Annotated in this window: 59 protein-coding genes and 4 tRNA genes (1 of these 63 only partly in view); 7 read left to right on the top strand and 56 right to left on the bottom strand. The window is 58.2% G+C overall.

Translation table 11 applies throughout. The features are described from left to right. On the top strand, positions 1–4289 hold the 3' portion of the coding sequence (locus EGM97_RS24440; RefSeq protein ID WP_238963837.1) for a DEAD/DEAH box helicase. It extends 19 nt beyond the left edge of the window; the window shows 4289 of its 4308 coding nt (coding positions 20–4308); its start codon lies beyond the left edge, outside the window; it ends in the stop codon at positions 4287–4289. A 135-nt stretch (positions 4290–4424) separates the two neighbouring features. Here EGM97_RS24440 and EGM97_RS24435 read toward each other — a convergent pair whose 3' ends face one another. Further along, a complete protein-coding gene (locus EGM97_RS24435; protein WP_238963839.1) occupies positions 4425–6512 on the bottom strand; it encodes a mechanosensitive ion channel family protein in 2088 nt (695 codons plus the stop codon). Between the two features lie 221 nt (positions 6513–6733). Here EGM97_RS24435 and EGM97_RS24430 point away from each other — a divergent pair, with 221 nt between their 5' ends. From EGM97_RS24430 to EGM97_RS24415, 4 genes are read left to right on the top strand one after another with little or no spacing between them, the layout of a single operon-like run. Beyond that, positions 6734–7660, top strand: coding sequence for a DUF72 domain-containing protein (locus EGM97_RS24430; protein WP_238963841.1), 927 nt, complete (start codon positions 6734–6736; stop codon positions 7658–7660). After that, on the top strand, positions 7657–8466 hold the full coding sequence (locus tag EGM97_RS24425; protein WP_238963843.1) for an endonuclease/exonuclease/phosphatase family protein: 810 nt from the start codon (positions 7657–7659) through the stop codon (positions 8464–8466). Before EGM97_RS24430 ends, EGM97_RS24425 begins: the two co-directional genes overlap by 4 nt. Further along, positions 8463–9761 carry a cardiolipin synthase ClsB gene (gene clsB, locus EGM97_RS24420; RefSeq protein ID WP_238963845.1) on the top strand — a complete coding sequence of 433 codons (1299 nt, stop codon included), beginning with the start codon at positions 8463–8465 and terminating at the stop codon, positions 9759–9761. Before EGM97_RS24425 ends, clsB begins: the two co-directional genes overlap by 4 nt. Beyond that, positions 9748–10773 (top strand): lysylphosphatidylglycerol synthase domain-containing protein, encoded by a 1026-nt coding sequence (locus EGM97_RS24415; protein WP_238963854.1) that lies wholly within the window; start codon positions 9748–9750, stop codon positions 10771–10773. The genes clsB and EGM97_RS24415 overlap by 14 nt, the downstream gene beginning before the upstream one ends. A gap of 129 nt (positions 10774–10902) precedes the next feature. Here the strand turns inward: EGM97_RS24415 and EGM97_RS24410 are convergent, their stop codons facing one another. From EGM97_RS24410 to EGM97_RS24400, 3 genes are all read right to left on the bottom strand, one after another. After that, positions 10903–11661 carry an alpha/beta hydrolase family protein gene (locus EGM97_RS24410; protein WP_238963856.1) on the bottom strand — a complete coding sequence of 253 codons (759 nt, stop codon included), beginning with the start codon at positions 11659–11661 and terminating at the stop codon, positions 10903–10905. Beyond that, positions 11651–12760 (bottom strand): DUF3182 family protein, encoded by a 1110-nt coding sequence (locus tag EGM97_RS24405; RefSeq protein ID WP_238963857.1) that lies wholly within the window; start codon positions 12758–12760, stop codon positions 11651–11653. Before EGM97_RS24405 ends, EGM97_RS24410 begins: the two co-directional genes overlap by 11 nt. A gap of 203 nt (positions 12761–12963) precedes the next feature. After that, positions 12964–13959, bottom strand: a complete 996-nt coding sequence (locus tag EGM97_RS24400; protein ID WP_238963859.1) for a GlxA family transcriptional regulator — start codon at positions 13957–13959, stop codon at positions 12964–12966. 97 nt (positions 13960–14056) lie between these two features. Here EGM97_RS24400 and EGM97_RS24395 point away from each other — a divergent pair, with 97 nt between their 5' ends. Next, complete coding sequence (locus EGM97_RS24395; RefSeq protein WP_238963861.1) at positions 14057–14611, top strand: cysteine hydrolase family protein; 555 nt, start codon at positions 14057–14059, stop codon at positions 14609–14611. Positions 14612–14712: 101 nt separating this feature from the next. On the opposite strand, the gene EGM97_RS24390 is transcribed toward EGM97_RS24395, so the two are convergent. Together EGM97_RS24390 and EGM97_RS24385 are read right to left on the bottom strand one after the other, a co-directional pair. Then, positions 14713–15228 (bottom strand): single-stranded DNA-binding protein, encoded by a 516-nt coding sequence (locus EGM97_RS24390; RefSeq protein WP_053151937.1) that lies wholly within the window; start codon positions 15226–15228, stop codon positions 14713–14715. Between the two features lie 9 nt (positions 15229–15237). Further along, complete coding sequence (locus tag EGM97_RS24385; RefSeq protein ID WP_238963863.1) at positions 15238–16635, bottom strand: MFS transporter; 1398 nt, start codon at positions 16633–16635, stop codon at positions 15238–15240. Between the two features lie 179 nt (positions 16636–16814). Between EGM97_RS24385 and uvrA the strand changes: the two genes are divergently transcribed. Next, the gene (gene uvrA / locus EGM97_RS24380) at positions 16815–19649 is read left to right on the top strand and encodes an excinuclease ABC subunit UvrA (protein WP_238963865.1); all 2835 of its coding nucleotides are present in this window, start codon (positions 16815–16817) and stop codon (positions 19647–19649) included. A gap of 73 nt (positions 19650–19722) precedes the next feature. On the opposite strand, the gene bfr is transcribed toward uvrA, so the two are convergent. From bfr to birA, 50 genes are all read right to left on the bottom strand, one after another. Next, positions 19723–20187, bottom strand: coding sequence for a bacterioferritin (gene bfr, locus EGM97_RS24375; RefSeq protein ID WP_053151943.1), 465 nt, complete (start codon positions 20185–20187; stop codon positions 19723–19725). Between the two features lie 158 nt (positions 20188–20345). Continuing rightward, a complete protein-coding gene (locus tag EGM97_RS24370) occupies positions 20346–21794 on the bottom strand; it encodes a catalase (protein ID WP_238963867.1) in 1449 nt (482 codons plus the stop codon). Positions 21795–22017: 223 nt separating this feature from the next. Then, positions 22018–22404: a 50S ribosomal protein L17 gene (gene rplQ, locus EGM97_RS24365; protein WP_238963869.1), complete on the bottom strand. Its 387-nt coding sequence runs from the start codon at positions 22402–22404 to the stop codon at positions 22018–22020. A 42-nt stretch (positions 22405–22446) separates the two neighbouring features. Continuing rightward, a complete protein-coding gene (locus EGM97_RS24360) occupies positions 22447–23448 on the bottom strand; it encodes a DNA-directed RNA polymerase subunit alpha (RefSeq protein WP_053151947.1) in 1002 nt (333 codons plus the stop codon). A 22-nt stretch (positions 23449–23470) separates the two neighbouring features. Next, positions 23471–24091, bottom strand: a complete 621-nt coding sequence (gene rpsD, locus EGM97_RS24355; RefSeq protein ID WP_003176404.1) for a 30S ribosomal protein S4 — start codon at positions 24089–24091, stop codon at positions 23471–23473. A gap of 18 nt (positions 24092–24109) precedes the next feature. Next, positions 24110–24499 (bottom strand): 30S ribosomal protein S11, encoded by a 390-nt coding sequence (gene rpsK / locus EGM97_RS24350; RefSeq protein WP_002555466.1) that lies wholly within the window; start codon positions 24497–24499, stop codon positions 24110–24112. A 30-nt stretch (positions 24500–24529) separates the two neighbouring features. Further along, entirely contained in the window at positions 24530–24886 is a 357-nt protein-coding gene (rpsM, locus tag EGM97_RS24345; RefSeq protein ID WP_053151949.1) for a 30S ribosomal protein S13, read from the bottom strand. 130 nt (positions 24887–25016) lie between these two features. Continuing rightward, a complete protein-coding gene (rpmJ, locus tag EGM97_RS24340) occupies positions 25017–25133 on the bottom strand; it encodes a 50S ribosomal protein L36 (protein ID WP_002555468.1) in 117 nt (38 codons plus the stop codon). 30 nt (positions 25134–25163) lie between these two features. Next, on the bottom strand, positions 25164–26492 hold the full coding sequence (secY, locus tag EGM97_RS24335; RefSeq protein ID WP_053151951.1) for a preprotein translocase subunit SecY: 1329 nt from the start codon (positions 26490–26492) through the stop codon (positions 25164–25166). Continuing rightward, complete coding sequence (gene rplO / locus EGM97_RS24330; RefSeq protein ID WP_003186032.1) at positions 26493–26930, bottom strand: 50S ribosomal protein L15; 438 nt, start codon at positions 26928–26930, stop codon at positions 26493–26495. A 3-nt stretch (positions 26931–26933) separates the two neighbouring features. Beyond that, positions 26934–27110: a 50S ribosomal protein L30 gene (rpmD, locus tag EGM97_RS24325; RefSeq protein ID WP_238963876.1), complete on the bottom strand. Its 177-nt coding sequence runs from the start codon at positions 27108–27110 to the stop codon at positions 26934–26936. Between the two features lie 2 nt (positions 27111–27112). Next, positions 27113–27613, bottom strand: a complete 501-nt coding sequence (gene rpsE / locus EGM97_RS24320; RefSeq protein WP_003186035.1) for a 30S ribosomal protein S5 — start codon at positions 27611–27613, stop codon at positions 27113–27115. A 3-nt stretch (positions 27614–27616) separates the two neighbouring features. Continuing rightward, positions 27617–27967: a 50S ribosomal protein L18 gene (rplR, locus tag EGM97_RS24315; RefSeq protein ID WP_003186037.1), complete on the bottom strand. Its 351-nt coding sequence runs from the start codon at positions 27965–27967 to the stop codon at positions 27617–27619. 10 nt (positions 27968–27977) lie between these two features. After that, positions 27978–28511: a 50S ribosomal protein L6 gene (gene rplF, locus EGM97_RS24310; protein ID WP_024077677.1), complete on the bottom strand. Its 534-nt coding sequence runs from the start codon at positions 28509–28511 to the stop codon at positions 27978–27980. 12 nt (positions 28512–28523) lie between these two features. Further along, positions 28524–28916, bottom strand: coding sequence for a 30S ribosomal protein S8 (gene rpsH, locus EGM97_RS24305; RefSeq protein ID WP_011063773.1), 393 nt, complete (start codon positions 28914–28916; stop codon positions 28524–28526). Positions 28917–29125: 209 nt separating this feature from the next. Next, a complete protein-coding gene (rpsN, locus tag EGM97_RS24300) occupies positions 29126–29431 on the bottom strand; it encodes a 30S ribosomal protein S14 (RefSeq protein WP_003186042.1) in 306 nt (101 codons plus the stop codon). Between the two features lie 13 nt (positions 29432–29444). After that, positions 29445–29984 (bottom strand): 50S ribosomal protein L5, encoded by a 540-nt coding sequence (gene rplE, locus EGM97_RS24295; RefSeq protein WP_017123249.1) that lies wholly within the window; start codon positions 29982–29984, stop codon positions 29445–29447. A gap of 20 nt (positions 29985–30004) precedes the next feature. Next, positions 30005–30319 carry a 50S ribosomal protein L24 gene (gene rplX, locus EGM97_RS24290; RefSeq protein ID WP_003186046.1) on the bottom strand — a complete coding sequence of 105 codons (315 nt, stop codon included), beginning with the start codon at positions 30317–30319 and terminating at the stop codon, positions 30005–30007. Positions 30320–30330: 11 nt separating this feature from the next. Beyond that, positions 30331–30699, bottom strand: coding sequence for a 50S ribosomal protein L14 (gene rplN, locus EGM97_RS24285; RefSeq protein WP_024778329.1), 369 nt, complete (start codon positions 30697–30699; stop codon positions 30331–30333). A 23-nt stretch (positions 30700–30722) separates the two neighbouring features. After that, positions 30723–30989 carry a 30S ribosomal protein S17 gene (gene rpsQ, locus EGM97_RS24280; protein ID WP_003194644.1) on the bottom strand — a complete coding sequence of 89 codons (267 nt, stop codon included), beginning with the start codon at positions 30987–30989 and terminating at the stop codon, positions 30723–30725. 2 nt (positions 30990–30991) lie between these two features. Continuing rightward, entirely contained in the window at positions 30992–31183 is a 192-nt protein-coding gene (rpmC, locus tag EGM97_RS24275) for a 50S ribosomal protein L29 (RefSeq protein ID WP_002555481.1), read from the bottom strand. After that, positions 31183–31596, bottom strand: a complete 414-nt coding sequence (gene rplP, locus EGM97_RS24270; RefSeq protein WP_003186052.1) for a 50S ribosomal protein L16 — start codon at positions 31594–31596, stop codon at positions 31183–31185. The genes rpmC and rplP overlap by 1 nt, the downstream gene beginning before the upstream one ends. A gap of 12 nt (positions 31597–31608) precedes the next feature. Next, positions 31609–32295: a 30S ribosomal protein S3 gene (gene rpsC, locus EGM97_RS24265; protein ID WP_024778328.1), complete on the bottom strand. Its 687-nt coding sequence runs from the start codon at positions 32293–32295 to the stop codon at positions 31609–31611. Positions 32296–32308: 13 nt separating this feature from the next. Then, the gene (gene rplV / locus EGM97_RS24260; RefSeq protein ID WP_003103908.1) at positions 32309–32641 is read right to left on the bottom strand and encodes a 50S ribosomal protein L22; all 333 of its coding nucleotides are present in this window, start codon (positions 32639–32641) and stop codon (positions 32309–32311) included. An 11-nt stretch (positions 32642–32652) separates the two neighbouring features. Beyond that, entirely contained in the window at positions 32653–32928 is a 276-nt protein-coding gene (gene rpsS / locus EGM97_RS24255; RefSeq protein ID WP_002555486.1) for a 30S ribosomal protein S19, read from the bottom strand. Between the two features lie 16 nt (positions 32929–32944). Next, positions 32945–33769: a 50S ribosomal protein L2 gene (gene rplB, locus EGM97_RS24250; RefSeq protein ID WP_053151953.1), complete on the bottom strand. Its 825-nt coding sequence runs from the start codon at positions 33767–33769 to the stop codon at positions 32945–32947. Positions 33770–33783: 14 nt separating this feature from the next. Next, on the bottom strand, positions 33784–34083 hold the full coding sequence (gene rplW, locus EGM97_RS24245) for a 50S ribosomal protein L23 (RefSeq protein ID WP_002555488.1): 300 nt from the start codon (positions 34081–34083) through the stop codon (positions 33784–33786). Then, a complete protein-coding gene (gene rplD / locus EGM97_RS24240; protein WP_007924200.1) occupies positions 34080–34682 on the bottom strand; it encodes a 50S ribosomal protein L4 in 603 nt (200 codons plus the stop codon). Before rplD ends, rplW begins: the two co-directional genes overlap by 4 nt. A 12-nt stretch (positions 34683–34694) precedes the next feature. Next, on the bottom strand, positions 34695–35330 hold the full coding sequence (gene rplC / locus EGM97_RS24235; RefSeq protein ID WP_053151955.1) for a 50S ribosomal protein L3: 636 nt from the start codon (positions 35328–35330) through the stop codon (positions 34695–34697). Between the two features lie 80 nt (positions 35331–35410). Then, positions 35411–35722: a 30S ribosomal protein S10 gene (rpsJ, locus tag EGM97_RS24230; RefSeq protein WP_003186070.1), complete on the bottom strand. Its 312-nt coding sequence runs from the start codon at positions 35720–35722 to the stop codon at positions 35411–35413. Positions 35723–35878: 156 nt separating this feature from the next. After that, positions 35879–37072 carry an elongation factor Tu gene (gene tuf / locus EGM97_RS24225; RefSeq protein ID WP_053151959.1) on the bottom strand — a complete coding sequence of 398 codons (1194 nt, stop codon included), beginning with the start codon at positions 37070–37072 and terminating at the stop codon, positions 35879–35881. 31 nt (positions 37073–37103) lie between these two features. Continuing rightward, positions 37104–39206: an elongation factor G gene (gene fusA, locus EGM97_RS24220; protein ID WP_053149723.1), complete on the bottom strand. Its 2103-nt coding sequence runs from the start codon at positions 39204–39206 to the stop codon at positions 37104–37106. Between the two features lie 30 nt (positions 39207–39236). Further along, a complete protein-coding gene (rpsG, locus tag EGM97_RS24215) occupies positions 39237–39707 on the bottom strand; it encodes a 30S ribosomal protein S7 (protein ID WP_003186074.1) in 471 nt (156 codons plus the stop codon). Between the two features lie 102 nt (positions 39708–39809). Then, the gene (rpsL, locus tag EGM97_RS24210) at positions 39810–40181 is read right to left on the bottom strand and encodes a 30S ribosomal protein S12 (protein WP_003186084.1); all 372 of its coding nucleotides are present in this window, start codon (positions 40179–40181) and stop codon (positions 39810–39812) included. A gap of 217 nt (positions 40182–40398) precedes the next feature. After that, entirely contained in the window at positions 40399–44598 is a 4200-nt protein-coding gene (rpoC, locus tag EGM97_RS24205; protein ID WP_053149726.1) for a DNA-directed RNA polymerase subunit beta', read from the bottom strand. A gap of 64 nt (positions 44599–44662) precedes the next feature. Beyond that, the gene (rpoB, locus tag EGM97_RS24200; RefSeq protein ID WP_053149728.1) at positions 44663–48736 is read right to left on the bottom strand and encodes a DNA-directed RNA polymerase subunit beta; all 4074 of its coding nucleotides are present in this window, start codon (positions 48734–48736) and stop codon (positions 44663–44665) included. A gap of 219 nt (positions 48737–48955) precedes the next feature. Continuing rightward, on the bottom strand, positions 48956–49321 hold the full coding sequence (gene rplL / locus EGM97_RS24195; protein ID WP_072399285.1) for a 50S ribosomal protein L7/L12: 366 nt from the start codon (positions 49319–49321) through the stop codon (positions 48956–48958). Between the two features lie 79 nt (positions 49322–49400). Beyond that, the gene (gene rplJ, locus EGM97_RS24190) at positions 49401–49901 is read right to left on the bottom strand and encodes a 50S ribosomal protein L10 (RefSeq protein WP_024776458.1); all 501 of its coding nucleotides are present in this window, start codon (positions 49899–49901) and stop codon (positions 49401–49403) included. Positions 49902–50099: 198 nt separating this feature from the next. Next, a complete protein-coding gene (gene rplA, locus EGM97_RS24185; protein ID WP_232778006.1) occupies positions 50100–50795 on the bottom strand; it encodes a 50S ribosomal protein L1 in 696 nt (231 codons plus the stop codon). Beyond that, entirely contained in the window at positions 50795–51226 is a 432-nt protein-coding gene (gene rplK / locus EGM97_RS24180) for a 50S ribosomal protein L11 (RefSeq protein WP_003176435.1), read from the bottom strand. Before rplK ends, rplA begins: the two co-directional genes overlap by 1 nt. Before the next feature lie 117 nt (positions 51227–51343). Then, positions 51344–51877: a transcription termination/antitermination protein NusG gene (nusG, locus tag EGM97_RS24175; protein ID WP_010443972.1), complete on the bottom strand. Its 534-nt coding sequence runs from the start codon at positions 51875–51877 to the stop codon at positions 51344–51346. Positions 51878–51886: 9 nt separating this feature from the next. After that, positions 51887–52255 carry a preprotein translocase subunit SecE gene (secE, locus tag EGM97_RS24170; protein WP_477788867.1) on the bottom strand — a complete coding sequence of 123 codons (369 nt, stop codon included), beginning with the start codon at positions 52253–52255 and terminating at the stop codon, positions 51887–51889. Between the two features lie 44 nt (positions 52256–52299). Next, positions 52300–52375 (bottom strand) — tRNA-Trp (locus tag EGM97_RS24165). Positions 52376–52428: 53 nt separating this feature from the next. Beyond that, entirely contained in the window at positions 52429–53622 is a 1194-nt protein-coding gene (gene tuf / locus EGM97_RS24160) for an elongation factor Tu (protein WP_053151959.1), read from the bottom strand. A gap of 84 nt (positions 53623–53706) precedes the next feature. Further along, positions 53707–53782 (bottom strand) — tRNA-Thr (locus EGM97_RS24155). A 26-nt stretch (positions 53783–53808) separates the two neighbouring features. Continuing rightward, positions 53809–53882, bottom strand: a tRNA-Gly gene (locus EGM97_RS24150). Between the two features lie 24 nt (positions 53883–53906). Next, positions 53907–53991 (bottom strand) — tRNA-Tyr (locus tag EGM97_RS24145). A gap of 142 nt (positions 53992–54133) precedes the next feature. Continuing rightward, positions 54134–54583: a hypothetical protein gene (locus EGM97_RS24140; protein ID WP_238965557.1), complete on the bottom strand. Its 450-nt coding sequence runs from the start codon at positions 54581–54583 to the stop codon at positions 54134–54136. Positions 54584–54590: 7 nt separating this feature from the next. After that, entirely contained in the window at positions 54591–55340 is a 750-nt protein-coding gene (locus tag EGM97_RS24135; RefSeq protein WP_238965558.1) for a pantothenate kinase, read from the bottom strand. After that, entirely contained in the window at positions 55330–56286 is a 957-nt protein-coding gene (gene birA, locus EGM97_RS24130) for a bifunctional biotin--[acetyl-CoA-carboxylase] ligase/biotin operon repressor BirA (protein WP_238965559.1), read from the bottom strand. The genes EGM97_RS24135 and birA overlap by 11 nt, the downstream gene beginning before the upstream one ends. Positions 56287–56481: the final 195 nt, after the last annotated feature.

Raw genomic sequence — 56481 nt, 5'->3', positions numbered from 1 at the left:
CCGACCACGCCATGGCAGGCTTCCACCCTGCCGTTCGCGCCTGGTTCAGCCAGACATTCCCGGCGGTCACGGCCGCCCAGGCCCAAGCGTGGCCGTTGATCGGCCAGCGCCGTTCGACCCTGGTGGCCGCGCCCACCGGCTCGGGCAAGACCCTGACGGCGTTTCTCGCCGTGCTCGATGACCTGGTGCACCGCGGCCTGGAACAAGGCGGCCTGCCAGACCAGACCCTGGTGGTCTACGTTTCGCCACTCAAGGCCCTGAGCAACGACATCCGGATCAACCTGCAAACCCCGCTGGCCGGGATTACCGAACAATTGCGCCAGATGGGCCTGCCGCCTCTGCAAATCACCACCGCCGTGCGCACCGGCGACACGCCGCAAAAAGATCGTTCGGCGATGCGCAAGACCGCGCCGCACATTCTGGTGACCACCCCCGAATCGCTCTACGTGCTGCTCGGCTCCGATTCCGGCCGGCTGATGCTCGCCAGCACCCGCACAGTGATTGTCGATGAAATCCACGCCATCGCCGCCAGCAAACGCGGCAGCCACCTGGCCTTGAGCCTGGAACGCCTGCAAGCGCTGTGCGCCGAACCGCTGGTGCGCATCGGCTTGTCTGCCACGCAAAAGCCCATCGAAGCGGTGTCGCGCTTTCTGGTCGGCGAAGGACGCACCTGTGAAATCGTCGACATCGGCCATGCCCGCCCGCGGGACCTGGACATCGAAGTGCCGCCGGTGCCGCTCTCGGCGGTGATGGCCAATGACGTCTGGGAGTTGGTCTACAACCGCCTCGCCGACCTCGCCCGAGAGCACCGCACCACCCTGGTGTTCGTCAACACCCGGCGGCTGGCCGAACGTCTGAGCCGGCACTTGAGCGAACGCCTGGGCAAGGACGCGGTGGCTGCCCACCATGGCAGCCTGGCGAAAGAGTTTCGCCTCGACGCCGAACAACGGCTCAAGCGCGGCGAATTGCAGGTGTTGATCGCCACCGCGTCCCTGGAGTTGGGCATCGACATCGGCGATGTCGACCTGGTGTGCCAGATCGCCTCGCCCCGCTCGATTTCCGCCTTTCTGCAACGGGTCGGACGTTCCGGCCACCAAGTGGGCGGCACACCCAAGGGCCGACTGTTCGCCACCACCCGCGACGACCTGATCGAATGCGCCGCTCTGCTCGACTGCGTGCGCCGCGGCGAGCTGGACATCCTGCACATTCCCAGGGCACCGCTGGACGTGCTGGCTCAGCAGATTGTCGCCGAAGTCAGTTGCCAGGAATGGCAGGAGCAGGCGCTGCTGGAGATGTTCCGCCGCGCCTCGCCCTATGCCGGACTGGATGAAGGTCATTACCAGGCCTTGCTGCAGATGCTCGCCGAAGGCCTCAACGGCCGCCAGGGCGTGCGCAGCGCTTATCTGCATCGCGATGCCGTCACCCGTACGCTGCGCGGTCGCCGCGGCAGCAAGCTGACGGCCGTGACCAGCGGCGGCACCATCCCGGACAATGCCGATTACAGTGTGTTGCTCGAACCCCAGGGTCTTAACATCGGCAGCGTCAACGAAGACTTCGCCGTGGAGAGCATCGCCGGCGACGTGTTCCAACTGGGCAATACCTCTTACCGCATCCTCCGCGTAGAGACCGGCCGCGTGCGGGTCGAGGACGCCCAGGGCCAGCCACCGACCATTCCGTTCTGGCTCGGCGAAGCCCCCGGGCGCAGCGCCGAGCTGTCCCTGGCCGTGGCCCGCCTGCAAGCGCAACTGGATCGACTGTTGGGCGCGACGCCGGGCAACCTGCAACCGGCCCTCGACTGGTTGACCGGCACCTTGCAGTTGAACCGGGCCAGCGCCGAACAACTGGTGGATTACCTGGCGCCGGCACGCCTGGCCTTTGGCGCCCTGCCCTCCCAGGGCACGCTGGTGATGGAGCGGTTCTTCGACGAGTCCGGCGGCACGCAACTGATCATTCATACGCCCTTTGGCAGTCGCATCAACCGCGCCTGGGGCCTGGCGCTGCGCAAGCGGTTCTGCCGGACCTTCAATTTCGAATTGCAGGCCGCCGCCAGTGAAGACGCCATCGTGCTGTCACTGTCCACCAGCCACAGCTTCGAGCTCGACGAAGTCTGGCGTTATCTCAACAGCCAGAACGCCGAACAGATCCTGGTCCAGGCGGTGCTGGACGCGCCGCTGTTCGGCGTGCGCTGGCGCTGGAACGCCGGGGTGGCCCTGGCCTTGCCGCGCTATACCGGCGGGCGCAAAGTCGCGCCGCAAATCCAGCGGATGAAAAGCGAAGACCTGATCGCCAGCGTGTTCCCGGACCAGATCGCCTGCCTGGAGAACCTCGCCGGCGAACGGGAAATTCCCGATCATCCCCTGGTGGAGCAAACACTGGACGACTGCCTGCACGAAGCCATGGACAGCGAAGGCTGGTTGGCCTTGTTGCGGCGCATGGAAGCGGGCGAGATTCGCCTGATCAGCCGTGACCTGCCGGCGCCCTCGCCGCTGGCGGCAGAAATTCTCAGCGCCCGGCCCTACACCTTCCTCGACGACGCGCCGCTGGAAGAACGGCGCACCCAGGCGGTGATCAATCGCCGCTGGAGCGACCCACAGTCCACCGACGACCTCGGCGCGCTGGACGTCGAGGCCATCCAGTCGGTACGCGAAGAAGCCTGGCCGACGCCGAACAATCTCGACGAAATGCACGAAGCGCTGATGAGTCTGGCCTGCATCGCCGACAGCGAAGCCAGCGCCCACGCTCCATGGTTGGAATGGCTGACTGTCCTGGCCGAACGCGGACGCGCCAGTCACCTGCAAGTCAGCGCCGAACGCGGCCTGTGGGTGCCGCTGGAACGGCTGACGTGCTGGCAGGCGATTTATCCACAGGCTTCATGGCAACCGCCCCTGGCGCCCCTGATCGGCTTCGATGAAACCTGGGACCGTGACGAAGCCGTGGTGGAAGTGCTCCGTGCCCGACTCAGTGCTTTCGGCCCGCTACCGCTGAAGGCCATCGCCTACCCGCTGGGCTTGTCGACACCGCAGGCCACCCAGGCCCTGGCACAACTCGAGCAGCAAGGTTACGTATTGCGCGGTCGGTTCACGCCCGGCACGGGGCAGGAAGAATGGTGCGAGCGGCATCTGCTGGCGCGTATCCACCGCTATACCGTCAAGCGCCTGCGCCGGGAAATCGAGCCGGTGACGTTGCAGGACTTCATGCGGTTCCTGTTCGACTGGCAGCACCTGTCGACGTCGACTCAAGGACGGGGCAGTGCCGTCCTGCCGTCGATCATCAGCCAGTTCGAAGGCTACCCGGCAGCGGCCTCGGCCTGGGACAGCGACCTGCTGCCGGTACGGATCAAGGATTATTCGCCCACTTGGCTCGATGAGTTGTGCCGCAGCGGCAAGCTGGTCTGGATGCGTTTGAGCACTCGCCAGAAGCTTTCGGCCAGCGCCCTGCGCAGCACGCCGGTGGTATTGCTGCCCCGCAGTCAGGTCGCGCTGTGGAGCAGCCTGGCAGAGCAGACACCTTTGGACGAACTGTCGCTCAAGACACAGAAAGTCCATCAGGCCCTCAGCGAGCACGGTGCGTTGTTTTTTGACGAACTGCACGAAGCCCACCTGCTGCGCGCGGAACTGGAAATCGCTTTGCAGGAACTGGTGGGTGCCGGTTTGGTGAACGCCGACAGCTTCGCCGGCCTGCGGGCGCTGATCACCCCGGCCAGCAAACGCCAGGCCCGCAGCAGCCGACGCGGGCGCGGGGCGTTTGTCGGCGGCATGGACGACGCCGGGCGCTGGGCCTTGCTGCGCCGTAGCCCCGCGTCCATGGAAGGCATCCGGCCCGCTTTCATACCGCCCGAAACCCTGGAACACATCGCCATGACCTTGCTGCGTCGCTACGGCGTGGTGTTCTGGCGCATGCTGGAGCGCGAGGCCGATTGGTTGCCCAGCTGGCGCGAATTGCTGCGCACGTTTCATCGCCTGGAGGCGCGGGGAGAAATTCGTGGTGGACGGTTTGTCAGCGGGCTGGCGGGCGAGCAATTTGCCCTGCCCGAGGCCATCCCGCTGTTGCGCGAAGTCCGCCGCCGCCCAACCGATGGCAGCCTGGTCGCGGTGTGTGGCGTCGATCCGCTGAACCTGGCCGGCACCCTGTTGCCGGGGGCGAAGGTGCCGGCGCTGGCGAGCAATCGGTTGGTGTATCGCGATGGGGTGCCGGCGGCGGCGCTGCTTGCCGGCAAACCGGTTTTCTGGGTGGAGCTGGATCAGCAGGGGATGGCTGAGGTGCGTAGCAGGTTGATTCAGAAAAGTTGAGGGTGGCTGGACGGGCCCCTTCGCGAGCAAGCCCGCTCCCACAGTTTGATCGCATTCCATCTGAAGAAACTCGGTCACCTGTGGGAGCGGGCTTGCTCGCGAAAGGGCCGTAAGCCTCGCCAACCGACTTGGCGATTATTGCGGTTGACTAGGCACCCCATCCCCCACCTTCGACTCCCCCACCAACCGCTTCGGCATCACCACCTGCTGTGGGTAAGTCTGCGCAAAATGCACCTCTGGATGGTTATCCACAAGCTTTTTCAAGCGCTGGTTGAACGCTCGACTCACCGCATACTGCCCGCCCGACACGGTGCGGAACTGAGCGGTGAGGACCACGCCGTTGAGGTCCATCCGGTCCACGCCGAACACATCCAGCGGTCCTTGCAGATTGAACTTGAGAAACGGGTCTTCGGAAATCGAATTCCCAGCCTCGCGGATCAGTTCGATGGCCTGGTCCACGTCAGTGTCGTAGGTGAACTGCACCGAGAAGAACGCGAAAGCGAATTGCCGGGATTGGTTGGTCACCGCCTTGATCTGGCCGAACGGCACCGAGTGCACGAACCCTTTGCCGTCGCGCAGGCGCAGGGTGCGGATGGTCAGGCCCTCGACGGTGCCGGCGTGGCCGGAACTGAGCACCACCCAGTCGCCGATGGACAGGGTGTCTTCGATGATGATGAACAGCCCCGTAATCACGTCCTGCACCAACTGCTGGGAACCGAAGCCGATCGCCAGGCCCACCACACCGGCGCCGGCCAGCAATGGCGCGACGTTGATGCCCAGGTTGGCCATGGTGGTGATCGCGCAGATCACCACCAGGATGATTTTGATCGCGTTGCGCAGCAGCGGCAGGATGGTCTTGATCCGAGTGCTGGGCTGACGTGCCCCTCGCTTGTTGAGCGGCGGTTTCAGGGCCTCCTGGATCGCCGTGTCGAGCACCACCCACGTGAGCCAGGTCACCAGGAAGATCAGGCCGATGCGGCTCAGGGAATCACTGATCGCCCGGCCCACGGCATTGCGCGAAGCGAACTCGAACAGCGAGACGCCCCAGATCCGGCCAAGCACTTCAATGAACGCCACCGCCATGACAATACGCAACAGCGCATGCAACAGGCTGAACAAGCGGCTCTTGTAGGCGCTGTTGCGCTGGATGGCTTCGACCTTGGGAGACTTGAACACCTGCTGGAACACCGTGCTGAGGAACACCGTCGCGATCAACAGGATGGTGGTGAACAACGCACAACGCAGGGCTTTCTGGTTGTCCTCGCCTACACCGATCAGGCTCACCGCCGAAACCAGCACCATCAACAGGATCGGCCAGTTCCAGAGCCCGGAAAAAATCCGCAGCGACTCCTGCAAGGCCGGCTGTTTCAGGCGTTGGGCCAGCGGTCGGTTGCGAATCAGGTGCGCCACCGGCCGGCGCATGCGGATCACCAGCCAGCCAAAGATCAACGAGGCAAGCAATCCGGTGAACACCGCGACGCTGCTGGTGATGTTGCCGCCCAGTTGCCGGGCGATCTGCGGGCTGGTCAGCGCGTCGCTGAGGGCGGCGAGAAAGCCGATCAGGAACAGCGGCCGGGGGCTGAAACGGCGAATGATCGCTACCGCCCGGCGCTTGTGGCCGGCGTTGAACATCACGATCACGCACAACAACACCGACGTTGAGAATATCCCGCTGCTGGTGGCGTAGGCGAAGCACAGCGCCAACGCGCGACCGACCGACACCTGCAAGAAGTGGCTGACGTAAAGAGTCAGCGGCAGGCAGACCAGCGCCGGTACGGTGTAGGGCAGCAGGTAGCCGAACAAGTCCCGCACCCGCTGGCGGCGTTGCAGCCATCGGCGCTGGCCCAGGTGGCGCACCAGCAACCGGGCACCGGCCCAGATCAGCGCAAAGGCGCCCAGCCAGACGCCGGAGAGCAGCAGGAAATCCCCGGCCACCCGCCAGGACGAGCGGGCGGTCTGGTCGACCAGGCGGTCCACCTCATCCGCCGCCCGGTCGGCCCGCAGGCGCCAGGCATCGACCAGGCTCTGGTTGAGATCGAGCTTGTCCTGGACATCGTCGATGCTCGAACTGATGGCCCCCAACAACCCGCCCTGCACCAGCGGCTCAGGTTCGGCGGGGGCTTCGCTGGGCGCGGGAACACCGGGAACGGCCGCCGCCCCGAAGGCGACATTGCCGGCCAGCGCCAGCACAATCAGCAGCAATGCAGTGGTCAATCGAGACAAAACGCGAGGCTCCTGTGCGGGGGATCGATAAGGAACTGATCCAAATCGGGCGGGCAAGTTCGCTCTTGAGATCGATACAACCCTCTCTGGCGAGGGGATAAATCCCTGGCCACTGGACCCAACCTTCGCCGCCGCCTGTAACCCCGTCGAAACTTTCCGGCCCGCCCGACAGTCATCAAAAGACACAGGCAGTACGAGGTCATCTGGCACGGGAGGGGCACATGACGGCGATCCACATTGGCATTTCCGGTTGGCGATACACGCCTTGGCGGGGGGATTTCTACCCCAAGGGCCTGACCCAGAAGCGTGAATTGCAGTTCGCCTCGCGAGCGGTCAACAGCATCGAAATCAATGGATCGTTCTACGCCCTGCAACGTCCCGAACGGTATGCACAGTGGTACGCCGAGACACCGCCGGGCTTCGTGTTCAGCGTCAAGGCACCGCGCTTCATCACGCATATCAAGCGCCTGCGGGACATTCGCAAGCCCCTGGCCAACTTCTTCGCCTCCGGCGTGCTGGAGCTCAAGGAAAAACTCGGCGCCATCCTCTGGCAGTTTCCCCCCAGCTTCAAATTCGACCCTGAGCTGTTCGAAGACTTCCTCAAGCAATTGCCCCACGACACTGAAGGCGCTGCGGCCCTGGCCCGGGAGCACGAGCCGCGCCTGGATGGCCACGCCAGCACCGAAACCGACAAGAAACGTCCGCTGCGCCACGCCGTCGAAATCCGCCATGAGAGCTTCATCGACCCGCATTTCGTTGCCCTGCTCAAGCGCTACGACGTGGCGCTGGTCATCGCCGACACCGCCGGCAAGTGGCCTTATCGCGAAGACGTCACCAGCGATTTCGTTTACCTGCGCCTGCACGGCGCCGAAGAGCTGTATGCCAGCGGCTATACCGACGAAGCCTTGAAACGCTGGGGCGACCGCATCGAGGCCTGGAGCCACGGCACTCAGCCAGACGATGCCCAACTGATCGATCCGAAAAAGAAACCCAGGGCGCGCAAGAGCCGGGAAGTGTTCTGCTATTTCGACAACGACATCAAGGTGCGTGCGCCCTACGACGCACGCCACCTGCTGGAGCGATTCGACCTGGACAAGGACCTTACCACCGTACCCGGCCAGCGCCCCACCGAGGGAGTGTTGCCATGAGCACAGAGCCCATTGAAGCGCGCCTGGACCCCACCCGGAATCTTGCGCACGAGCTGGACAGGGTCAGTCGCTTCACCGTCCTGACGGTCAACACACATAAAGGCTTCACCGCGCTGAACCGACGCTTCATCCTGCCTGAACTGCGCGAAGCGGTGCGCAGCGTATCCGCCGACGTGGTGTTCCTGCAGGAAGTCCATGGCGCCCATGAACATCATCCCCGGCGCTACAGCAACTGGCCGAGCATGCCGCAATACGAGTTCCTGGCCGACAGCCTCTGGCCGCAATTCGCCTACGGGCGCAACGCGGTTTACCCGGCGGGGGATCACGGCAACGCGTTGCTGTCGAAGTTCCAGATCATTCGCCACGACAACCTGGACGTGTCCATCAGCGGCCATGAAAGCCGCGGCATGCTCCACAGCGTGCTGCGGCTGCCGGGTGGCGACGGCCCGCAGATCCATGCAATCTGCGTTCACCTGGGATTGCGCGAAGGCCATCGTGTCGAGCAGTTGAAACTGCTGTGCAAACGCCTGAGCGAACTGCCGCCCGAGGCGCCGGTGATTGTCGCCGGCGACTTCAACGATTGGCGCGGCAAGGCCAACGACCTCCTCGAGCCCTGCGGTTTGCGGGAAGTGTTCGCCGAGCAATGGGGCAAACCGGCCCGCAGCTTTCCGGCCCGCCTGCCCATCCTGCGCCTGGACCGCATCTATGTGCGCAACCTCAAGGCCCATCACCCCAAAGTGCTAAGCGTACGGCCCTGGTCGCACCTTTCCGACCACGCCCCCCTGTCGGTGGAGATCGAGTTATGAGCGCGACGATGAACAAGGCCACGGTGGAACAGGTCGAGGTCCCGCCGACCGAACGCGATCCGGCGCTGGTGGACATCGAATATGGCTGGCACGGCAATAACCGCGTGACGCTGCTGGAGAATGGCGAGGAATATTTCCCGCGGGTGTTCGAAGCGATCCGCCGGGCGGAGACGGAAATCCTCATCGAGACCTTCATTCTTTTCGAGGACAAGGTCGGCAACGAATTGCGCGACCTGCTGGTGGACGCCGCCCACCGAGGCGTGCGGGTGACCCTGAGCCTGGATGGCTTCGGTTGCGGGGAACTCACGCCAGAGTTCCTCGCGTCGTTGAGCGATGCCGGTGTGCGCCTGCAAATGTTCGACCCCGCCCCGCTTCACCTGGGGATTCGTACCAACTGGTTCCGCCGCCTGCACCGCAAGGTGGTGGTGGTAGATGGCGTGATTGCCTTCATCGGTGGGATCAATTTCTCCGCCGACCATCTGGGCGACTTCGGCCCCGAGGCCAAGCAGGACTATTCGGTAGAGGTCAAAGGGCCGGCGGTGGTCGATATCCATCACTTCGCCTTGATGCAAAGCGGCCGGCCGAGCCGGGCCAAATACTGGTGGCAGCGCCGCCGCAGCCGTCGCAGCGAGCTGGCCTTCAGCGACCACGACGGCCAGGTACGGCTGGTCTACCGGGATAACCATGAACACCAGACCGACATCGAAGAGGTCTACCTGCAAGTGTTGCGCAGCGCCCAGCGGCGGGTGGTGATCGCCAATGCCTATTTCTTCCCCGGCTATCGGTTGCTGCGCGAGATCCGCAATGCAGCGCGACGCGGGGTGGAGGTGCGACTGATTCTGCAGGGTCAGCCGGACATGATGATCGCCAAGCTGGCGGCACGAATGCTTTATGACTATCTGCTCAAGGCCGGGGTGGTGATCTATGAATATTGCGAGCGCCCCCTGCATGGCAAGGTGGCCCTGGTGGATGAAGACTGGAGCACCGTGGGGTCGAGCAATCTCGACCCCTTGAGCCTGTCCCTGAACCTGGAAGCCAACGTGCTGATCCGTGATCGGGCGTTCAATCGCGAGCTGTTCGAGCGTCTCGATCACCTGAGCCGCGAGCATTGCACCGTCATGCCGGCCAACCACGCCCCGAGGGGGCTGCTGTGGCGCATGACCATCGGTTTTATGGTTTTCCACTTCCTGCGGCATTTCCCGGCCTGGGCCGGATGGCTGCCGGCCCATAAGCCGCGTCTGAAACCTTTTTCGCCGCCGACGGCGGTTCGGAGCGAACCCCATGAACCACTCTGAAGCGCACACCGCGCCAAGAGACGCCCACGGATCGGAGCGCAACCATGCCGAGGCGAAACCGGCCACGCGCTGGAGCCGCTGGAAACGCCCGCTGACGCTGGCGTTCTTCCTGTTGCTGATCGTGCTGTTCACAGCCCTGGCAAGGCGCATCGACTGGGCGGAAGTGTTTGATACCCTGGCCGACTTCAAGATCCGCACCTTGATCATCGCAGCGGCGCTGACTATCACCAGTTTCATTACCTACGCCTGCTTCGACTTGATCGGTCGTACCTACATCCGGCAAAAACTCGGCTGGCGCCAGATATTGCCCGTGGGCGTGATCAGCTATGCCTTCAACCTCAACCTCAGTGCCTGGGTCGGCGGCATTGCCATGCGCTACCGCTTGTACTCTCGGCTGGGGGTCAGCACCGGCAATATCGCCAAGATCCTTGGCCTGAGCCTGGCAACCAACTGGTTTGGCTACATGACATTGGCCGGCGTGGTGTTCAGCAGCGGCCTGGTCACGATGCCGCCAGGCTGGAAACTGAGCAGCAACGCCTTGCAGGGTGTGGGTGTATTGCTGCTGTTGGCGAGCGCTGGCTACCTGCTGGCCTGTCGGTTTTCCAAGCGGCGCGCCTGGACGATCCGTGGCATGGAAATCAACCTGCCCTCGCTGCGCATGGCCGTGTTGCAACTGGCGCTCGGCGCGCTGAACTGGTCGCTGATGGCGGCGGTGATCTTCACCTTGTTGCCGAGCAAACTGGAATACCCGGTGGTACTCGGGGTGCTGCTGATCAGCAGCATCGCCGGCGTGATCACCCACATCCCGGCCGGGCTCGGCGTGCTGGAAGCCGTGTTCATCGCGCTGCTACAACACGAAGTGTCGCGGGGCAGTCTGTTGGCGGGGTTGATTGCCTATCGGGCGATCTACTTCATCTTGCCGCTGTTGATCACGGTGGTGATGTACCTGGTGATCGAGGCGAAGGCCAAGGCGTTGCGGGTCAAGCCGGGGCTCAAGCGAAGCCGTGACTGAGCGGGCTGGCCTCTTCGCGAGCAAGCCCGCTCCCACAGGGTTGGGTGTCGGACATTAGTTCTGTTCACCGCCGATACAAATTGTGGGAGCGGGCTTGCTCGCGAAGAGGCCAGTACAAACGCCACACAACTACCGCTCCTGAATGATGCTCAACCGCTCTCCCACCACCATTTCCGTGATCCAGCCCACCAGGATCGAGGTGTAGGCCTGCTGTGATATGGGGTCGCTCAAGGCATGGTCGGCGCCGTCGATGATCCGGTGAGTCAACGAGTGGGTCTGCTGGCAGGCGGCGCGGTAGCTCATGATGGTGGCATGGGGCACGTGGTCGTCGGTTTCCGACTCCACCAGCAACACATCGCCGGTGAACTGCGAGCAGGCGTGCAAGGCGCGGTTAGTGTTGGCGTGCACCAGGGTGCTGCGGTAATCCAGCAGGTCAGCCTTGTCCAGGTCGCGCTTGGGCGTGTGCCATTGCTCGTCGCGATACAGCGCCGGTACCCGCAAGGCCAGCCAACGCACCGGGCGCAGCGAGGTCAGGATGGAGGCCAGGTAACCGCCATAACTGGTGCCCACCACAGCAATCGCCGACGTGTCCAGGGCCGGATGGGCCAGCAACCGGTCATAGGCCGCCAGCAAATCCCGCAGGTTGTCTTCCCGCGTCACCCGGGACAGCGGAATGCCCGCGCCGCCAGTGTGCCCGCGCAAGTCGAAGGTCAGGCACACGCAACCGAGGCCGGCGATGCCCTTGGCCCGCTCCAGGTCACGCTCCTGGCTGCCGCCCCAACCGTGGACGAACAGGACGCCAGGCACTTTCGACTTGGGGCTCAGGAAGGTCCCGTTCATGCGCTCATCGTCGATCTCGATCTGAATGGTTTCGCTTCTAGCCGTCATGGGAATGAACCGTTGCGTATTTGAGTAGGAAGTCGCCGTTGTGCGCCGGACCGCGATAGACCTCCACGGCACCGGCCGGCAACGGCTGATCGACATAGGTTTCCACCGAGGACACGCGGACCACGCTGGTCGCAGGCTCCTCGACGAACACCTGCAGTGCCGCCAGCTCCGCGCTGCTGGCTCCGCCCATGCGCCACGACTGCTCCAGCACGCCACCGCGGGGCTGGCCGCCGACATCGAGGCCCTGGGCGATGTCGTAATTCCGCCGGGAAGCAAAGAAGCCGGGATAGGCCTGGTTGGCGGCATTGTCGAACACCTGGGCCAACCGCACCGCTTCACGCACGTCATCGGGTAAGTCGAGCCTGAGCAGCTCAATATAGCCGCCCTGCACCACCAGCAGGTCCGAGCCGCCATACACTTGCAGCCCTTCACTGTCGCGGGTCAGGTGCTGCACGCCGCAATAGCTGATGAGCTTGCCGTCGATGCGGCTCTGGCCGACGCTCTGGGTCTTGACGTCCCGAAGGTTCTGCTCCAACACCACTCCGTCGCTGAACAGTGCCTGAGCGTCAGGAGCGGCGACGATTTCATCGAACTGGGCGAGGGTCTCGATCACCCGCTGATCGCGCCCCGCACAGGCGTGGATAGGCTTGAAGCGGATGGGCCCGGCGTAGAGCATATGCTCGGCGGCGGGGCGGGCATCCTTGAGCGAAAAAACACTGATCCCATCAAGCACCACGCCACGGCTCAGTTTGGCGAACAGCGGCGACCAGCCGGTTGGCGCGACGGCATACTTGTTCAACAGACCGTGGGTAATGGCCTTGGTGCAAATGAAGTCATGTTCGACATACCCTCCCCACAGATCGTCCGCCCCCGTGACACCCAAGCGCCGCAGGGTTTCGCCGCCAACCAGCGTCTGGGTGGGCAGCAGGTACAGATCGCGTCCGGCATGTTGACCGGGGTCGTAGCTGCCACCGAATTCGCACCCCATTATCCGCGCCAGCCAGCGGGCCAGGGCCCGATTGGTTTCCACCTCGTGGAGCGGTGCCTGAGGATTGATCGAATAGGCGACTACCGTTTTGTTGCGATTGATTGAGGTCATTCGTGGCCCTTTTACCTGCGCGCTATGGCTTCAGGTAAAGGAGTGCAGAGATCAGGCCAACGGTCTATGGGGGACGAACGGTCAGGGAAACGGGTGCATCGCAAGGTGATAGATGGCGCCTGGCCTGTTTCATTCTGCACGACCGGCTCAGCTCATCCCGCAAATTGCACGATGTTTACCTCGGACATCCTGTGGCGAGGGCGCTACTGTTTTGAGGCGCTTGGTGGACTCACCCCAAACCGCGCCCGGTAATCGCTCGGTGTCAGCCCGGTAATTTTCTTGAACGTCGTCCGAAAGGCGCTCGGGTCCTGGTAGCCGACCGTCCAGGCGATGTGGTCGATGGTGCCATTGGTGAACTCCAACATCTCCCGGGCCTTGCCGACCCGCAGATGCTGGCAGTACTCGGTGGGCTTGAGCCCGGTGGCCGCACGGAACCGGCGCAGGAACGTGCGCTCTTCCAGCCCCGCCCGCTCGGCCATCGTGCCAAGGGACACGTCTACCGCACCGCTGCCTTGCAACCAGTGCTGGACCTTGAGGATGGCCGCATCCCCATGCCCGAGGATCGGTGCGAAATTGCTGCCGCACTGGCTGGCGCTGTCGCTGTGCTCAACGACCAGAAACTGAGCAGTGCGCGTGGCGATGCTCGGGCCAAGCAGGCGATCCACCAGCCGCAGCCCCAGTTCCGACCAGGCCATCAGGCCGGCGGTGGTGATCAAATCGCCGTCGTCGACGATGGGTTTGTCCGCGTGAAGCCTGACATTCGGGTAACGGTCGGCGAAGGACTTGGCCGACGTCCAATGGGTGGTGGCGCTACGCCCATCGAGCAAGCCGCTTTCGGCCAGCAGGATCGAACCGACGCAAACCCCGCCCAATACCGTACCGCTGGCATGCTGGGCCCGCAGCCATTGCATCAGCGCCCGTGGGGCCTGACCCTCGCTGAAGCCGGCCAGGGACGGCGGAATCAGCAACGCAGTCAATTTTTCTGCCGTTCCCGGGCCGCTGTCGAACACCCGCTCCGGCGTCTCACCGTTCTCGGCCCGCCAGTGGCTCACCCGCAGCCGCGGCAGTTGCGCGGAGGCATGCTCGCCTGCGATCCGTTCCGCCACGGCAAACAGATCGGTCAACCCGTGCACCGCCGCCAGTTGCGCGCCGGGGTAAATCAGCACCCCGAGCTCGGCGACTGCCCTTTGCTGCGTCATTGTCAGTTTTTCCCCGCTAATTGTCGTTGCGGCCAATCCTCGATCCCACCGCAAACGCCGATGATGACCTCACTCCCAACCTGATAGAGGAAGCCTCATGTCCAAGCAAGCGCTCATCGTAGTCGATATCCAGAACGACTACTTCCCCCAGGGAAAATGGCCACTGGTCGGCGCCGAAGCCGCCGCCGACAACGCCGCCCGGATCATTGAAGCCTTTCGCCAGGCCGGCAACCACGTGGTGCATATTCGCCACGAATTCACATCCGAGGAGGCACCGTTCTTCACGCCGGGCTCCGAAGGCGCGAAGTTGCATCCCAAGGTGCTCAACCGCGCCGATGAGCCGGTGGTGCTCAAGCACTATGTCAATTCGTTCCGTGAAACCGAGCTGCAAGCCCTCCTCGACCAGCACGGTATCGAACAACTGGTCATCGTCGGCAGCATGAGCCATATGTGCGTCGACGGTATCACCCGTGCGGCGGCGGACCTGGGCTATGGGGTCACGGTGATCCACGATGCTTGCGCCACGCTGGACCTGGAGTTCAACGGTGTGGTCGTCCCGGCCGCCCAGGTGCATGCGGCCTTCATGGCGGCACTGAGGTTTGCGTATGCGAGTGTGGTGAGTACCGAGGAATTTCTCGGCAGCCGGCTATAAGCAGCCTAGCTACAACCTGCAAGCGAAAAAAAACCGCGCTCGGAACGATGCGCGGTTTTTTCTTGAGCTTGAAGCTTGCGGCTTGGAGCTTTCAGCTGCTCTTAGAACGGAATATCGTCATCGAAGCTGTCGAAATCCGGAGCCGGTTGCGGCGCGGCCTGTTGCGGAGCCGGGCGTTCGCGTTGCGGCTGAGGCGCCGACTGCGGACGCGGTGCCTGCTGACGAGGCGCGGACTGCTGGTAGTTGTTACCGCCTTGCTGCTGATCGCCTTGCGGACGGCCGCCCAGCAACTGCATGGTGCCTTGCATGTCGACGATGATTTCGGTGGTGTAACGCTTGATACCGTCCTTTTCCCACTCGCGGGTCTGCAGCTTGCCCTCGATGTACACCTGTGAACCCTTGCGCAGGTATTCGCCGGCGATCTCGGCCACCTTGCCGAACATCGACACGCGGTGCCATTCGGTCTTCTCGACCTTCTGGCCAGTCTGCTTGTCGGTCCACTGTTCGCTGGTCGCCAGACTCAGATTGGTCACGGCGTTGCCGTTAGGCAGGTAGCGAACCTCGGGATCCTGGCCGCAAGTACCGACCAATATGACTTTGTTAACCCCACGGGCCATAACGTTCTCCTAGGCTTCGCACGCGGTCGGTGCCGGGTTGTTCACCAGGCGCTCGAGCGTCGCACGATCCAATAATTCGGTGTCCAGTTTGATATATACGGCCGCTTCGTCGGCGACCACCACTGCATCGGTTACTCCCACGACGGCCCTGAGGCGCTCGGCCAGGCCTGCTTCGCGGATGGCTTCGGGCGACAACGGCAAGCGCAGGCTCGTCACATACGGAGGTTCGCGCATGGTAACAGCAAAGACCAGCCAAAGTGCAGCCAACGCGGCGCATCCCAGGAACACAACCGACAAACCGCCATGCTGGAACAGCCAGCCGCCGAGGATCCCACCCAACGCCGAACCCAGGAACTGGCTGGTGGAATAAACCCCCATGGCCGTGCCCTTGCCGCCCGCCGGTGAAACCTTGCTGATCAGCGACGGCAGCGATGCCTCCAGCAGATTGAACGCGGTGAAGAACACCACAGTCCCGATTACCAGGGCCCGCAGGCTATCACCGAACTGCCAGAAGAATAGCTCAGTGAGCATCAGCGTCACGACGGCGCCGAGCAAAACTCGTTTCATTTTGCGTCGTTTCTCGCCATAGATGATGAAGGGAATCATGGCGAAGAACGAAATCAACAGGGCGGTCAGGTACACCCACCAGTGCTGCTCCTTGGGCAAGCCGGCCTTCTCGACCAGGGCCAGCGGCAGGGCAACGAAACTGGACATCAGCATGGCGTGAAGGACGAAGATGCCCAGGTCCAGGCGCAGCAGGTCGGGGTGCTTGAGCGTCGGGATCAACGCCTGGCGAGCCACGCCGGATTCACGATGTTGCAACGGCCCGGTAGAGCGCGGCACCACGAACGCCACGATCAGGATCCCCAGCAGCGCCATGGCGCCAGTCGCCAGGAACAGGCCCGACAAACCGAAGGCACGGGTCAGCAAGGGGCCGACCACCATGGCGACGGCGAACGACAAGCCAATGGTCATGCCGATCATGGCCATGGCCTTGGTGCGATGCTGTTCACGGGTCAGGTCCGACAGCAAGGCCATGACGGCGGCAGAAATCGCCCCGGCACCCTGCAGGATCCGTCCGGCGACCACACCCCAGATGGAATCGGCACCGGCCGCCAGGACACTGCCCAGGGCAAAGACGATCAGCCCGAGGTAGATGACGGGACGCCGGCCGATACGGTCGGAAATGATCCCGAACGGGATCTGGAAAATGGCCTGGGTCAGGCCATAAGCGCCAATCGCCAACCCGATGAGGGCCGGCGTCGCGCCCGCCAGGTCCATGCCGTAGGTGGCCAGTACCGGCAACACCATGAACATGCCCAGCATACGGAAGGCGAACACCAGGGCCAGACCGCTTGCTGCTCGCGTCTCGCCGCTACTCATGCGTTCGCTGTGGGGATCGTGCATGGAAAAACCTCGTGTGAACCGGCGGCGATTCTACCAGTCCCATCGATTGAGGGGGTATATGGCGACCGTTTGCCGCGCAGTCTTCATGTATGGCTGAAAACTCACTTCCAATAGTGTGTATCCATCCAGTATTTACCCGTATACTCCTACGTTTTCGACGCCCGCCGAGCGAGGCCACTTTGGACAAGATCCTGATTCGTGGGGCCCGTACCCACAACCTGAAGAACATCGACCTGACCCTGCCGCGGGACAAGCTGATCGTCATCACCGGCCTGTCCGGATCCGGCAAATCATCCCTGGCTTTCGACACCCTGTACGCCGAAGGCCAGCGACGCTATGTCGAATCGTTGTCGGCCTACGCCCGGCAGTTCCTGTCGATGATGGAAAAACCCGACGTCGATACCATCGAAGGCCTGTCGCCGGCGATTTCCATCGAACAGAAATCGACCTCCCATAACCCGCGGTCGACGGTCGGCACCATCACCGAGATCTACGACTACCTGCGCCTGTTGTATGCGCGGGTCGGGACCCCCCGCTGCCCTGACCACGACATTCCCCTGGAAGCCCAGACCGTCAGCCAGATGGTCGACCTGGTGCTGGCCCAGCCTGAAGGCAGCAAGTTGATGCTGCTGGCACCCGTCGTCCGTGAGCGCAAAGGCGAGCACCTGCTGGTCTTCGAAGAGTTGCGCGCTCAGGGCTTCGTGCGTGCCAGGGTCAACGGCAAGCTGTGCGAGCTGGACGAACTGCCGAAGCTGGATAAACAGAAGAAACACTCCATTGATGTCGTGGTGGACCGCTTCAAGGTGCGCCCCGACCTGCAGCAACGCCTGGCCGAATCCTTCGAGACAGCCCTGAAGCTGGCCGACGGCATCGCTCTGGTAGCGCCGATGGACGACGAACCCGGGGAAGAAATCATTTTCTCGGCACGCTTCGCCTGCCCGGTCTGCGGCCATGCCATCAGCGAGCTGGAACCCAAGCTTTTCTCCTTCAACAACCCGGCCGGCGCCTGCCCCACCTGCGACGGCCTGGGGGTCAAGCAGTTCTTCGACACCAAACGTCTGGTCAATGGCGAACTGACCCTGGCCGAAGGCGCGATTCGCGGCTGGGACCGGCGTAACGTCTACTATTTCCAGATGCTCGGGTCGCTGGCGGCCCACTACAGGTTCAGCCTGGACAAACCTTTCAACGAACTGCCCGCCGAACAACAGAAGTACATCCTGCACGGCAGCGGTTCGCAGAATGTCGATTTCAAGTACCTGAACGACCGCGGCGACATCGTCAAACGCTCCCACCCGTTCGAAGGCATCGTACCGAACCTTGAGCGGCGCTACCGTGAGACCGAATCGGCGAGCGTACGGGAGGAACTGGCCAAGTTCCTCAGTACCCAGCCCTGCCCCGATTGTCGTGGCACCCGCTTGCGTCGCGAAGCACGACACGTTTGGGTTGGCGAAAAGACCCTGCCGGCGGTGACCAGTCTGCCGATCGGCGACGCCACCCATTATTTCGACGGTCTTAAACTGACCGGTCGCCGGGGTGAAATTGCCGACAAGATCCTCAAGGAGATCTGCGAACGTCTGCAATTCCTGGTGAACGTGGGCCTGGATTACCTGACCCTGGATCGGAGCGCGGACACGCTGTCCGGCGGCGAAGCCCAGCGTATTCGCCTGGCCAGCCAGATCGGTGCCGGCCTGGTGGGAGTGATGTACATCCTCGACGAACCGTCCATCGGCCTGCATCAACGGGATAACGACCGGCTGCTCGGGACCCTCAAGCACCTGAGGGACATCGGCAACACGGTGATCGTGGTCGAGCACGACGAAGATGCGATCCGCCTGGCGGACTACGTGGTGGATATCGGTCCGGGTGCCGGCGTGCATGGCGGAAACATCGTCGCCCAAGGCACCGCTGCCGAAGTCATGGCGCATCCAGACTCCCTCACCGGCAAGTACCTGTCGGGCCGTGTGAAGATCAAGGTCCCGGCCAAACGCACGCCCCGCAACAAGAAACTGTCTCTCACGCTCAAGGGCGCGCGAGGCAACAACCTGCGCAACGTCGATCTGGAGATTCCGATCGGCCTGCTGACCTGTGTCACAGGTGTCTCCGGCTCCGGCAAATCAACCCTGATCAACAACACCCTGTTTCCCCTCAGCGCCACGGCCCTGAACGGTGCCACCACCCTGGAAGCCGCCCCCCACGACAGCATCAAGGGGCTGGAGCATCTGGACAAGGTGGTCGACATCGACCAGAGCCCGATCGGCCGTACGCCGCGCTCCAACCCGGCGACTTATACCGGGTTGTTCACGCCGATCCGCGAACTGTTCGCCGGCGTACCGGAGTCCCGCTCCCGTGGCTACGGCCCGGGTCGGTTCTCGTTCAACGTCAAGGGCGGGCGCTGCGAGGCCTGCCAGGGCGACGGTCTGATCAAGGTGGAAATGCACTTCCTGCCGGATATCTACGTGCCGTGCGACGTGTGCAAGAGCAAGCGCTACAACCGCGAAACCCTGGAGATCAAGTACAAGGGCAAGAACATCCACGAAACCCTCGAGATGACCATCGAAGAGGCCCGGGAATTCTTCGACGCGGTGCCTGCCCTGGCGCGCAAGCTCCAGACGCTGATGGATGTCGGGCTTTCCTACATCAAGCTCGGGCAGTCGGCGACGACTCTCTCCGGAGGTGAAGCCCAACGGGTCAAGCTGTCCCGCGAGCTGTCCAAGCGTGACACCGGCAAGACCCTGTACATCCTCGACGAGCCGACCACAGGACTGCATTTCGCCGATATCCAACAACTGCTCGACGTGCTACATCGCCTTCGCGACCATGGCAACACCGTGGTGGTGATCGAACACAACCTGGACGTGATCAAGACCGCCGACTGGCTGGTGGACCTGGGGCCGGAAGGTGGTTCCAAGGGTGGGCAGATCATCGCCGTCGGTACACCTGAACAGGTGGCCGAGATGAAGCAGTCCCATACCGGCCATTACCTCAAGCCATTGCTGGAGCGTGACCGGGACTGATTCATTCCGGGCATGAAAAAGCCCCTGCCATCTCATCGATGACAGGGGCTTTTGTTTTTCTGGAGAATCCCGATCAGCACTGCGATTGCAGGTAATTCTCCAACCCGACCAATTTGATCAGACCCAACTGCTTCTCAAGCCAGTAGGTATGGTCTTCTTCAGTGTCGTTGAGCTGAACGCGCAGGATCTCGCGGGTCACGTAGTCGTTGTGCTGCTCGCACAGCTCGATGCCTTTGCACAGTGCAGCGCGGACCTTGTATTCCAGGCGCAAGTCGGCTGCCAGCATATCGGGCACAGTCGTGCCGATGTCCAGGTCATCCGGGCGCATCCGCGGAGTGCCTTCGAGCATCAGAATCCGACGCATCAGCGCATCGGCGTGCTGAGTCTCTTCTTCCATCTCATGGTTGATACGTTCGTAGAGTTCGGTAAACCCCCAATCTTCGTACATCCGCGAGTGGATGAAATATTGGTCACGGGCTGCCAGCTCACCGGTCAGCAACGTGTTGAGGTAATCGATTACGTCTGGGTGACCTTGCATCGCCCTACATCTCCACAAGCTTTGAAAGGCTCTAGTTTGAACCATGCTGACTGCAAGGTCACTCGTTCATCGCAAGAAAAGCAAAGAAAATCCGAGAAAAGCAGGACAAATAACGCAAAAACCGCCCAAATGAGGGCGGTTCTGCTTCTCGTTTAGACTTAGTTAAGCTGTACACCCAAAGCTTTTGCGATACCTTCACCGTAAGCGGCATCAGCCTTGAAGAAGTGCTGCAGCTGACGATCCACGACATCTGCCGAGACACCGGCCATCGCACCGGCGATGTTGCTGATCAGCAGGGCCTTCTGCTCATCGTTCATCAGCCGGAACAGCGCACCTGCGTGGCTGTAGTAATCGGTATCTTCACGATGATCGTAACGATCAGCTGCTCCATTCAGCGCCAGTGCCGGCTCGGCGTAACGTGGGGCCTGCTTCGGCGCCTCTACGTAGCTGTTGGGCTCGTAGTTCGGTGCCGCACCGCCGTTACTGCCAAAAGCCATGGCGCCGTCACGCTGGTAGGTGTTGACCGGGCTACGTGGTGCATTCACCGGCAATTGCTGGTGATTGGTGCCGACACGGTAGCGGTGCGCATCGGCGTAAGCGAATACCCGCCCTTGCAGCATGCGGTCTGGCGAAAGACCTACGCCTGGCACCATGTTGCTAGGCCCGAACGCTGCCTGTTCGACTTCCGCAAAGTAGTTCAGCGGGTTGCGGTTGAGCTCAAGCTCGCCCACTTCGATCAATGGGAACTCTTTCTGCGACCAGGTTTTGGTCACGTCGAACGGGTTCTCGTAATGAGCCGCGGCCTGGGCTTCGGTCATGATCTGGATGCAAACGCTCCATTTCGGGAAATCACCGCGCTCAATGGCGTTGAACAGGTCACGCTGGGCGTAGTCCGGATCAGTACCCGCCAGGCGCGCAGCCTCGGCCGGCGACAAGTTCTTGATGCCCTGCTTGGTCTTGTAGTGCCATTTCACCCAATGACGTTCACCTTGAGCATTGATCAGGCTGTAGGTGTGGCTGCCAAAGCCGTGCATATGACGGTAGCCGTCCGGAATACCGCGATCAGAGAACAGAATGGTGACCTGATGCAATGCTTCGGGTGAATGCGACCAGAAATCCCACATTGCCTGGGCGCTTTTCAGGTTGCTTTGCGGCAGACGTTTCTGGGTGTGGATGAAATCCGGGAATTTCAGTGGATCGCGAATGAAGAATACCGGCGTGTTGTTGCCGACGATGTCCCAGTTACCTTCTTCGGTGTAGAACTTCAGGGCGAAACCGCGCGGATCCCGCTCGGTGTCGGCAGAGCCGCGCTCACCGCCCACGGTGGAGAATCGCAGGAACGTTGGCGTTTGCTTACCTACCGACTCGAACAACTTGGCGCTGGTGTATCGGGTGATGTCCCGGGTTACGGTGAAAGTACCGTAGGCGCCCGAGCCTTTGGCGTGGACACGGCGCTCAGGGATGTTCTCGCGGTTGAAATGAGCAAGCTTCTCGATGAGGTGGAAGTCATCGAGCAGCAACGGACCACGAGGGCCGGCGGAGCGAGAGTTCTGGTTATCGGCGACAGGAGCGCCGCTTGCGGTTGTAAGCGTTTTGATCTGGCTCATGCTCAATCTTCCTCGGTCGGTCATCGAACTGCCGGCTAATCGGCTGGAAAGGAGTATTGATCATGTTAGTTACAGTATCCAAATTCATTAAATCATGGGCATCGATAGTCATTATCTACTGTTCCCGACTTGCCATAACGAAGCCAGGCGCAACAGCGGGTCCCAGTTTTTTATGGACATAAAAAAACCGGGCACGAGGCCCGGTTTTTTCTATGTTGCCGTCTTACTCAGCGGATACAGCTTCACCGCCGATAGCACGATCAACCAACTCGACGTACGCCATAGGCGCGTTGTCGCCAGCGCGGAAACCGCACTTGAGGATGCGCAGGTAGCCACCCTCACGGGTAGCGTAACGCTTGCCCAGGTCGTTGAAGAGCTTACCAACGATAGCTTTCGAACGAGTACGGTCGAAAGCCAGGCGGCGGTTAGCCAGGCTGTCTGTCTTGGCCAGAGTGATCAGCGGCTCGGCAACGCGGCGCAGTTCTTTGGCTTTTGGCAGTGTAGTTTTGATCAACTCGTGCTCGAACAGCGACACCGCCATGTTTTGGAACATGGCCTTGCGGTGCGAGCTGGTGCGGCTCAGGTGACGACCACTTTTACGATGACGCATGGTTCATTCCTTACCAAACACTACGTTCGGTGATTACGACGATCAGGCAGTCGCCTTGTCGTCCTTCTTAAGACTTGCAGGCGGCCAGTTGTCGAGGCGCATGCCGAGGGACAGACCGCGGGAGGCCAGAACGTCCTTGATTTCAGTCAAGGATTTCTTGCCCAGGTTCGGAGTCTTCAACAGCTCTACTTCGGTACGCTGAATCAGGTCGCCGATGTAGTAGATGTTTTCCGCCTTAAGGCAGTTAGCCGAACGTACAGTCAGTTCCAGATCGTCAACCGGGCGAAGCAGGATCGGATCGATCTCGTCTTCCTGCTCGACAACCACTGGCTCACTGTCACCCTTGAGGTCGACGAACGCAGCCAACTGCTGTTGCAGGATGGTTGCAGCACGACGGATAGCCTCTTCAGGATCCAGGGTACCGTTGGTTTCCAGATCAATAACCAGCTTGTCCAGGTTGGTACGCTGCTCGACACGGGCGTTTTCCACCACGTATGCGATACGGCGAACCGGGCTGAACGAAGAATCAAGCTGCAAGCGACCGATGCTGCGGCTTTCATCTTCATCGCTCTGACGCGAGTCTGCCGGCTCATAACCACGACCACGAGCTACGGTGAGCTTCATGTTCAGGGCGCCGTTAGACGCCAGGTTAGCGATTACGTGATCGGGGTTAACGATCTCGACATCATGATCCAGCTGAATATCGGCAGCGGTAACCACCCCCGAACCCTTCTTCGACAAGGTCAGCGTAACTTCGTCACGACCGTGCAGCTTGATAGCCAGGCCTTTAAGGTTCAACAGGATTTCAATGACATCTTCCTGTACGCCTTCGATGGCGCTGTACTCATGGAGTACACCGTCAATCTCGGCCTCGACTACTGCACAGCCGGGCATTGAGGACAACAGGATGCGGCGCAGCGCGTTGCCCAGGGTGTGGCCAAAACCGCGCTCGAGAGGCTCGAGAGTGATTTTGGCTCGGGTTGGACTGACAACCTGCACATCAATATGGCGGGGTGTCAGGAAATCATTTACCGAACTCTGCATGGATGCACCTATTTTCTAGCCCTTACTTGGAGTAGAGCTCGACAATCAGGCTTTCGTTGATGTCGGCGGACAGATCACTGCGAGCTGGAACGTTCTTGAAAACGCCCGACTTCTTCTCAGTGTCTACTTCTACCCATTCTACGCGGCCACGTTGGGCACACAGATCGAGAGCTTGGACAATGCGAAGTTGATTTTTTGCTTTCTCGCGAACAGCAACCACGTCACCAGCACGAACCTGGTAGGACGGAACGTTCACGGTCTGACCGTTAACGCTGATCGATTTGTGCGATACCAGCTGACGGGATTCGGCACGAGTCGAGCCAAAGCCCATACGGTATACAACGTTGTCCAGACGGCATTCGAGCAGTTGCAACAGGTTTTCACCGGTTGCGCCTTTCTTGCCAGCAGCTTCTTTGTAGTAGCCGCTGAACTGACGCTCGAGAACGCCGTAGATACGACGGACCTTCTGCTTTTCACGCAGTTGGGTGCCGTAATCGGACTGGCGACCGCGGCGCTGGCCGTGGATACCAGGTGCTGCTTCGATGTTGCACTTCGATTCGATCGCGCGCACGCCGCTCTTCAGGAAGAGATCAGTGCCCTCGCGACGAGCGAGTTTGCATTTTGGACCAATGTAACGAGCCATTCTTTACAATCTCCTGGATTACACGCGGCGCTTCTTCGGCGGACGGCACCCGTTGTGCGGGATTGGCGTCACGTCGGTGATGCTGGCGATCTTGTAGCCGCAGCCGTTCAAAGCACGGACTGCAGATTCACGACCTGGACCTGGGCCCTTGACGTTGACGTCGAGGTTTTTCAGGCCGTATTCCAGCGCAGCTTGACCAGCACGCTCAGCAGCTACTTGAGCAGCGAACGGGGTGGACTTGCGGGAACCGCGGAAACCCGAACCACCGGAGGTAGCCCAGGAAAGAGCGTTACCTTGACGGTCGGTAATGGTCACGATGGTGTTGTTAAAAGAAGCATGGATGTGGGCGATGCCATCAACCACTGTCTTTTTAACTTTTTTACGAGGACGAGCAGCAGGTTTTGCCATGATTAAATTCCTGTCGATTCGCTGGGGCGATTACTTGCGGATCGGCTTACGCGGCCCTTTACGGGTACGCGCGTTGGTCTTGGTACGCTGACCGCGTACTGGCAGACCACGACGATGACGCAGACCGCGATAGCAACCGAGGTCCATCAAGCGCTTGATTTTCATGTTGGTTTCGCGACGCAGGTCACCTTCAGTGGTGAACTTCGCCACTTCGCCACGCAGCTGTTCAATTTGCTCGTCGCTCAGATCTTTGATCTTTGCAGCTGGGTTGACCCCAGCGTCTGCACAGATTTTCTGTGCAGTAGTGCGACCAACACCATAGATGTAGGTCAGCGAGATAACAGTATGCTTGTTATCTGGAATGTTGACGCCTGCAATACGGGCCATTCAGTGGGACTCCAATTGACAGCTACCTACGCCCCGGAAGCCAAGAAATAGGGCGCGAGATAATATCGCTGTAATAACAAATAATCAACCCGGCAGCGCACTAGCTGCCGGGCTTAAAGCACAATCACACTCAGCCTTGGCGCTGTTTGTGACGCGGTTCCGCGCTGCAAATTACTCGAACAACACCTTCGCGGCGAATAATCTTGCAGTTACGGCACAGCTTTTTCACCGATGCACGAACTTTCATCACCAACTCCTCGAACCTTATGGACGCTACTCAGCGCAACATGCCGCTGCCGTAGCCCTTCAGGTTGGCTTTCTTCATCAGGGATTCGTACTGGTGCGAAACGAGGTGCGATTGTACTTGGGACATGAAGTCCATCACAACCACGACCACGATCAGCAACGAGGTCCCGCCAAGGTAGAACGGTACGTTTGCCGCAACCACCAGAAACTGGGGCAACAGGCAGACGGCCGTCATGTAAAGAGCACCGAACATGGTCAAACGGGTCAGAACGCCATCAATGTAGCGCGCCGACTGCTCACCAGGACGGATACCCGGAATAAAGGCACCGGACTTCTTCAGGTTTTCCGCTACGTCTTTCGGATTGAACATCAACGCCGTATAGAAGAAGCAGAAGAAAATAATCCCTGCACTAAACAGCAGAATATTCAACGGCTGACCAGGAGCGATCGACTGCGAGAGATCCTGCAACCAGCCCATACCTTCAGACTGGCCGAACCAGGCGCCCAACGAAGCCGGGAACAGCAAGATGCTGCTCGCGAAAATAGCCGGAATAACACCAGCCATGTTCACCTTCAACGGCAAGTGGCTCGTCTGCGCAGCAAACACCTTGCGGCCCTGCTGACGCTTGGCGTAGTGAACAGCAATACGACGCTGACCACGCTCGATGAACACCACGAAACCGATAATCGCTACTGCCAGCAAACCGATGGCAACCAGAGCGAAAATATTGATATCACCCTGACGCGCAGACTCGAAAGACTGCCCGATCGCTCTCGGAAGACCGGCAACGATACCTGCGAAGATCAACATCGAGATACCGTTGCCAACACCACGCTCAGTAATCTGCTCACCCAGCCACATCATGAACATCGCGCCCGCCACGAAAGTGGTTACCGCAACGAAATAGAAGCTGAAGTCAGCAGTGAACGAAACGCCCTGCCCTGCCAGACCGATGGACATGCCAATGGCCTGGACAAGAGCGAGGACGACAGTGCCGTAGCGGGTGTACTGGCTGATCTTGCGACGGCCAGCTTCACCTTCCTTCTTCAACTGCTCCAGCTGCGGGCTGACAGCGGTCATCAGCTGCATGATGATCGATGCCGAGATGTACGGCATGATCCCCAGTGCAAAGATACTCATCCGCTCCAGCGCGCCGCCGGAAAACATGTTGAACAAGCTAAGAATGGTCCCCTCATTCTGTCGAAACAGGTCTGCGAGTCGGTCCGGGTTGATACCTGGAACCGGGATGTGTGCGCCTATTCGGTAGACGATAATCGCCAGGAACAGAAAACGCAGACGAGCCCAGAGTTCAGACATACCGCCTTTGCCGAGCGCAGAGAGAGCACCTTGCTTAGCCATTTATTCCTCGAACTTGCCGCCAGCTGCTTCGATAGCCGCACGCGCACCTTTGGTGGCGCCGATTCCCTTTCCGATGGTGACAGCACGAGCAACTTCGCCCGACAGCATGATTTTCACACGCTGAACGTTCTGATTGATCACGTTGGCATCCTTCAGGGACTGCACGGTGACGATGTCGCCGTCCACTTTAGCCAGCTCGGACAGACGCACTTCTGCACGGTCCATGGCCTTCAGGGAAACGAAACCGAACTTCGGCAGGCGACGATGCAGCGGCTGTTGACCGCCTTCAAAGCCTGGAGCAATGGTGCCACCGGAGCGGGAGGTCTGACCTTTGTGACCACGGCCACCAGTCTTGCCCAAACCACTACCGATACCACGGCCCGGACGATGCTTTTCGCGACGGGAACCCGGCGCTGGACTCAGATCATTGAGTTTCATCGATTAACCCTCGACACGCAGCATGTAGTAAGCCTTGTTGATCATCCCGCGGTTTTCGGGAGTATCCTGGACTTCTACAGTGTGACCGATGCGACGCAGACCCAGACCCTTAACGCACAGTTTGTGGCTAGGGATACGGCCGCTCATGCTTTTGATCAGCGTAACTTTTACAGTAGCCATGATCAGAAGATCTCCTTGACGCTTTTGCCACGCTTGGCGGCAATGGATTCAGGAGACTGCATTGCTTTCAAACCCTTGAAAGTGGCGTGAACCACGTTCACCGGGTTAGTCGAGCCGTAGCACTTGGCCAGAACGTTCTGAACGCCAGCAACTTCGAGGACAGCACGCATGGCGCCGCCGGCGATGATACCGGTACCTTCAGAAGCAGGCTGCATGTACACCTTCGAAGCGCCATGGGCGGACTTCATTGCGTACTGCAGAGTGGTGCCGTTCAGATCAACCTGGATCATGTTGCGGCGAGCAGCTTCCATTGCCTTCTGGATCGCAGCAGGCACTTCACGCGACTTGCCACGGCCGAAGCCAACACGGCCCTTGCCGTCACCCACCACGGTCAACGCGGTGAAAGTGAAGATACGGCCGCCTTTTACGGTTTTGGCTACGCGGTTAACTTGAACCAGCTTCTCGATGTAGCCTTCGTCGCGCTTTTGGTCGTTATTGGACATAACTTAGAACTCCAGCCCAGCTTCACGAGCAGCATCAGCCAGCGCCTTGACGCGGCCGTGGTACTTGAAGCCAGAGCGGTCGAAAGCCACCTGCGAGACGCCAGCGGCTTTAGCACGCGTAGCGACCAGCTGGCCAACCTTAGTGGCCGCGTCGATGTTGCCGGTAGCACCATCACGCAGTTCTTTATCCAAAGTCGAGGCACTTGCCAGGACTTTGTTGCCGTCGGCCGAAATGACCTGGGCGTAGATGTGCTGCGAAGAGCGGAACACGCAGAGACGCACGACTTCGAGTTCGTGCATTTTCAGGCGTGCTTTGCGAGCGCGACGCAGTCGAGTAACTTTTTTGTCGGTCATTTGCTATGCCCTACTTCTTCTTGGCTTCTTTACGACGGACGACTTCGTCCGCGTAGCGCACACCCTTGCCTTTGTACGGCTCTGGTGGACGGAAGTCGCGGATCTCGGCGGCCACTTGACCTACCAGCTGCTTGTCGATGCCCTTGATCAGGATATCGGTCTGGCTAGGGGTCTCAGCGGTGATGCCTTCCGGCAGTTCGTAATCCACAGGGTGCGAGAAGCCAAGAGCCAGGTTCAGAACCGAGCCTTTTGCTTGCGCTTTGTAACCAACACCGACCAGCTGGAGCTTGCGCTCGAAGCCCTGGCTTACGCCTTGGACCATGTTGTTTACCAACGCACGAGTGGTACCAGCCATTGCGCGAGTCTGTTGATCGCCATTGCGAGCAGCGAAACGCAGCTCACCGGCTTCCTCAACGATCTCAACGGACGAATGGATGTTCAGTTCAAGAGTGCCCTTGGCACCCTTCACCGAAAGCTGTTGGCCTGCGAATTTGACTTCGACACCGGCTGGCAGCTTAACGGGGTTCTTAGCGACGCGAGACATGCTTATCCCCCCTTAGAACACAGTGCAAAGAACTTCGCCGCCGACACCGGCAGCGCGCGCAGCACGATCAGTCATCACACCCTTGTTGGTGGAGACGATAGACACGCCCAGACCGCCGCGAACTTTCGGCAACTCCTCGACGGACTTGTACTGACGCAGGCCTGGACGGCTAACGCGCTTCACTTCCTCGATGACCGGACGGCCTTCGAAGTATTTCAGCTCGATGGACAGCAGAGGCTTGATTTCGCTGCTGATCTGATAACCCGCGATGTAACCTTCGTCCTTCAGGACTTTTGCTACAGCCACCTTCAACGTGGAAGACGGCATGCTTACGACGGACTTTTCAGCCATCTGGGCATTACGGATTCGAGTTAGCATGTCCGCTAACGGGTCCTGCATACTCATGGGCTAGACGCTCCTAATGCAAAAAAATTAGCCTTGCGGCTACTACGTGTCGCCGAGAAACTCCGGGCGTGAAAAACACGGGCTCAGGCGAGCCGGTCATTCTAGACACACCCCAGAAATGAATCAAGCCCCAAAAGGGGCTTGATTCGGTTTCAAGGCCACCGGCGGTCAGGATCCTGAGACCCTGAGCACCGGGACTTTGACAGTGCTTACCAGCTGGCTTTGACCAGACCTGGAACGTCACCACGCATTGCAGCTTGACGCAGCATGTTACGGCCCAGGCCGAACTTGCGGTACACGCCGTGCGGACGACCAGTCAGGCGGCAGCGGTTACGCATGCGCGAGGCGCTTGCGTCACGTGGCTGCTTCTGCAGCGCAACAGTAGCTTCCCAACGCGCCTCTGGACTTGCGTTCAGATCAACGATGATAGCTTTCAGCGCTGCACGCTTGGTGGCGTACTTGGCAACGGTGAGCTGACGCTTCAGCTCACGGTTTTTCATGCTCTTCTTGGCCATTTTCCTACTCCAATCAGTTGCGGAACGGGAATTTGAAAGCACGCAGCAGAGCGCGACCTTCTTCATCCGATTTGGCAGTGGTGGTCAGGGTAATGTCCAGACCGCGCAGAGCATCGATCTTGTCGTAATCGATTTCCGGGAAAATGATCTGCTCTTTCACGCCCATGCTGTAGTTGCCACGACCATCGAAGGACTTGGCATTCAGGCCGCGGAAGTCGCGAACCCGAGGCAGGGAGATCGACAGCAGACGATCCAGGAACTCATACATACGATCGCGACGCAGGGTCACTTTGACACCGATCGGCCAACCTTCGCGGACTTTGAAGCCAGCGATGGATTTGCGAGCGTGAGTCACAACGACTTTCTGGCCGGTGATCTTCTCCAGGTCAGCTACCGCGTGCTCGATGACTTTCTTGTCGCCGATCGCTTCGCCCAGACCCATGTTCAGGGTGATCTTGGTAATGCGCGGAACTTCCATCACGTTCGCCAGCTTAAGTTCTTCCTTAAGCTTCGGTGCGATTTCCTTCCGGTAAATCTCTTTCAGTCGTGCCATGGTCTTCTACCTAGCAGTGTTCAAGCATCAACCGCTTTTTGGGTCGACTTGAAGACACGAATTTTTTTGCCGTCTTCTACTTTGAAACCAACACGGTCAGCCTTGTTGGTTTCGCCGTTGAAAATGGCGACGTTGGAAGCGTGCAGTGGCGCTTCTTTCTCGACGATACCGCCCTGTACGCCCGACATCGGGTTAGGCTTGGTATGACGCTTGACCAGGTTCAGACCACCAACAACCAGACGGTTGTCAGCAAGAACCTTAAGCACCTTACCGCGCTTGCCCTTGTCTTTGCCGGCGATCACGATGATCTCGTCGTCACGACGAATCTTTTGCATGTCGGATCTCCTTACAGCACTTCTGGGGCGAGCGAGACGATCTTCATGAACTTCTCAGTACGAAGTTCACGGGTCACTGGCCCAAAGATACGGGTGCCGATTGGCTCTTGCTTGTTGTTCAGCAGAACAGCAGCGTTGCCATCAAAGCGGATGATGGAGCCGTCTGCACGACGAACACCGTGGCGAGTGCGGACTACAACAGCAGTCATCACTTGACCTTTCTTCACCTTACCGCGAGGAATTGCTTCCTTGACGGTAACTTTGATGATGTCGCCAATAGCAGCGTAACGACGATGGGAGCCACCCAGCACCTTGATGCACATAACGCGGCGAGCGCCGCTGTTATCGGCCACATCAAGCATGGATTGAGTCTGAATCATATAATTTCTCCGACCCCTAGCCCTTAGACTTCCACAGCGCGTTCGAGAACATCAACCAGCGCCCAAGATTTGGTCTTGGCCATCGGACGGGTTTCACGAATAGTGACCTTGTCGCCGATGTGGCACTGATTGGTTTCGTCGTGCGCGTGCAGCTTAGTCGAACGCTTAACGTATTTACCGTAGATCGGGTGCTTTACGCGACGCTCGATCAGAACGGTGATGGTTTTGTCCATCTTGTCGCTGACAACACGGCCAGTCAGCGTACGGACAGTTTTTTCGGCTTCTGCCATGATTACTTACCTGCCTGCTGGTTGAGCACAGTTTTCACGCGAGCGATGTCACGCTTAACTTGCGAGAGCAGATGAGACTGCCCCAACTGGCCAGTTGCCTTCTGCATACGCAGATTGAACTGGTCGCGCAGCAGGCCGAGCAGTTGCTCGTTCAGCTGCTGTGCGGATTTTTCACGAAGTTCATTCGCTTTCATCACATCACCGTCCGTTTAACAAAGGAGGTGGCGAGCGGCAGCTTTGCAGCAGCCAGGGCGAAAGCCTCACGCGCCAGCTCTTCAGAAACACCCTCGATTTCATACAGGACTTTGCCTGGCTGAATCTGGGCAACCCAGTATTCCACGTTACCCTTACCTTTACCCATCCGCACTTCGAGTGGCTTCTTGGTGACAGGCTTGTCCGGGAATACACGGATCCAGATCTTGCCGCCACGTTTTACGTGACGGGTCAGAGCACGACGCGCTGATTCGATCTGACGAGCGGTGAGACGACCACGAGCAACAGACTTCAGCGCGAACTCGCCGAAGCTGACTTTGCTACCGCGCAGTGCCAGGCCACGGTTGTGACCGGTCATCTGCTTGCGGAACTTCGTACGCTTTGGTTGCAACATTTGGCGTACCCCTTACTTAGCAGCTTTTTTACGAGGCGCTGGTGCTTGTGGCTTCAGCTCTTCTTGGCGACCACCAATTACTTCGCCTTTGAAGATCCAAACCTTTACACCGATCACACCGTAGGTGGTGTGAGCTTCGTAGTTGGCATAGTCGATGTCGGCACGCAGGGTGTGCAGTGGCACACGACCTTCGCGATACCATTCAGTACGTGCAATTTCAGCACCGCCGAGACGACCGCTCACTTGGATTTTGATGCCTTTGGCACCAATGCGAATGGCGTTCTGTACAGCGCGCTTCATAGCGCGACGGAACATTACGCGACGCTCCAGCTGCTGAGCTACGCTCTGCGCAACCAGCATACCGTCGAGCTCCGGCTTGCGGATCTCTTCGATATTGATGTGCACAGGCACACCCATTTGCTTGGTCAGGTCCTGACGCAGCTTCTCAACATCTTCACCCTTCTTCCCGATAACGATACCTGGGCGAGCGGTGTGGATGGTGATACGTGCTGTCTGAGCCGGACGATGGATATCGATACGGCTTACGGACGCGCTTTTTAGTTTGTCTTGGAGATACTCACGCACCTTCAGATCAGCGAACAAGTAGTCCGCATAAGTCCGACCGTCTGCGTACCAGACGGAGGTGTGCTCCTTGACGATTCCCAGGCGAATGCCAATGGGATGTACTTTCTGACCCATCTCTTCGACTCCGTTACTTGTCAGCAACCTTGACAGTGATATGGCAAGACCGCTTGACGATGCGATCAGCACGGCCTTTGGCACGTGGCATGATGCGCTTCAGCGAACGCCCTTCGTTAACGAAAACGGTGCTGACCTTCAGGTCATCAACGTCTGCGCCTTCGTTATGCTCGGCGTTGGCTACGGCCGACTCCAGCACTTTTTTCATGATCTCGGCGGCTTTCTTACTGCTGAAAGCCAACAGGTTGAGCGCCTCGCCCACCTTCTTCCCGCGGATCTGGTCGGCGACCAAGCGGGCTTTCTGGGCGGAGATTCGAGCGCCCGACAACTTAGCGGCTACTTCCATTTCCTTACCCCTTAACGCTTGGCTTTCTTGTCAGCCACGTGCCCACGGTATGTGCGGGTACCGGCGAACTCGCCCAGTTTGTGGCCGACCATGTCTTCGTTCACGAGAACCGGGACGTGCTGGCGACCGTTGTGTACAGCGATGGTCAGACCGACCATCTGTGGCAGGATCATCGAACGACGCGACCAGGTCTTGACTGGTTTGCGATCGTTCTTTTCCGCCGCCACTTCGATCTTCTTCAGTAGGTGAAGATCAATAAAAGGACCTTTTTTCAGAGAACGTGGCACTGTCGTATCCCTCTATTTACTTGCGACGACGGACGATCATTTTGTCGGTACGCTTATTACCACGAGTCTTCGCGCCCTTAGTCGGGAAGCCCCATGGCGATACCGGATGACGACCACCAGAGGTACGACCTTCACCACCACCATGTGGGTGGTCAACCGGGTTCATGGCAACACCACGAACGGTTGGGCGAACGCCACGCCAGCGTTTGGCACCAGCTTTACCCAACGAACGCAGGCTGTGCTCGGAGTTCGAGACTTCACCCAAGGTCGCACGGCATTCAGCCAGTACTTTACGCATCTCACCGGAACGCAGACGCAGGGTAACGTAGACACCTTCACGGGCGATCAGCTGAGCCGAGGCACCAGCGGAACGAGCGATCTGTGCGCCTTTACCTGGCTTCAATTCGATGCCGTGTACGGTGCTACCAACTGGAATGTTGCGCAGTTGCAGAGCGTTGCCCGGCTTGATCGGCGCCAGAGCACCAGAGATCAGCTGGTCGCCAGCGCTCACGCCTTTAGGGGCGATGATGTAGCGACGCTCGCCATCTGCGTACAGCAGCAAAGCGATGTGAGCAGTACGGTTTGGATCGTATTCGATACGCTCGACGGTGGCAGCGATGCCATCCTTGTCGTTGCGACGGAAGTCGACCAGACGATAATGCTGCTTATGACCACCACCCACGTGACGCGTGGTAATGCGGCCATTGTTGTTACGACCACCAGACTTCGATTTCTTCTCGAGCAGCGGTGCGTGAGGAGCGCCTTTATGCAGCTCCTGGTTGACCACCTTGACCACAAAACGGCGGCCAGGGGAAGTCGGTTTGCATTTAACGATTGCCATGATGCACCCCTTCCTTACTCAGCACTGCTGCTGAAATCGAGATCTTGGCCTGGCTGAAGGGAGATAACTGCCTTCTTCCAGTCATTACGCTTGCCCAGACCGCGAGCGGTGCGCTTGCTCTTACCCAGAACATTCAGGGTAGTCACGCGCTCTACTTTCACGCTGAACAGGCTTTCGACGGCCTTCTTGATTTCCAGCTTGGTTGCGTCGGTAGCAACCTTGAAAACGAACTGGCCTTTCTTGTCTGCCAGAACCGTAGCCTTCTCGGAAACGTGCGGGCCAAGCAGAACTTTAAATACGCGTTCCTGGTTCATCCCAGCAGCTCCTCGAATTTCTTCACGGCCGACACGGTGATCAACACCTTGTCGTATGCGATCAGACTAACTGGATCGGAACCTTGCACATCACGCACATCGACGTGCGGCAGGTTACGAGCAGCCAGGTACAGGTTCTGATCAACAGCGTCCGACACGATCAGAACGTCGGTCAGGCTCATGTTGTTCAGTTTGCCCAGCAGGTCTTTGGTTTTCGGCGTTTCAACAGCGAAATCCTGAACCACGACCAGACGATCAGTACGCACCAGCTCAGCAAGGATGGAACGCATTGCTGCGCGATACATCTTCTTGTTCAGCTTTTGGGAGTGGTCCTGAGGACGAGCTGCAAAAGTGGTACCGCCGCCACGCCAGATTGGGCTACGGATAGTACCGGCACGAGCACGGCCAGTACCTTTCTGACGCCATGGGCGCTTGCCGCCACCGGAAACGTCGGAACGGGTCTTTTGCTGCTTGCTACCTTGACGGCCGCCAGCCATGTAGGCCACGACTGCTTGGTGAACCAGCGTCTCGTTGAATTCGCCGCCAAATGTCAGTTCGGAAACTTCGATCGCTTGAGCGTCATTTACATTTAATTGCATGTCAGCTTCCCCTTAACCGCGAGCCTTGGCTGCTGGACGTACAACCACGTTGCCGCCAGTAGCGCCAGGAACAGCGCCCTTGACCAACAACAGATTGCGTTCAGCGTCCACGCGCACTACTTCCAGGGACTGTACGGTCACGCGCTCGGCGCCCATATGACCGGACATTTTCTTGCCCTTGAATACACGACCAGGAGTCTGGCACTGGCCGATAGAGCCTGGAACGCGGTGGGATACGGAGTTACCGTGGGTGTTATCTTGCCCGCGGAAGTTCCAACGCTTGATCGTACCCTGGAAGCCTTTACCTTTGGACTGACCGGTTACATCAACCAGTTGACCAGCGGCGAAGATTTCGGCTTTGATCAGATCGCCGGCCTGGTACTCGCCTTCTTCAAGACGGAATTCCATTACGGTACGACCAGCGGCAACGTTCGCCTTGGCGAAGTGGCCAGCCTGAGCTGCTGTTACACGCGAAGCACGACGCTCGCCGACAGTGACTTGCACTGCACGATAGCCATCGGTCTCTTCAGTTTTGAACTGGGTGACGCGATTCGGCTCGATCTCAATGACCGTGACCGGAATGGAGACACCTTCTTCGGTGAAAATACGGGTCATACCGCATTTACGACCGACTACACCAATAGTCATGTTGTAAACCTCATGAGTGTACGGGGCTTTCACCCGCTATGGCCGCCCATTTCAGAGCGTTACACGACCAAGACCGAGTCTTAGCCGAGGCTGATCTGCACTTCCACACCGGCCGCAAGATCGAGCTTCATAAGTGCATCAACGGTTTTATCCGTTGGCTGAACGATGTCCAGAACGCGCTTATGAGTACGGATCTCGTACTGGTCACGCGCGTCTTTGTTGACGTGCGGGGAGACCAGAACGGTAAACCGCTCTTTACGGGTAGGCAGTGGAATAGGACCACGCACTTGAGCACCAGTACGTTTCGCGGTTTCCACGATTTCCTGGGTGGATTGGTCGATCAGGCGATGGTCAAAGGCCTTCAACCTGATACGGATTTGCTGATTTTGCATTGGATTTCAGACTCCGGCTGCTATTCCCACCGGGCGCAATACGCCCGTTAAAAGGAGGCGCAATTCTATAGACGCCCCTGGTAGGTGTCAACTCAATAAAAAAGCCCCCGCTAAGCGGGGGCTTTTTCAACTCATCGAGCTGACTCTACAAGAGTCTTATTCGATGACTTTGGCTACGACGCCGGCGCCGACGGTACGACCGCCTTCACGGATAGCGAAACGCAGACCATCTTCCATCGCGATCGGCTTGATCAGGGTGACAGTCATCTGAATGTTGTCACCTGGCATTACCATTTCAACGCCTTCTGGCAGCTCGCAGTTACCAGTCACGTCAGTTGTACGGAAGTAGAACTGTGGACGGTAGCCTTTGAAGAACGGAGTATGACGACCGCCTTCTTCCTTGCTCAGAACATAAACTTCTGCGGTGAACTTGGTGTGAGCCTTGACGGTGCCTGGCTTGACCAGAACCTGACCACGCTCTACGTCGTCACGCTTGGTGCCACGCAGCAGCACGCCGCAGTTCTCGCCAGCACGACCTTCGTCCAGCAGCTTACGGAACATTTCAACGCCGGTGCAGGTAGTTTTCTGAGTGTCGCGCAGACCGACGATCTCAACTTCTTCCTGGATGCGGACGATGCCACGCTCAACACGACCAGTCACAACAGTACCGCGACCCGAGATCGAGAACACGTCTTCGATTGGCATCAGGAACGGCTTGTCGATGGCGCGCTCTGGTTCTGGAATATAGCTGTCCAGGGTTTCAACCAGCTTCTTGACAGCAGAAGTGCCCATTTCGTTGTCGTCTTGGCCGTTCAGAGCCATCAGAGCCGAACCGATAACGATTGGAGTATCGTCACCTGGGAAGTCGTAGGTGCTCAGCAGATCGCGAACTTCCATCTCGACCAGCTCCAGCAGCTCTGCGTCATCAACCATGTCAGCCTTGTTCAGGAAGACAACGATGTATGGAACGCCAACCTGACGGGACAGCAGGATGTGCTCACGGGTTTGTGGCATCGGACCATCGGCGGCCGAGCAAACCAGGATCGCGCCGTCCATCTGGGCAGCACCGGTGATCATGTTTTTTACGTAGTCGGCGTGACCTGGGCAGTCAACGTGCGCGTAGTGACGCACGGCCGAATCGTATTCAACGTGAGCGGTGTTGATGGTGATACCACGAGCCTTCTCTTCCGGGGCGCTGTCGATCTTGTCGAACTCAACCTTGGCCGAGCCGAAAACTTCGGAGCAGACACGAGTCAGAGCAGCGGTCAGAGTGGTTTTACCGTGGTCAACGTGACCGATGGTGCCGACGTTGACGTGCGGTTTGTTACGTTCAAATTTTTCTTTAGCCACGACAATTAACTCCTAGCCTAAAGGGGCTGAATCAGCCTTGTTTTTTAACGAGAGCTTCGACGATGTTCGACGGAGCTTCGGAGTATTTGGAGAATTCCATAGAGTAGCTCGCGCGACCCTGGGACATGGAACGAACGTCGGTTGCATAACCGAACATCTCACCCAGCGGAACCTCGGCACGGATAACCTTGCCGGAGACCGTATCTTCCATACCCTGGATCAGACCGCGACGACGGTTCAGGTCACCCATCACGTCGCCCATGTAATCCTCAGGTGTTACGACTTCAACCTTCATGATCGGCTCAAGCACAACACCGCCACCCTTGGTAGCCAGCTGCTTGGTCGCCATGGAGGCCGCCACCTTGAACGCCATCTCGTTGGAGTCGACGTCGTGGTAAGAACCATCGAACACAGTAGCCTTCAGGCCGATCAGCGGATAGCCGGCAACAACGCCGTTCTTCATCTGCTCTTCGATACCCTTCTGGATAGCCGGGATGTATTCCTTCGGAACCACACCACCCACTACTTCGTTCAGGAACTGCAGACCTTCCTGACCTTCGTCAGCAGGTGCAAAACGGATCCAGCAGTGACCGAACTGGCCACGACCGCCGGACTGACGAACGAACTTGCCTTCGATCTCGCAGGACTTCGTGATCTTCTCACGATAGGAAACCTGCGGCTTACCGATGTTGGCTTCGACGTTGAACTCACGACGCATCCGGTCAACCAGGATGTCCAGGTGCAATTCGCCCATGCCGGAGATGATCGTCTGACCAGTCTCTTCATCGGTTTTGACGCGGAAAGACGGGTCTTCCTGAGCCAGCTTGCCCAGAGCGATACCCATTTTTTCCTGGTCATCCTTGGTTTTTGGCTCAACGGCAACCGAGATAACCGGCTCCGGGAAGTCCATGCGAACCAGGATGATTGGCTTGTCAGCGGAGCACAGGGTGTCACCAGTGGTGACGTCCTTCATACCGATCAGGGCCGCGATGTCACCAGCGCGTACTTCCTTGATCTCTTCGCGGGTGTTGGCGTGCATCTGCACCATACGACCCACGCGCTCTTTTTTACCCTTGACCGAGTTGATAACGCCGTCACCGGAGTTCAACACGCCCGAGTAGACACGAGCAAAGGTAAGGGTACCCACGAACGGGTCGGTAGCGATCTTGAACGCCAGAGCCGAGAACGGCTCAGCATCGTCTGCGTGACGCTCCATTTCGACAGTTTCGTCATCAGGGTCGGTACCCTTGATGGCCGGAATGTCGACCGGTGCAGGCAGATAGTCGATAACGGCGTCGAGAACCAGGGGAACACCCTTGTTCTTGAAGGAAGAACCGCAAACAGCCAGAACGATTTCACCAGCGATAGTACGCTGACGCAGAGCACCCTTGATCTCTTCGATCGTGAGCTCTTCGCCTTCCAGGTACTTGTTCATCAGCTCTTCGTTGGCTTCGGCAGCTGCCTCGACCATATTGCTGCGCCACTCTTCAGCCAGCTCTTGCAGCTCAGCCGGGATCGGACCACGAACAGCAGCCATACCCTTGTCGTTATCGTTCCAGCGAACAGCTTCCATGGTCATCAGATCGATCTGACCTTCGAAGTTGTCTTCGGCACCGATAGCCAACTGGATAGGCACTGGAGTGTGACCCAGACGCTGCTTGATCTGACCAACGACGCGCAGGAAGTTGGCGCCGGCACGGTCCATCTTGTTCACGTAGACAAGACGAGGAACGCCGTACTTGTTGGCCTGACGCCATACGGTTTCCGACTGAGGCTCAACACCCGAAGTACCACAGAACACAACGACAGCACCGTCGAGCACACGCAGCGAACGCTCTACTTCAATGGTGAAGTCCACGTGGCCGGGGGTGTCGATGATGTTGAAGCGGTGCTTAGGGAATTGCTTGTTGGAGCCTTCCCAGAAAGCAGTGGTAGCCGCGGAAGTAATGGTAATACCCCGCTCCTGCTCTTGTACCATCCAGTCCATGGTCGCGGCGCCATCATGCACCTCGCCCATTTTGTGGTTTACGCCCGTGTAGAACAGGACGCGCTCAGTGGTAGTGGTTTTACCCGCGTCCACGTGAGCAACGATACCAATGTTACGGTAGCGCTTGATATCAGTTGTACGAGCCATAAAGCCCTCGCGAAATTAGTGACGCCAGAATTAGAAGCGGTAGTGCGAGAAAGCCTTGTTGGCTTCAGCCATACGGTGCACGTCTTCACGCTTCTTAACTGCAGCACCTTTACCTTCAGCAGCGTCCAACAGTTCGCCAGCCAAACGCAGAGCCATGGACTTCTCGCCGCGCTTGCGGGCGAAGTCTACCAACCAGCGCATTGCCAGGGCGTTACGACGGGACGGACGAACTTCGACCGGAACCTGGTAAGTAGCACCGCCTACACGGCGCGACTTCACTTCGACCAGCGGAGCGATGGCGTCGAGAGCTTTTTCGAAGATTTCCAGGGGATCGCTGTTCTTGCGTTCCTTAACTTTGTCCAGTGCGCCATAAACAATACGCTCGGCAACGGCTTTCTTGCCGCTTTCCATTACGTGGTTCATGAACTTGGCGAGAATCTGGCTTCCGTATTTCGGATCGTCCAGAATCTCACGTTTGGCTGCTACGCGACGTCTTGGCATTGATAAGCCCTCAAACGGTCTTCAGGTTAGCCCGGGACAGCAGGTGCGTGCCCGACCTTACTCTTATCGACTCAATAAAAAAGAAAACTGCAAAACGACCGATTACTTCGGACGCTTGGTACCGTACTTCGAACGACCCTGGTTACGGCCTTTAACGCCGGAGGTATCCAAGGAGCCGCGAACGGTGTGATAACGAACACCTGGCAAGTCTTTTACACGACCGCCACGGATCAGGACCACGCTGTGCTCCTGCAGGTTGTGGCCTTCACCACCGATGTACGAGGAAACCTCGAAACCGTTGGTCAGACGCACACGGCATACTTTACGCAGTGCCGAGTTAGGTTTTTTCGGCGTAGTGGTATACACACGAGTGCATACGCCACGACGTTGCGGGCAGTTCTGCAGCGCAGGCACGTCGGATTTCTCGACGATACGCTTGCGCGGCTGACGTACCAGCTGGTTGATAGTTGCCATCTACTAGCTCCACTGTTGTCTTGCGACGCTATTGTCTTACAAGAAAAGCAAAAATGGCAGGAACGAATTCCCGCCAAATTTAGGGGATCAAGAGTCTAAAGAGGATCTTGGCCCCAGTCAAGGCGAGGCCCCGACCTCCCCGCCCGCCGAATCTCGACAATTTGTCTCGATCCGCCGAACGGAGTGATCAGGGCCAGGCACTCAATTACCGCAGAACTCAGTTACCACTCGAGTTCAGTGCTTCGGTCAGTGCAGCTTCCACTTCACTGGCGCTTACGCGCAGAGGCTTGTCTGCATCACGGCGACGCTTACGCTCGCTGTGATAGGCCAAACCAGTACCTGCCGGGATCAGACGACCCACGACCACGTTTTCTTTCAGGCCACGCAGATAATCGCGCTTGCCGGTTACCGCCGCTTCGGTCAGTACACGGGTGGTTTCCTGGAAGGAAGCCGCCGAGATGAACGATTCGGTGGACAGCGACGCCTTGGTAATACCCAGCAATACGCGAGTGAACTTGGCAACGAACTTGTCTTCGGCTGCCAGACGCTCGTTCTCCACCAGCACGTGAGTCAGTTCCATCTGGTCGCCCTTGATGAAGCTGGAATCGCCGGACTCGGTGATCTCAACTTTACGCAGCATCTGACGCAGGATGGTCTCGATGTGCTTGTCGTTGATCTTCACACCTTGCAGACGGTAAACGTCCTGGATCTCGTTCACGATGTACTTGGCCAGCGCACTCACGCCCAGCAGACGCAGGATGTCGTGAGGATCGCTCGGGCCGTCGGAGATAACTTCGCCGCGGTTGACCTGTTCGCCTTCGAAGACGTTCAGGTGGCGCCACTTCGGAATCAACTCTTCGTACGGATCGCTACCGTCATTCGGTGTAATGACCAGACGGCGCTTGCCCTTGGTCTCTTTACCGAACGCGATGGTGCCGCTGACTTCAGCCAGGATCGAGGCCTCTTTCGGACGACGGGCTTCGAACAAGTCGGCAACACGCGGCAGACCACCGGTGATGTCACGGGTTTTCGAAGTTTCCTGCGGGATACGAGCGATAACATCACCGATCGCGATCTGCGCACCGTCCGCAACACCGACCAAGGCGTTGGCTGGCAGGAAGTACTGAGCGATTACGTCAGTGCCTGGCAGCAACAGGTCCTTGCCATTGTCGTCGACCATCTTCACCGCAGGACGGATGTCCTTGCCAGCAGCCGGACGGTCTTTGACGTCGAGCACTTCGATGTTGGTCATACCGGTCAATTCGTCGGTCTGACGCTTGATCGTGATGCCCTCTTCCATGCCCACGTAGGTCACGGTACCTTTCATCTCGGTGACGATCGGGTGAGTGTGCGGGTCCCACTTGGCAACGATGGCGCCAGCGTCGACCTTGTCGCCTTCCTTGACCGAAATCACGGCACCGTATGGCAGCTTGTAGCGCTCACGCTCACGACCGAAGTCATCTGCAATCGCCAGCTCACCGGAACGGGATACCGCAACCAGGTGACCGTCCACTCGCTCTACGTGCTTCAGGTTGTGCAGACGGACGGTACCGCCATTTTTCACCTGAACGCTGTCGGCTGCGGAGGTCCGGCTTGCAGCACCACCGATGTGGAACGTACGCATCGTCAGCTGGGTACCCGGCTCACCGATGGACTGGGCAGCGATTACGCCGACCGCTTCACCGATGTTCACCTGGTGACCACGAGCCAGATCGCGACCGTAGCACTTGGCACAGATGCCGTAGCGAGTTTCGCAGCTGATCGGCGAGCGCACGATCACTTCGTCGATGCTGTTGAGCTCGATGAACTCGACCCACTTCTCATCGACCAGGGTGCCAGCAGGAACGATTACATCCTCAGTACCCGGCTTGAAGACGTCACGGGCAATGACACGACCCAATACGCGCTCACCCAACGGCTCTACCACGTCACCGCCTTCGATGTGCGGCGTCATGACCAGGCCATGCTCGGTGCCGCAATCGATCTCGGTCACCACCAGGTCCTGCGCCACGTCTACCAGACGACGGGTCAGGTAACCGGAGTTCGCCGTTTTCAACGCGGTATCCGCAAGACCTTTACGAGCACCGTGAGTGGAAATGAAGTACTGGAGTACGCTCAGGCCTTCACGGAAGTTCGCGGTAATCGGAGTCTCGATGATGGAACCGTCCGGCTTGGCCATCAGGCCACGCATACCGGCGAGCTGACGGATCTGCGCAGCAGAACCCCGTGCACCCGAGTCGGCCATCATGTACATCGAGTTGAAGGATTCCTGTTCGACTTCGTCGCCATGACGGTCGATGACCTTCTCTTTCGAGAGGTTGGCCATCATCGCCTTGGAGACTTCATCGTTCGCCTTCGACCAGAGGTCGATCACTTTGTTGTACTTCTCACCCTGGGTTACCAGGCCGGAGGCGTACTGGCTCTCGATCTCTTTAACTTCTTCGGTAGCGGTACCGATGATGCGGGCTTTTTCATCCGGGATAACGAAGTCGTTAACACCGATGGAAACGCCGGAGATGGTCGAATAAGCAAAACCGGTGTACATCAACTGGTCAGCGAAGATCACGGTCTCTTTCAGACCCACCACGCGATAGCACTGGTTGATCAGCTTGGAGATCGCCTTTTTCTTCATCGGCAGGTTGACGACGTCGAAGGACAGGCCTTTCGGCACAACCTGGAACAACAGCGCACGGCCGACAGTGGTGTCGACGATACGAGTGTTGGTCACGCTGTTGCCATCGCGATCGTTAACGGTTTCGTTGATCCGCACCTTGACCTTGGCGTGCAGTGCGGCTTCGCCGGCACGGAACACACGGTCAACTTCCTGCAGGTCCGCGAATACACGACCTTCGCCCTTGGCGTTGATCGCTTCACGAGTCATGTAGTACAGACCCAATACAACGTCCTGCGACGGAACGATGATTGGTTCACCGTTGGCTGGCGACAGGATGTTGTTGGTGGACATCATCAACGCGCGCGCTTCCAGCTGGGCTTCCAGCGTCAGCGGTACGTGCACGGCCATTTGGTCGCCGTCGAAGTCGGCGTTGTACGCAGCACAGACCAGAGGGTGCAGCTGGATAGCCTTACCTTCGATCAGTACCGGTTCAAACGCCTGGATACCCAGACGGTGAAGGGTCGGCGCACGGTTGAGCAGTACGGGGTGTTCGCGGATCACTTCAGCGAGAACGTCCCAGACCTCTGGCAGCTCGCGCTCGACCATTTTCTTGGCGGCTTTGATGGTGGTAGCAAGACCACGCATTTCCAGCTTGCCGAAAATGAACGGCTTGAACAGTTCCAGAGCCATTTTCTTAGGCAGACCGCACTGGTGCAGACGCAGGGTCGGACCTACGGTAATTACCGAACGACCGGAGTAGTCAACACGCTTACCGAGCAGGTTCTGACGGAAACGACCCTGTTTACCCTTGATCATGTCGGCCAGGGATTTCAGAGGACGCTTGTTGGAGCCGGTGATGGCGCGACCACGACGACCGTTGTCGAGCAACGCGTCGACGGCCTCCTGCAACATACGCTTTTCGTTGCGCACGATGATGTCCGGAGCGGACAGATCGAGCAGGCGCTTCAAGCGGTTGTTACGGTTGATCACTCGACGATACAGATCGTTGAGGTCGGACGTCGCGAAGCGACCGCCATCGAGCGGAACCAGTGGACGCAGGTCTGGCGGCAGAACCGGCAGAACGGTCAACACCATCCACTCAGGCAGGTTGCCGGAGCCTTGGAAGGCTTCCATCAACTTCAGACGCTTGGACAGCTTCTTGATCTTGGTTTCGGAGTTGGTCTGCGGGATTTCTTCGCGCAGACGGCCAATCTCGTGTTCCAGGTCGATCGCGTGCAGCAGTTCGCGGACAGCTTCGGCACCCATGCGGGCATCGAAATCGTCGCCAAACTCTTCCAGCGCTTCGAAGTACTGTTCGTCGTTGAGCAGCTGACCTTTTTCAAGGGTGGTCATACCTGGATCGATAACGACATAGCTCTCGAAGTAGAGAACACGTTCGATATCACGCAGGGTCATGTCCATCAGCAAGCCGATACGGGACGGCAGCGATTTCAGGAACCAGATGTGAGCAACCGGCGATGCCAATTCAATGTGCGCCATGCGCTCACGACGAACTTTTGCCAGCGCGACTTCAACGCCGCACTTCTCGCAGATCACACCACGGTGCTTCAAGCGCTTGTACTTACCGCACAGGCACTCGTAATCCTTTACCGGGCCAAAGATCTTGGCGCAGAACAGACCGTCACGCTCGGGTTTGAACGTACGGTAGTTGATGGTTTCCGGCTTTTTAACTTCACCGAACGACCACGAACGGATCATCTCAGGCGAGGCCAATCCAATACGGATGGCGTCGAACTCTTCGACTTGACCCTGGTTTTTCAGCAAATTCAGTAGGTCTTTCAAGGCCTTTCCTCCTGGCGGAGCAGAGAGCGGGCACTACAGCCCCGCTCTCGATTCGCGTCACGTGTTATTCGGTTTCCAGATCGATATCGATGCCGAGGGAACGAATTTCCTTGATCAACACGTTGAAGGACTCGGGCATGCCCGGCTCCATACGGTGATCGCCGTCCACGATGTTTTTGTACATCTTGGTCCGGCCGTTCACATCGTCCGACTTCACTGTGAGCATTTCCTGCAGAGTGTATGCAGCACCGTACGCTTCCAGTGCCCAGACCTCCATCTCCCCGAAACGCTGACCACCGAACTGCGCCTTACCACCCAGCGGCTGCTGGGTAACCAGGCTGTAAGAACCGGTAGAACGAGCGTGCATCTTGTCGTCTACCAAGTGGTTCAGCTTCAGCATGTACATGTAGCCAACGGTAACCGGGCGCTCGAACTTGTTGCCGGTACGGCCATCGAACAGTTGCATCTGGCCGCTTTCCGGCAGGTCTGCCAGTTTCAGCATGGCCTTGATTTCAACTTCCTTGGCACCGTCGAACACCGGAGTGGCCATTGGAACGCCGCCCTTGAGGTTCTTCGCCAGATCCAGGATCTCCTGGTCGGAGAAGCTGTCGAGGTCTTCGTTGCGACCACCGATTTCGTTGTAGATCTCATGCAGGAACTTGCGCAGGTCGGCTACCTTGCGTTGCTCCTCGAGCATGCGGTTGATCTTCTCGCCCAGGCCCTTGGCCGCGAGGCCCAGGTGGGTTTCAAGGATCTGACCGACGTTCATACGCGAAGGTACGCCGAGCGGGTTGAGGACGACATCGACCGGGGTGCCGTTGGCATCGTGCGGCATGTCTTCAACCGGCATGATCACGGAGACCACACCCTTGTTACCGTGACGACCGGCCATCTTGTCGCCCGGCTGGATGCGACGACGGATTGCCAGGTAGACCTTGACGATTTTCAGCACGCCCGGAGCCAGGTCATCGCCTTGCTGCAGCTTGCGCTTCTTGTCTTCGAACTTGTCGTCCAGCAGTCGGCGACGATCAACGATATAGGCCTGGGCCTTCTCGAGCTGCTCGTTCAGAGCATCTTCAGCCATGCGCAGCTTGAACCACTGGCCGTGTTCAAGACCGTCGAGCACTTCGTCGGTGATTTCCTGACCTTTCTTCAGGCCCGCGCCGCCTTCGACCTTGTGGCCGACCAACGCTGCGCGCAGCCGTTCGAAAGTGGCGCCTTCAACGATACGGAACTCTTCGTTCAGGTCCTTGCGAATCTCGTCCAGCTGGCTCTTCTCGATGGACAGGGCACGAGCATCACGCTCAACGCCGTCGCGAGTGAAGACCTGTACATCAATGACAGTACCCTTGGTGCCGGTAGGCACGCGCAGAGAGGTGTCTTTAACGTCGCTGGCTTTTTCACCGAAGATGGCACGCAGCAGTTTTTCTTCCGGAGTCAGCTGGGTCTCGCCTTTAGGGGTGACCTTACCAACCAGGATGTCGCCAGCGCCTACTTCAGCACCTACATAAACGATACCGGCTTCGTCCAGTTTGTTCAGAGCGGCTTCACCCACGTTCGGGATGTCCGCAGTGATTTCCTCTGGGCCAAGCTTGGTGTCACGCGCCACACAGGTCAGTTCCTGGATGTGGATCGTGGTAAAGCGGTCTTCCTGCACTACACGCTCGGACAGGCAGATGGAGTCTTCGAAGTTGAAGCCGTTCCATGCCATGAACGCGATGCGCATGTTCTGACCCAGTGCCAGTTCACCCATGTCGGTGGACGGGCCGTCGGCCATGATGTCGCTGCGCTGTACCCGATCACCCTTGCTCACCAGCGGACGCTGGTTGATGCAGGTGTTCTGGTTGGAGCGGGTGTATTTGGTCAGGTTGTAGATGTCGACACCGGCTTCGCCTGGCTCAACTTCGTCATCGGCTACGCGAACCACGATACGGCTGGCATCGACGGAGTCGATCACACCACCACGACGAGCCACGACGCAAACGCCGGAGTCACGGGCAACGTTACGCTCCATGCCAGTACCTACCAGCGGCTTGTCGGCACGCAAGGTCGGTACAGCCTGACGCTGCATGTTCGAACCCATCAACGCACGGTTGGCGTCGTCGTGCTCGAGGAACGGGATCAGCGAGGCCGCGACCGATACTACCTGCTTGGGCGAAACGTCCATCAGGGTGACGTCTTCCGGCGCCTTTACCGTGAACTCGTTCAGGTGACGAACAGCTACCAGCTCGTCGATCAACTGACCTTTTTCGTTCATGGTCGCCGAAGCCTGGGCGATCACGTGATCGGCCTCTTCAATGGCGGACAGGAACACGATCTCGTCGGTGACCAGCCCTTCCTTCACCACGCGATACGGGCTTTCCAGGAAGCCGTACTGGTTGGTGCGTGCATAGGCAGCCAGGGAGTTGATCAGACCGATGTTCGGACCTTCCGGCGTTTCGATCGGGCATACGCGACCGTAGTGGGTCGGGTGTACGTCACGAACTTCGAAGCCTGCGCGCTCACGAGTCAGACCGCCTGGGCCGAGTGCAGAGACACGACGCTTGTGGGTGATCTCGGACAGCGGGTTGTTCTGGTCCATGAACTGGGACAGCTGGCTCGAACCGAAGAACTCTTTCACCGCAGCCGCTACCGGCTTGGCGTTGATCAGATCTTGCGGCATCAGGCCTTCGCTTTCAGCCATCGACAGACGTTCCTTGACCGCGCGCTCTACACGCACCAGGCCAACGCGGAACTGGTTCTCAGCCATTTCGCCGACGCAGCGAACACGACGGTTACCCAAGTGGTCGATGTCATCGACGATGCCCTTGCCGTTACGGATGTCGACCAGGGTCTTGAGTACCGCAACGATGTCATCCTTGTTCAGTACGCCCGAACCTTCGATTTCGGTGCGACCGATACGACGGTTGAACTTCATCCGGCCGACCGCAGACAGGTCATAGCGCTCTGGGCTGAAGAACAGGTTGTTGAACAGGGTTTCGGCAGCATCTTTGGTTGGCGGCTCGCCAGGACGCATCATGCGATAGATCTCGACCAGCGCTTCCAGTTGGTTGCCGGTGGAGTCGATCTTCAACGTATCGGAAATGAACGGACCACAATCGATATCGTTGGTGTACAGCGTTTCGATACGAACGACCTGAGCCTTGACGATCTTCGCCAGGATTTCAGTGTTCAGCTCGGTGTTGCACTCTGCCAGGATCTCGCCAGTGGCCGGGTGAACGATGGCCTTGGCCGTGGTGCGACCGAGGACGTAGTCCATGGGCACTTGCAGCTCTTTGATTCCGGCCTTTTCCAGCTGGTTGATATGACGAGCGGTGATACGACGACCCTGCTCGACAATGACCTTGCCTTTGTCATCCTGGATATCGAGAACGGCGATTTCACCGCGCAGGCGCTGAGGCACCAGTTCCAGGCTGAGGTTTTCACCTTGCACATGGAAGACGTTGGTGGTGTAGAACGCGTCGAGCACTTCCTCGGTGGTATAGCCGAGCGCGCGCAGCAATACCGATGCAGGCAGCTTGCGACGACGGTCGATACGCACGAACACGCAGTCTTTCGGGTCGAACTCGAAGTCCAGCCAGGAGCCGCGGTAAGGAATGATACGTGCGGAGTAAAGCAGCTTGCCGGAGCTGTGCGTCTTGCCGCGGTCGTGGTCGAAGAACACGCCCGGAGAACGGTGCAGCTGGGAAACGATTACACGCTCGGTACCGTTGATTACGAAGGTACCGTTTTCAGTCATCAGGGGGATTTCACCCATGTAGACTTCTTGCTCTTTGATGTCCTTGATCGCTTTGTTCGACGACTCTTTGTCGAAAATGATCAGGCGCACTTTTACCCGCAAAGGTACGGCGTAAGTTACGCCGCGCAATACGCATTCTTTGACATCAAATGCCGGTTCGCCCAGACGATAACCGACGTACTCCAGCGCAGCATTGCCGGAGTAGCTGATGATCGGGAAAACGGATTTGAAGGCCGCATGCAGGCCCACGTCGCGGAACTGATCTTTAGTCGCTCCCGCTTGCAAGAATTCACGATACGAATCCAGCTGGATGGCCAGGAGGTACGGCACATCCATGACGTCCGGCAACTTGCTAAAGTCCTTGCGGATACGTTTTTTCTCAGTATATGAGTAAGCCATCAGCGTTCCCCAGCTTGGTCACCTGCTTGTTTGGCCTCTCCCGACGGGAGCAGCCAGAAAATCGTGCAAACCCCATGGTTTGCGCCACCGCCTCGGGTGGTTACAGCTTGTTATCAGCACCGACCCAGTCGGCTGCCAATAACAGAAAAAGGCCGGTGGCAAAAGCCACCAGCCATCAGCCTTTCGCTCGACGCTCGGGCTGGAGACGCAAGGTCGAAATTACTTGATTTCGACGGTAGCGCCTGCTTCTTCCAGCTTCTTCTTCGCGTCTTCAGCAGCTTCTTTCGAAACGCCTTCAGCGATGACCTGAGGAGCGGTGTCAACCTTCTCCTTGGCTTCTTTCAGACCCAGACCGGTCAGTTCACGAACAGCCTTGATCACGTTGACTTTCTTGTCGCCAGCAGCAGCCAGAACAACGTTGAACTCGGTTTGCTCTTCAACGACAGCAGCTGGACCAGCAGCAGCAACGGTAGCAGCAGCGGCGGTAACGCCGAACTTCTCTTCCATTGCCTTGATCAGCTCAACGATTTCCATTACGGATTTTTCGCCGATTGCTTCGATGATTTGTTCGTTAGTCAGAGACATGACTCAATTCCTGAATTGGGGGATAGCCGGCACGGCCATCGAAATAAACAAAAATACGCGGAAGAGGAAACGCTCAGCCTCAGGCTGCAGCTGCTTCTTTCTGGTCGCGAATTGCCGCCAGAGTACGAGCCAATTTGCTGGTAGCGCCTTGAATCACGCTCATCAGCTGAGAAATTGCTTCGTCACGGGTCGGCAGAGTTGCCAGTACGTCGATTTGGTTAGCTGCGAGGAACTTGCCCTCGAACGCAGCTGCCTTGATCTCGAACTTGTCCTGACCCTTTGCGAACTCTTTGAAGATACGGGCGGCAGCGCCCGGATGTTCTTTCGAGAATGCAATCAGGGTCGGGCCGACGAACGCGTCGTTGAGCACGTCATATTGAGTGCCTTCAACAGCGCGCTTGAGCAGGGTGTTACGTACAACACGTACATAAACGCCAGCTTCGCGGGCCTCTTTACGGAGTCCGGTCATAGCGCCTACTGTTACGCCACGGGCATCAGCCACGACAGCGGACAGAGCGACTTTGGCAGCCTCGTTGACTTCAGCGACGATGGCCTTCTTGTCTTCGAGTTTAATTGCCACGGGTTTAACTCCTGCTTGTTACCGTTTCATTCGGTCGGAACCGAATGTCGTTTTGGTGTCTGATTCGGTAAGGAACCGGGAGCACCATCTGCGTAGGCTTGTGGTTTAAGACTTGCGTCGCCTACGGTCTTGGATAGCCCCCGCCAGGCAGGGACCCCAATTTTTCAATTGGCGCAATCGCTTGCGCCAATTCGAGTCTTACGCGTCGAGCGAGCTTTGGTCGATGACCAGACCCGGGCCCATGGTGGTGCTCAGGGTAACGCGCTTGACATAGATACCTTTCGAAGAAGCTGGCTTGATGCGCTTCAGATCAGCGATCAGGGCTTCAACGTTCTCCTTCAGCTTGACCGCATCGAAGCCGATCTTGCCAACGGAGGTGTGGATGATGCCGTTTTTGTCGGTGCGATAACGAACCTGACCAGCCTTGGCGTTCTTGACCGCGGTCGCTACGTCTGGCGTTACGGTGCCAACTTTAGGGTTAGGCATCAGGCCACGTGGACCGAGAATCTGACCCAGTTGACCTACAACACGCATGGCATCCGGGGATGCGATAACGACGTCGTAGTTCAACTCGCCGCCTTTCATTTCGGCAGCCAGATCGTCCATGCCTACGCGGTCAGCACCAGCAGCCAGAGCAGCTTCAGCTGCTGGGCCCTGAGTGAAGACGGCAACGCGAACGGTCTTGCCAGTGCCGTGTGGCAGCACGGTAGCGCTACGAACGACCTGGTCGGATTTACGTGGATCAACACCCAGGTTTACAGCAACGTCGAACGACTCGCTGAACTTGACAGTCGACAGCTCGGCCAGCAGGGCAGCGGCATCTACAAAGTTGTAGGCCTTGCCTGCTTCGATTTTGCTGGCGATAGCCTTTTGACGCTTGGTCAGCTTAGCCATTACACACCCTCCACGTTAAGGCCCATGCTACGAGCAGAACCGGCGATAGTACGCACGGCTGCATCCATATCAGCTGCAGTCAGATCCGCGTTTTTGGTTTTCGCGATTTCTTCCAGCTGAGCACGGGTAACGGTGCCAACCTTAACAGTGTTTGGACGAGCGGAACCGCTGGTCAAACCTGCAGCCTTCTTCAGCAGAACCGAAGCAGGGGTGCTTTTTGTTTCGAAAGTGAAGCTACGGTCGCTATAGACAGTGATGATCACTGGAGTCGGCAGACCTGGCTCAAGACCCTGGGTACGGGCGTTGAAGGCCTTGCAGAATTCCATGATGTTCACGCCGTGCTGACCCAGAGCAGGACCAACGGGTGGGCTTGGGTTAGCCTGAGCGGCCTTCACTTGCAGCTTGATGTAAGCGGTAATCTTCTTGGCCATGAGGCACTCCAATTACGGGTTCGAACGCCTCGAAAGGCTCCCCGGTTACTTGCGCGTTTATCCCAGTGACGACAAAACCCCACAGCCTTGGGCTGTGGGGTTGGGATGCCTGTTCAATCAGACCTTTTCGACCTGACTGAACTCCAACTCTACCGGAGTAGAGCGACCGAAAATGAGCACTGCCACCTGGATCCGGCTCTTTTCGTAGTTAACTTCTTCAACCGTGCCATTGAAGTCAGCGAATGGACCATCAGTGACACGTACAACTTCACCTGGCTCAAACAATGTCTTCGGCTTGGGCTTGTCGCTACCATCAGCGACGCGACGCAGAATCGCTTCTGCCTCTTTGTCTGTAATCGGCGCAGGCTTATCAGCAGTACCGCCAATAAAGCCCATGACCCGAGGGGTGTCCTTGACCAAGTGCCAAGTCCCTTCGTTCATATCCATCTGCACCAGCACGTAACCTGGGAAGAACTTACGTTCACTTTTGCGTTTCTGGCCGTTACGCATCTCAACCACTTCTTCAGTGGGGACCAGAATTTCGCCAAAGCCATCTTCCATGCCAGCGAGCTTTACGCGCTCTATCAGCGAGCGCATGACATGCTTCTCGTAACCCGAGTAAGCATGCACAACGTACCAACGCTTAGCCACGGGACACCCTTAGCCAACAATCAAGGAAACAAGCCAGCCGAGCAGGGAGTCGAGCCCCCACAACAGCAACGCCATCACCAGAACAACAGCCACGACAATCAACGTGGTTTGCGTGGTTTCTTGGCGAGTTGGCCATACGACTTTACGAATCTCGGTGCGAGCTTCCTTAGCGAGTACAAAGAAAGACCTGCCCTTAGCCGTCTGCAGACCTACAAAGGCAGCAACAGCAGCAATAGCAAGCAATGCAAGTACACGGTACAGGATCGGCGAAGCAGAAAAATACTGATTGCCAACAACGCCAACAGCCACCAAAGCGACTACCACTAGCCACTTGAGCAGATCGAAGCGAGAGCCTTCAGCTTCAGCTTTAGGAGTCATCTATGAAGATCCTGTGAAAAGAAAGCCAGACACACGAGTGAATCTGGCAGGTCAGGAGGGAATCGAACCCCCAACCTACGGTTTTGGAGACCGTCGCTCTGCCAATTGAGCTACTGACCTAAAACAAAATCAGGCCGACCATTATGCCGGCCCGAAAAAGACATTACAACTGTTTACTCGATGACTTTGGCTACGACGCCGGCGCCGACGGTACGACCGCCTTCACGAATAGCGAAACGCAGACCATCTTCCATCGCGATCGGCTTGATCAGGGTGACAGTCATCTGAATGTTGTCACCTGGCATTACCATTTCAACGCCTTCTGGCAGCTCGCAGTTACCAGTCACGTCAGTTGTACGGAAGTAGAACTGTGGACGGTAGCCTTTGAAGAACGGAGTATGACGACCGCCTTCTTCCTTGCTCAGAACATAAACTTCTGCGGTGAACTTGGTGTGAGCCTTGACGGTGCCTGGCTTGACCAGAACCTGACCACGCTCTACGTCGTCACGCTTGGTGCCGCGCAGCAGCACGCCGCAGTTCTCGCCAGCACGACCTTCGTCCAGCAGCTTACGGAACATTTCAACGCCGGTGCAGGTAGTTTTCTGAGTGTCGCGCAGACCGACGATCTCAACTTCTTCCTGGATGCGGACGATGCCACGCTCAACACGACCAGTCACAACAGTACCGCGACCCGAGATCGAGAACACGTCTTCGATTGGCATCAGGAACGGCTTGTCGATGGCGCGCTCTGGTTCTGGAATGTAGCTGTCCAGGGTTTCAACCAGCTTCTTGACAGCAGAAGTGCCCATCTCGTTGTCGTCTTGGCCGTTCAGAGCCATCAGAGCCGAACCGATAACGATTGGAGTGTCGTCACCTGGGAAGTCGTAGGTGCTCAGCAGATCGCGAACTTCCATCTCGACCAGTTCCAGCAGCTCTGCGTCATCAACCATGTCAGCCTTGTTCAGGAAGACAACGATGTATGGAACGCCAACCTGACGGGACAGCAGGATGTGCTCACGGGTTTGTGGCATCGGACCATCGGCGGCCGAGCAAACCAGGATCGCGCCGTCCATCTGGGCAGCACCGGTGATCATGTTTTTTACGTAGTCGGCGTGACCTGGGCAGTCAACGTGCGCGTAGTGACGCACGGCCGAATCGTATTCAACGTGAGCGGTGTTGATGGTGATACCACGAGCCTTCTCTTCCGGGGCGCTGTCGATCTTGTCGAACTCAACCTTGGCCGAGCCGAAAACTTCGGAGCAGACACGAGTCAGAGCAGCGGTCAGAGTGGTTTTACCGTGGTCGACGTGACCAATGGTACCAACGTTGACGTGCGGCTTATTACGTTCGAACTTTTCCTTAGCCATCGAAATCACCCCTAGGAGAAGAAATTAGCAAGTCACACTAACCATTAAAACAAAGGCAGATATTTTCATATCTGCCTTGTTAGATGGAGCTCTTGAGCGGATTTGAACCGCTGACCTCACCCTTACCAAGGGTGTGCTCTACCAACTGAGCTACAAGAGCAAAACACTTCGCACAACCTGCAAACTTGGAGCGGGTAGCGGGAATCGAACCCGCATCATCAGCTTGGAAGGCTGAGGTTCTACCACTAAACTATACCCGCGGAGCTTGCAGCTCACGCTAAAACTGGTGGAGGGGGAAGGATTCGAACCTTCGAAGTCGTAGACGTCAGATTTACAGTCTGATCCCTTTGGCCGCTCGGGAACCCCTCCTAAGCGAGCCGGCATTCTACATCATGCCAGCCTTCTGTCAACCATTTTCTCATTAAAAACCTGAGGTTAGCTGCGTTGACCTTGCTCCACACCGCCAACCTTTAAAGGTCTTCGCTGCGAAGCGGGCGCCATTCTATGCAAACTACCCTGAGGGCGCAACCCCCTCACAAGGCATTATTTTATGTTTTAACTCATTGAATTCTCTGGAAAGGTTTTGAAGCAATGCCTCATTCAATTTCGCAGTATGCTCTGAGGGAACTTGAACCCAGAACCCTCCCCCGGCCTCAGGCGAACTCAAAGGCGCAGCACGTGCAATGATTCCTGACGCCGCGAGTCGTTGCTCCAGTTGCCTGGCTATCTCCAGGCGACTGAAACCGCCCAGATAAGCACAGGTCTTTGGCGATTCCCCAGGCTTGCTCGCATCACGCCTGACCAGCGCATCAGCCGTTTCGCTCAAAAGATGAATGTCTTGTTGCGAGCCCCGATACAGATTCAGCGGAGTCACATCCTTTGCTCGAAGCGGAGCCTCCTGCTGGTGCCAAACGTAGTAGAAGACATTCAAAACCAATAGGAGCAAGAACAGCCAACGCATAAAAACCTCAGGACAAAGGACAGGCCATCGCCAGACCGACAAAAACCAGATCAGGCACCACCCTGGCAGCCGGGACAACGCCCGAAACCAGATTAGCGTCCCCACCTGTCAGAAACACAACGAAATCCTTTCCCCAATACTGTCGGGCCAATTCAAGCTGAGTCAGCACAAACCCTCTGAGCATCAACATACAACCACGCTCAACCGCTTCGACAGTGGTGCGACCTGGCTCAAGGCTTTCATGGGCGCGCTCTGCGGCCATATCGTCATAACGAATTCGCCGGGTATGTGTACGCAACTGATTACGCATCAAAGGCAACCCCGGGCAAATAAACCCCCCTAGATGCTCGCCATCTGCACCTACGAAATCGGCCGTAATGGCCGTACCGAAATCGAGCACCAGACAGGCTCCCGAGGCGAGGTGAACCCCCCCGAGCAAAGCCAGCCATCTATCAAGCCCCAATCGCTCAAAATCCTCGTAGCCATTTCTGACACCCGACATCTCCCGAGTGGACACGGCGCGCGCTACGGATACTCCAAACGCATTAACCAACGAGGCGATCAACGACTCCGTTTCTTCCTGGGTCCGCACACTGACAAGACGGCACTTCTTAAGCTGGAATTTTTCAGCGTCACTCAAACAGGCGATTAGATCAGCATCAGAGGCAGCCACCCCGCCATCTACAGGCGTCGCGCCATCAGCACCCAGAACGCGCCATTTGATAAAACTGTTGCCACAATCGAGCTCAAGAATCATCACGCAACCTCAGGCTGAGCTCACCACCACTAAAGATTTTTTCCACGTCATCTACCTTCAAACGCAGCGCACCCTGGCGATCAATCCCCAACACAACGCCGTCAATACGATTTGCACCAGCAACCAGCGACACGGAACGCCCCTGCCACAAATGATGTCGCTCCCACTCCTCCTGGATTGCCGAAAACCCGGACACTTGATGCAACCTCAGGTATCGCTGAAGGCTGACACCTAAACGCACAACCAGCTCATTCCGATCGAAAGTTCTGCCCGCCTCAAGACTCATGGATGTCCACTGCTGATCAACTTCAGCAGCAGACTGCATGTTCACATTGATTCCGACCCCAAGGACAACATGACAGACGTCTGCTGGATCACCAACCAGCTCAAGGAGGATGCCTGCGATTTTCTTCGAGCCGACCAGGATATCGTTAGGCCATTTCAGGCCCGCCTCCAAAACACCCATATCGTGCAAGGCACGCAAGACAGCCAGCCCTACGACGAGACTCAACCCTTCAATCCGGCGCATCCCACCATCGATACGTAACACCAGGCTGTAATAGAGATTATCCGCAAACGGACTGACCCACTTCCGACCACGGCGACCACGCCCAGCAGTCTGCCGCTCAGCCAAAATAAGGAACGGCGCCTGTACTCCGCGCTCTATGAAACGCAACGCTTCTGCATTGGTCGAGTCAATAGAATCAAATATATGGACGGGCCACTGACAAGGCTCTTCTGCACCAATCTCAGCCATATTCAAAAGCACCAACGGCTTAGCCAATTGATAGCCCTTGCCTCGAACCTTATGAACAGACAGGCCCAGCTCAGCCTCCAAGTGCTGCAACTGCTTCCACACGGCACTTCGGCTGATTCCGAGCGCCACGCCTAATGTCTGCCCCGAATGGAAACGGCCATCCTTTAGAAGTTCTAGCAACGTGAGCATGCGAACTACGCCCTGATAATGAGGCCCGCATGATAGCCATGCACAAGACAGTTGCATAGAAACACAAGGAGCTTTCCTGCGGGCAAAACAAAACCCCTACCTGCGTCAGCAGATAGGGGTTTCGGAATTTAATCTTGACGATGACCTACTCTCACATGGGGAAACCCCACACTACCATCGGCGATGCATCGTTTC

It is taken from the genome of Pseudomonas sp. AF32, from assembly GCF_022342325.2.
GTDB classification, from domain to species: Bacteria; Pseudomonadota; Gammaproteobacteria; order Pseudomonadales; family Pseudomonadaceae; genus Aquipseudomonas; species Aquipseudomonas uvaldensis.
This window is presented reverse-complemented; position numbering and strand designations above follow the sequence as displayed.

Bases quoted from the DNA above. Each gene is read 5' to 3' on its own strand.
- EGM97_RS24430 (WP_238963841.1), top strand. From the start codon at position 6,734: ATGACGGCGATCCACATTGGCATTTCCGGTTGGCGATACACGCCTTGG.
- EGM97_RS24425 (WP_238963843.1), top strand. From the start codon at position 7,657: ATGAGCACAGAGCCCATTGAAGCGCGCCTGGACCCCACCCGGAATCTT.
- clsB (WP_238963845.1), top strand. From the start codon at position 8,463: ATGAGCGCGACGATGAACAAGGCCACGGTGGAACAGGTCGAGGTCCCG.
- EGM97_RS24415 (WP_238963854.1), top strand. From the start codon at position 9,748: ATGAACCACTCTGAAGCGCACACCGCGCCAAGAGACGCCCACGGATCG.
- EGM97_RS24410 (WP_238963856.1), bottom strand. From the start codon at position 11,661: ATGACGGCTAGAAGCGAAACCATTCAGATCGAGATCGACGATGAGCGC.
- EGM97_RS24405 (WP_238963857.1), bottom strand. From the start codon at position 12,760: ATGACCTCAATCAATCGCAACAAAACGGTAGTCGCCTATTCGATCAAT.
- EGM97_RS24400 (WP_238963859.1), bottom strand. From the start codon at position 13,959: ATGACGCAGCAAAGGGCAGTCGCCGAGCTCGGGGTGCTGATTTACCCC.
- EGM97_RS24395 (WP_238963861.1), top strand. From the start codon at position 14,057: ATGTCCAAGCAAGCGCTCATCGTAGTCGATATCCAGAACGACTACTTC.
- EGM97_RS24390 (WP_053151937.1), bottom strand. From the start codon at position 15,228: ATGGCCCGTGGGGTTAACAAAGTCATATTGGTCGGTACTTGCGGCCAG.
- EGM97_RS24385 (WP_238963863.1), bottom strand. From the start codon at position 16,635: ATGCACGATCCCCACAGCGAACGCATGAGTAGCGGCGAGACGCGAGCA.
- bfr (WP_053151943.1), bottom strand. From the start codon at position 20,187: ATGCAAGGTCACCCAGACGTAATCGATTACCTCAACACGTTGCTGACC.
- EGM97_RS24370 (WP_238963867.1), bottom strand. From the start codon at position 21,794: ATGAGCCAGATCAAAACGCTTACAACCGCAAGCGGCGCTCCTGTCGCC.
- rplQ (WP_238963869.1), bottom strand. From the start codon at position 22,404: ATGCGTCATCGTAAAAGTGGTCGTCACCTGAGCCGCACCAGCTCGCAC.
- EGM97_RS24360 (WP_053151947.1), bottom strand. From the start codon at position 23,448: ATGCAGAGTTCGGTAAATGATTTCCTGACACCCCGCCATATTGATGTG.
- rpsD (WP_003176404.1), bottom strand. From the start codon at position 24,091: ATGGCTCGTTACATTGGTCCAAAATGCAAACTCGCTCGTCGCGAGGGC.
- rpsK (WP_002555466.1), bottom strand. From the start codon at position 24,499: ATGGCAAAACCTGCTGCTCGTCCTCGTAAAAAAGTTAAAAAGACAGTG.
- rpsM (WP_053151949.1), bottom strand. From the start codon at position 24,886: ATGGCCCGTATTGCAGGCGTCAACATTCCAGATAACAAGCATACTGTT.
- rpmJ (WP_002555468.1), bottom strand. From the start codon at position 25,133: ATGAAAGTTCGTGCATCGGTGAAAAAGCTGTGCCGTAACTGCAAGATT.
- secY (WP_053151951.1), bottom strand. From the start codon at position 26,492: ATGGCTAAGCAAGGTGCTCTCTCTGCGCTCGGCAAAGGCGGTATGTCT.
- rplO (WP_003186032.1), bottom strand. From the start codon at position 26,930: ATGAAACTCAATGATCTGAGTCCAGCGCCGGGTTCCCGTCGCGAAAAG.
- rpmD (WP_238963876.1), bottom strand. From the start codon at position 27,110: ATGGCTACTGTAAAAGTTACGCTGATCAAAAGCATGAGCGGCCGTATC.
- rpsE (WP_003186035.1), bottom strand. From the start codon at position 27,613: ATGTCCAATAACGACCAAAAGCGCGACGAAGGCTACATCGAGAAGCTG.
- rplR (WP_003186037.1), bottom strand. From the start codon at position 27,967: ATGACCGACAAAAAAGTTACTCGACTGCGTCGCGCTCGCAAAGCACGC.
- rplF (WP_024077677.1), bottom strand. From the start codon at position 28,511: ATGTCTCGCGTCGCTAAGAACCCCGTTAAGCTGCCAGCCGGTGTCGAA.
- rpsH (WP_011063773.1), bottom strand. From the start codon at position 28,916: ATGAGTATGCAGGACCCGTTAGCGGACATGCTAACTCGAATCCGTAAT.
- rpsN (WP_003186042.1), bottom strand. From the start codon at position 29,431: ATGGCCAAGAAGAGCATGAAAAACCGTGAGCTGAAGCGTCAGCTCACC.
- rplE (WP_017123249.1), bottom strand. From the start codon at position 29,984: ATGGCACGACTGAAAGAGATTTACCGGAAGGAAATCGCACCGAAGCTT.
- rplX (WP_003186046.1), bottom strand. From the start codon at position 30,319: ATGCAAAAGATTCGTCGTGACGACGAGATCATCGTGATCGCCGGCAAA.
- rplN (WP_024778329.1), bottom strand. From the start codon at position 30,699: ATGATTCAGACTCAATCCATGCTTGATGTGGCCGATAACAGCGGCGCT.
- rpsQ (WP_003194644.1), bottom strand. From the start codon at position 30,989: ATGGCAGAAGCCGAAAAAACTGTCCGTACGCTGACTGGCCGTGTTGTC.
- rpmC (WP_002555481.1), bottom strand. From the start codon at position 31,183: ATGAAAGCGAATGAACTTCGTGAAAAATCCGCACAGCAGCTGAACGAG.
- rplP (WP_003186052.1), bottom strand. From the start codon at position 31,596: ATGTTGCAACCAAAGCGTACGAAGTTCCGCAAGCAGATGACCGGTCAC.
- rpsC (WP_024778328.1), bottom strand. From the start codon at position 32,295: ATGGGTCAGAAAGTACATCCCATTGGCATTCGCCTGGGAATCGTCAAG.
- rplV (WP_003103908.1), bottom strand. From the start codon at position 32,641: ATGGAAGTAGCCGCTAAGTTGTCGGGCGCTCGAATCTCCGCCCAGAAA.
- rplB (WP_053151953.1), bottom strand. From the start codon at position 33,769: ATGGCAATCGTTAAATGCAAACCGACTTCCCCTGGCCGCCGTTTTGTG.
- rplW (WP_002555488.1), bottom strand. From the start codon at position 34,083: ATGAACCAGGAACGCGTATTTAAAGTTCTGCTTGGCCCGCACGTTTCC.
- rplD (WP_007924200.1), bottom strand. From the start codon at position 34,682: ATGCAATTAAATGTAAATGACGCTCAAGCGATCGAAGTTTCCGAACTG.
- rplC (WP_053151955.1), bottom strand. From the start codon at position 35,330: ATGACTATTGGTGTAGTCGGTCGTAAATGCGGTATGACCCGTATTTTC.
- rpsJ (WP_003186070.1), bottom strand. From the start codon at position 35,722: ATGCAAAATCAGCAAATCCGTATCAGGTTGAAGGCCTTTGACCATCGC.
- fusA (WP_053149723.1), bottom strand. From the start codon at position 39,206: ATGGCTCGTACAACTGATATCAAGCGCTACCGTAACATTGGTATCGTT.
- rpsG (WP_003186074.1), bottom strand. From the start codon at position 39,707: ATGCCAAGACGTCGCGTAGCAGCCAAACGTGAGATTCTGGACGATCCG.
- rpsL (WP_003186084.1), bottom strand. From the start codon at position 40,181: ATGGCAACTATCAACCAGCTGGTACGTCAGCCGCGCAAGCGTATCGTC.
- rpoB (WP_053149728.1), bottom strand. From the start codon at position 48,736: ATGGCTTACTCATATACTGAGAAAAAACGTATCCGCAAGGACTTTAGC.
- rplL (WP_072399285.1), bottom strand. From the start codon at position 49,321: ATGTCTCTGACTAACGAACAAATCATCGAAGCAATCGGCGAAAAATCC.
- rplA (WP_232778006.1), bottom strand. From the start codon at position 50,795: ATGGCTAAGCTGACCAAGCGTCAAAAGGCTATCGCCAGCAAAATCGAA.
- rplK (WP_003176435.1), bottom strand. From the start codon at position 51,226: ATGGCCAAGAAGATTACCGCTTACATCAAGCTGCAAGTGAAGGCCGCT.
- secE (WP_477788867.1), bottom strand. From the start codon at position 52,255: ATGACTCCTAAAGCTGAAGCTGAAGGCTCTCGCTTCGATCTGCTCAAG.
- tuf (WP_053151959.1), bottom strand. From the start codon at position 53,622: ATGGCTAAGGAAAAGTTCGAACGTAATAAGCCGCACGTCAACGTTGGT.
- EGM97_RS24140 (WP_238965557.1), bottom strand. From the start codon at position 54,583: ATGCGTTGGCTGTTCTTGCTCCTATTGGTTTTGAATGTCTTCTACTAC.
- EGM97_RS24135 (WP_238965558.1), bottom strand. From the start codon at position 55,340: ATGATTCTTGAGCTCGATTGTGGCAACAGTTTTATCAAATGGCGCGTT.
- birA (WP_238965559.1), bottom strand. From the start codon at position 56,286: ATGCTCACGTTGCTAGAACTTCTAAAGGATGGCCGTTTCCATTCGGGG.